The following is a 45395-nucleotide window of genomic DNA, read 5'->3' on the forward strand; positions in this document are numbered from 1 at the left end:
ATCCTACATACATTATGCACGAAAACTTTCGGTTAGGCACTTAGAGGGTAAGATGTTAGCTACACTCGCCTCGTAGTGAGCCGCTAAGTGCCCTGCGCAGTGCAGGGCCGCTCATTCCACGACCTAGCAGCACCGTAAGCTTTGCAACGGCGGCTTCTAGGGTGATATCACCTCCTGCAATCACACCGGCTTGGTTCAGCGCCGCGCCGGTGGCGTAGGCTCCCTGTACGACTTCCCCTTGGGCGCACTGAGTCACGTTAAGCAGTGCGACCCCTCGTTCACTTGCAGCCGTTAACGCCGTTAACAGCTCGCCTTCAAAACTAGGCGGGTTACCGACGCCGTAGCTATGCAGAATCAAGCCTTTTAAGCGTTCATCGGCCAGCAGCGCCTTAGCGCGGCGCAGCGACATACCAGGATAGAGTGGCAATATCGCAACCGTCTCATCATCTACCTCAATGGGGGCAAAGTCAGGCCGTCCGCTCAGCAACGCAGAAGGCTGCGGGTAAGATATGGCAATGCCAAGCTCGGCAAGCCAGGGGAAATTGGGAGAGTCAAAGGCATCTAAGCCCTGAGTGCGTACCTTGCGCGCACGATTACCGCGCAGAAGTCGATCGTGAAAGACCAGACTCACTTCACAAGGTGTCGCGGAGTGATCCACCAGTTGCAATGCACTGACGAGATTATTCAGTGCATCGCTACGGGGCTCCCCCAAAGGAATTTGAGCGCCGGTGAAGATCACCGGCTTGTTGAGCGCGCCGAGCATAAACGACAACGCAGCGGCGCTATACGCCATGGTGTCGGTACCGTGTAGCACCACAAACCCATCGTATGCTTGCCAGTGGCTTTCTAACTGTGCCACTAAACGGTTCCAGGCGTCTGGCATTAGCTCAGCGCTATCAATCAGCGGCTGCATTTCTAGCACATCAAACGACGGCAACCTGTCGGCGGCCAGCGCCAAGTGTGCGGCTAAACGATCGGCCAGCCCCGCGCAAGGCACATACCCGTGTGGCGATGGTTGCATACCGATGGTACCGCCGGTGTAGAGCATGAGTACGCGGGACATAGTCTCTCCTAATCGAATAGCGTTAGTGCCTGTGAGGGCTTACTTAGCAGGCGCACTTGCCAGGCGCTGTTTTAGCGCTTCGGCCTCTTCAGGCTCCAGTTCCCACGCCTTGGGGTCTAGCTCAAGATCCGGGTGCTGGTTGGCATCGAAGATCGGCTGTTTAATGCCCTGGCGGCGCTGGCTATCGTAATCGTTCAGAATGCGTAGGCCACACTTGAACAACAGAATCAGCGCCACGAGGTTGACCACTGCCAATAGCCCCATGGTGACATCGGCAAAGCCGAACACAGTGCCAAGATCTGTGGTCGCGCCCCAGCACACCAGCAACACAATGGCGACCCGGAAAGCGTTAAACAGGTTCTGGTTGTCGCGGCTAAAGAAGTTGAGGCTGTTCTCGCCGAGGTAGTAGTTGTACAAAATAGTACTGAACGCAAACAGCAGCAGCGCGAGGCTAACAAAGGTGCGACCCCATTCGCCTACATGGTCGGCTAGCGCCGCCTGGGTCAGGGCGATCCCTTCAACGCCAGCGCCAGCTGTCGGGTCGTACACACCGCTGAGCAGAATCAAAAATGCCGTGGCCGAGCAGATAATCACGGTATCGATAAACACCGAAAACGCCTGCACAATACCTTGGTTGGCCGGGTGCGGTACGTAAGCAACCGCTGCCACATTAGGCGCACTGCCCAGACCCGCTTCGTTAGAAAACAGACCACGCTTCAAACCCATCATAATGGCCGCACCAATACCGCCACCAATCAGCGGTTCAAGGCCGAAAGCACTTTTTACGATTAGCATGATAACGCCGGGAATTTCACCAATGTTCATGGCGATGACCAGCAGCGCAATAGCGATATAGCTGACCGCCATAAAAGGCACCAGAAACTCTGAGATGCGCGCAATACGTTTGATACCACCAAAAATAATCAGCCCTACCAGCATGGCCAGGGCAATGCCACTGTAAAGCACCGGCACACCAAAGGCGTCGCCAAACGAGGTCGCTACCGCATAAGATTGCAGTGCGGTAAAGGCAAAACCAAAGGTTAACAGCAATAGCACCGAGTAAAACGCTGCCAGCCAACGCCACTGTTTACCTAACCCTTTAACAATGTAGTACGCCGGACCACCGCGATAAGTGCCATCGCCTTCCGCTTCTTTGTAGGTCTGCGCGAGGGTACATTCTAAAAAGCTAGTTGCCATCCCCATCAGGCCCACCAGCCACATCCAGAAAATAGCCCCTGGGCCACCTAGCGTAATCGCGACCGCCACGCCGGCAATATTACCGCCACCCACGCGCCCTGCCACTGACAGGACAAGTGCCTGAAACGAACTTAAGTGGCCGTGTTTATTACGCTTAAAGGCCTGACCCGACCCCAGGATGCGAAACATTTGGCCGAAATAACGAAACTGCACAAAGCGGGAAGCAACGGTAAAACCGATGCCAACGCCTACTAGCAGCACTAGCAGCACTAGCAGTACCTTTCCCCAGAGGAGCTCATTGAGCATATCAAGCATGTGATTTTCTCCGCGTTCTTGTATTAGCGTTATGTTGGAATTCGCGTCGTTTTATTTCGCGCTTCTTAAAACCGCGCCGCGGAGAACGTTTTACCAAGCATGGGGAAGAATTAAATTTGGCGCAGCGGTGCAGTTGTGCGCACTCACTGCATCATCGGGTGCACCAGAGTGCATCAGGCAAGCCGTCAGACTTTCTCGGCAATGCGGTGGGCTAATTTATGCATAAAGGGGCCACAGATAAATGCAATGATCCCAGCAGCTGGCCAAGCAAGCAGCCAAGCGTGCATCCAGATGCCAACAAAATCAGCATGAGTTCCGATATTCACGTACGTTACCCAGGCAGACATAATCAGCGATAGCGTAAACGACATGAGAATAGCGAAGATAATTCTGTGTTTCATGGCAGTACCTGAGAGTGATGTTTGAGTGCGGACAGATTAACAAACACCTATAACGGTAATATATGCCAATATATGAGAATCAATTTTACAGAATTGCAAAATGCGAAAACCCTCTCTTGATGACCTAAACATCTTTATCGTGGCCGCCAACCAACGCAGCCTCACAGCTACGGCGGCAACGCTGAAGATGACCATTGCCACCGTGTCGCGGCGCATAAGCGCACTGGAAGCCACACTAGGCGTAGAGTTGCTCCACCGCTCAACCAAGGGGTTAACGTTGACGCCTCAGGGTGAGTCCTACTTCCGCGAGTGTGAGGAGCTAGTACTCGCACTGGATCAGCGAATTTCAGACCTGGATCAAACACTGTATAGCCTAAGCGGGCCATTGAAGGTTATGGCACCTGTCAACCTGGGCAGCGGGCCACTGGATGCGTTTTGGCGTCACTTTATTGATCGCTACCCTGAGATTGCGCTGACGATCGAACTCGATAACAACGTGGTTGATATTCGCGACCACCAGGCTGATATTGCGCTTCGCTCTGGACCACAAAAAGACTCGACGTTGATCCAAAAACACCTGGGCTATATAGAGCCGATTTTGGTGGCATCACCGACGATGAAACACCCTATTCCCAGCACGATAGAAGAGCTACAAGCATGCCCCAGCGTGGCAGCAAAAATGTTTAGCGATTGGTTGCTGTTCCATCAAGACGGTAGTCAGCACGCTTGTCACAAGAGCCATTTCCATATCAGTAACGATATGAATATTGTGCTGAACCTCACAACGTCGGGAGCAGGCGTCTCGTTGATGCCCGCCAGTATGGTGGCGAACAGCTTACAAGCGGGAGAGTTAATACAAGTGCTCCCTGAGTGGCGGGGACGCCACCGTGAGATCTTCTTGGTATGGCCCTACCGGCGCAGCCTTTCAGCAAGGGCCAAGCTGTTTCGCCACGAGTTAATCGAATTCCTCAGCCGCCAATCTTGGTTCCACTCTGCTGATTAGACCGTCTGTTCGGGCAAAGTGGCGACCTGTTCTGCTGGCGCCGTAACACCAGCAAAACAGTTAACTAGCAGCGCGTTTGGAGAATGCTTAAATGCCCGCTTTCGCCGCCCGTGCCGCATGAAGCTTCTTATAGCTTTCGATCAAGCGCTGGTGGCGCTCCAGGCCTTCTAACTGCATGTTAGTCGGCGTTAGGCCGTGGAAGCGTACTTCGCCACTTACCGACCCCACGACAGCCGCCATGGTCGCTTCGCCGAACATGCGCTGGAAGTTATGCAGATAGTCTTCAAGCTCCAGTTCATCATCCAGCACAATTTCCAGCACCGCGTTTACCGCCTGATAGAACAGACCGCGCTCAACGGTATTATCGTTGTACTGCAGGAACATCTGCACACAGTCCAGCGCTTCTTCATGGCGTTGCAGCGCGAGGTAAACCAGCAGCTTGAGCTCTAGAATCGTTAGCTGCCCCCACACAGTGTTCTCATCAAACTCGATACCGATCAGCGTGATGATATCGGCGTGGTCATCCATCTGGCTCTCTTCCAACCGCTCGACCAGATCGGTGAGCTGAGCGTCATCCAAGCGGTGCAGATTGAGAATATCTTCGCGGTAGTCCAACGCTTTATTGGTGTTATCCCAGATTAAATCTTCAATGGGGTACACCTCGGAGTAACCCGGCACCAGAATGCGACAGACTGGTGCGCCTAGGTCTTCGTGGACCGCCATGTACACTTCAGCGCCCAGCTCCTCAAAAATGCCAAACAGCGTCGCGGCCTCTTCCTCATTGCTGCCAGAGAAATCCCATTCACTGAATTCAAAATCGGGCTTGGCACTAAAGAAGCGCCAGGAAACCACGCCAAAAGAGTCAATAAAGTGCTCAACAAAATTGTTGGGTTCAGAAACGGTTTGCGAGTTAAACGTCGGCAGTGGCAGATCGTTTAATCCTTCGAAACTGCGCCCCTGCAGAAGCTCAGTTAGGCTGCGCTCCAGCGCCACTTCAAAGCTCGGGTGCGCGCCAAATGAAGCAAATACGCCGCCGGTACGCGGGTTCATTAAGGTGACGCACATTACTGGGAACTGCCCGCCCATGGAGGCATCTTTGACCAACACCGGGAACCCTTGGGCTTCCAGGGCGTTAATGCCTTCTACGATACTTGGATACTTGGCTAGCACGTCCTGCGGTACATCCGGCAGAGCTAACTCCTGTTCGAGGATTTCGCGCTTCACCGCCCGTTCGAAAATTTCCGACAGGCACTGCACCTGGGCTTCTACCAGGGTATTGCCCGCGCTCATACCGTTACTGAGGAACAGGTTTTCGATCAGATTGGAGGGGAAGTAGACCGTTTCGCCGTCGGACTGGCGCACAAAGGGCAACGAGACGATACCGCGGTCTTCACGTCCCGAGTTAGTATCGATCAGATGTGAGCCACGCAACTCGCCTTCTGGGTTGTAAATGTCGCGGCAGTGTTCGTCGAGGATTTCAGCGGGGAGCTCATCGTTCGGCCCCGGCTGAAACCACTTTTCATTGGGATAGTGAACAAAATCGCTGTTGGCAATCTCTTCGCCAAAGTACTGATCGTTATAGAAAAAGTTACAGCTTAAGCGCTCAATAAACTCGCCCAGCGCCGAACACAGGGCGCTCTCTTTGGTAGCCCCTTTGCCATTGGTGAAACACATCGGTGAAGCCGCATCGCGAATATGCAGTGACCAGACGTGGGGCACGATATTGCGCCAGGAGGCGATCTCGATCTTCATGCCCAGGTCAGCCAGCATCGCGCTCATATTGGCGATGGTTTGTTCTAATGGCAGGTCTTTGCCTGGAATATAAGTAGCACTGCCCTCCGGCGCTCCCATCAGCAGTGCCTGGGCGTCCTCGTCGATGTTTTCTACCGTCTCGATCTGGAAATCAGGGCCGGTTTGAACCACCTTCTTAACCGTGCAGCGATCGATGGAACGCAGAATGCCCTGGCGATCTTTTTCAGAAATATCTTCCGGCAACTCGACCTGGATTTTGAAGATCTGCTTATAGCGGTCTTCCGGGTCGACGATGTTGTTCTGTGACAGGCGAATATTTTCGGTAGGAATATCGCGGGCGTTGCAGTAAACCTTTACAAAGTAGGCCGCACACATGGCAGACGACGCCAGAAAGTAGTCAAACGGCCCAGGTGCCGAGCCGTCGCCTTTGTAGCGAATCGGCTGGTCGGAGATAACCGTAAAATCGTCGAACTTGGCCTCTAAGCGGAGGTTGTCGAGATAGTTAACTTTGATTTCCATGAGCGGGCATCCGGATAGATAAATGTGCTGAAGGTCTTGGGGCCATAGGCTGATGGCGGCCATTATCCAGTTTTTTACCCGCTTCGTCTTGGGCAGTCTGCCGAATCACTCATTCAACGTCGCGTAAGAGCGGTAACGCTCCAACAACACATCGAGACTCTCTTCAGTAGATGGCCGAACTACTGTGCTTGCATCATACGCTCCACCTCAGCTTCGCTGACCCCGAGCATCAGTAAAATCTGGCGTTGTGTGGCTAACAACACCTGCTTTCGTTCCACCTCCCCCGGCAAACTTTTGGCAATCGCGACGGCCCCTACCAGAGAGGCCAATATGACCCGGGACTTATCAGCAATCGCTTTGCGGTCATTGGCAAAGGGAAGTTGTTTCAGCTTACTCAGCGCGATCAAGCGCGTTTCAAGCATCTTTTTCATACTCATATAGGACGCTTCAAACATAGTGCGAATTTCTGCTTTTTCACTGCCTATTTCATTGAACAGTACCGCTTCAGGCCCCGGCCTATGCTTAGCTTCCAGCTCTTGGAGATTGCAGTAGTTAGCGACTAACTCGGTTAAGTGCTGCAACGAAAGCGGGCCTTTTACCAGCCTAGCCGCCCGACTGTTATCAATGGTCAGGCGAACAGACTCATTGTATAGGGCCTCTTTTGAAGCAAAATGCGCATAAAAGGCGCCATGCGTCATCTTGGCTAGCTTCATGATCTGGCCAATCGAGACCTTTTGAAACCCATTGCGACTGAATAGCTCCGTCGCCGAAGCCAAAATGCGCTCTTTGGTTTTCGATTTATGGCTCTTGGGATAAGGCATAGCTACCTCGTCAGCTAAATATTATCTTGATCATATACTGCCCATTGCTAGGGTGACCCTATCAATAAATTAGGAGTCACTATGCACTCACCTATCGTGATTACCGGCATGGGTATGGTCAGCCCGCTAGGCAACAGCGTCAACACAAGTTGGCAGCGACTGGTTAACGGCCAGTCTGGCATCAGCACCATTGACCGCTTTGACACAAGTCATATCCCGATCAAAATTGCCGGGGTGGTGCCGAGTATTGACCGAGACCCCACCGGCGGTATTGACCTGAATGAGATAGCCGATCCCAAAGAGCAGCGCAAAATGGACTTGTTCAGCCTCTACGCATTGGCGGCAGCCAAAGAGGCGCTATCACAGGCCAACTGGTTTCCCGTTGAGCAAGCCCAAAAACGCAGAACGGCCACCATTATTGGCTCTGGCATTGGCGGCTTCCCGACTATTACACAAGCTCAAAAAACCCTTGCTGAGCGCGGCTATCGCAAACTCTCCCCCTTCACGGTGCCCGCCTTTCTAGCCAATTTGGCTGCTGGTAACCTGTCCATTCATTATGGCTTTCAAGGCCCTCTCGGTTGCCCGGTGACGGCTTGCGCGGCTGGCCTACAGGCGATTGGCGACGGTATGCGCATAATACGCAACGGAGAAGCTGATGTTGCCCTCGTCGGCGGCGCCGAGGCGTGTATTGATCCGCTTTCACTCGCCAGCTTTAACGCCCTAAAGGCCGTTTCCACAGAAGCCGACAACCCTGAGCGCGCGTCCAGGCCCTTTGATAAAGCCCGTAACGGATTTGTGATGGGAGAAGGCGCTGGCGTTATGGTGATCGAAACGCTTGAGCATGCGGTCGCGCGGGGCGCAACGCCGTTAGCGATCATTAGCGGCTACGGCACCAGCGCGGATGCCTACCACCTGACGGCAGGCCCGAAGGATGGGGCCGGCGCTGCAGCTGCGATTCAAGCGGCGCTAGGCATGGCGAACCTTACCACGGATGCTATTGATCATATCAATGCCCACGCCACCTCGACGCCCGTTGGCGACCGGGCTGAAGTTGCCTCATTGCGTAACGTATTCGGTGAGCGTTTGCCGGCCATCCCTATTTCTGCAACAAAAGCCGCCACAGGACACCTATTAGGCGCAGCAGGGGGCATTGAGAGTATTTTTTCTGTATTGGCAGTCAATAATCAGCAGCTTCCGCCCACCATTAATCTTGAGCACTGCGATGATGATATGCAGGATTTAACCTTCGTCACGGCGACTCATCAGAAGCACGTCACGAAGCATGTATTGTGCAACGGATTCGGTTTCGGTGGCGTCAATGCAGCGCTGATTATCAGCACTGTCTAGACGGTTTTAAGAGCCATTGTTAAGGCCGAGCGAAGCTTCATATTTAAGCTTTCGCCGATGTGGGAGCGGCGCTGCGGGTATCCATCATCTGGCCTCGCAAGATTCTAATTAAAATCAGGCCTGATTGACGCAACGGCTCTGTTACGTGGCTATTGCACTATGAAGAGCGAAGCGTCACATTAGCCGCACCGTCGCCGACTGAGAACGCTGAAACCGCTCCCATGCATGATGATTTTGTGGCCAATTTACGCCTGCTATGCAGCTACTACCCGTCTATTGCGGACGTTTGCCGCCGCTTATCCATTAACCGTGCTCAATTCAACCGCTACCTCAGCGGTCGCTATTACCCAAGCCACGCCGCGCTGCAGCGTATTTGCCACTTTTTTGGGGTAACCCCAGAAGATATTGCGCTGCCTCACCACGACTTCCGTGCGCTGGTGCAAACCGGACAGCTCAACGCAGATAGCTCACCGAACACACTACCCTGGCCTAATGCGTTGATTCAGCGGGGTAGCGAAGGCATGGAGCGTTATCTAGGTCGCTACTTCGAGCTTTACCACTCAATGTCCCGCCCTGGGCATTTGATGCGCACGTTGGTGTGCTTAGAAGCCAGAGAAGGAGGTGTGGTGTACCAGCGTACCGAACGTATGCAAGTCGCTCTGGGAAAGCGGCCCTGTCATAACCGGTACGTAGGAACTGCCGTTAAACTTGCAGACCGGCTATTTTTGGTTGACCACGAAACCCTCAATGGCCATGAAATCACCCAAACTATTCTGTTTCCCAGCTACCAAAGCCAAGTCACACGCTTAACCGGATTAAAAATGGGGGTGGCTGATAACAGTGAGCGTATGCCCTGTTGTGTGCGAGTGGTCTATCAGCGCTTAGATGAACAGATAAGTTTGCGCTCTGCGTTGGCTCAGTGCGGACTGCTGTCATTGGACGACCCGTCGCTAGATGAGTCGCTGCTGGCAGCCGTGTGTAATGATGTGGCTAGCGGAGAGCACCATTTTCGCGCACGTCACTAGCGGCTTGCTTCGCAGGACGCTGATGGCGCCAGCACATGGGCAAATAAAATCGACTCAAAGTGCTCCATAGGAGCGACTGACTTAAGCGTTTTAGCGCGCAATATAGCGCCTTCCCAGCCCGACAATATAAAACTAGCCAGGGCTTCTGGAACAATTGTTTTATCGATATCATCTTGATTTTGCGCTTCTTTCAGGCAAGCGGCTAAACGCTTCTCCCAGCGCTGGAACACCAAGTTAAGTGCATCACGGAAGGTGTCACTCTGGCCCGAAAGCTCCTGCCCCAGGTTACCAATCAAGCAGCCAGTGGTGTGGTCGCAGTCCAACATATGCTCACGCCCTGTGGCGAAGTAACGCCGTATGCGCTCTAACGGCGGCAACGAAACATCTTCAAACAGTGTTGCCAAGCGTTCATCATACTGACTGGCGAAGCGCTCGATCACCGCCAGCCCAAAATCTTCTTTGCTGGAAAAGTAGTGGTAAAACGATCCTTTAGGCACACCACAGGTTTTTAAGACGGCATTAATACCCGTCGCATTGTAGCCCTGCTGGGCAATCAGCTCGGCACCGGTTTCAATTAACTTATCGCGAGTGGCGGTGTTTTTCATGACGTCACATTAACCAGTGAATTTAGTGCTTTGCAAAATAATAATGACAGGTATTGTGAGGCCCGTCAGCGGTTAAACCGCACGATGCAGCGATGCTTAATGGGTTGCACGCTATTTGCACATTGCTTACCTAATCATTGCTTGCGTATCGGTGATGCTAGCATGATACGCCATTTTCTCTGGAATTTTCGCCCTCAGCCAACGGATGCCGCGCGGTAATGACCTCCTCTCACTTTCACGCACCTTCTCAACAAGGCCGTATCGGTTTCGGAGCCTTGGCAGCACTACTGGTTTTCGTTGGCGGCTTAACCTTGGCTTGGTGGATTATCAGCCAGCCGCCTCGCGTTGAACGCCGCCCGCCACCGCCCGCCGCACCACCCTTAGTGGATATCATGACGACTGAAGAGCGCCTGCAAGCGCCTATGCTTAACGGTTTTGGTCGAGTAGAAGCAGAGAAATCCACCATGTTAGCCAGTCGGGTGGCTGGTCAGCTAGAACGCTTTGGCGAAGGCGTTCTTCCAGGCCAGGTCGTCGAACAAGGAGCGCCAGTTGCTTATATCGATCAGGCCGATTTACGTCTGGTTCTCGAAGATGCCGAAGCGCAGTTGGCCAACGCGCAGGCGCAGTTAGCACTAGAACAAGCGGAGCAACAGCGCGCCCGAAGTGAGTATGAATCTTTTGGCCGCCAACTCAGTGCTGAGCGCCGTGCATTGGTGCTCCGTGAACCACAGCTACGCCAAGCTCAAGCGCAATTAACGCAAGCACGCGTGGTGCGAGACCAAGCGGCGCTTAATCTTGAGCGTGCCACGTTAGCTGCCCCTTGGCGAGCCATGGTGCAAGACCGCTTGGTTGGCGCAGGGACCCTGTTAAGCCAGGGTACTGAAGTACTCAGTTTGGTTGGTGTCGAACAGTTTTGGGTTCGCGCTTCGTTGCCAGGGGATATTTTGGGTTGGCTAACGCCGGGCAGCCGCGTCACACTTACCAGCCAAGGCTGGCCGGAAGGAGCAAGCAGAGAAGGTAACTTAATTTCTATTCTGCCAAACCTGGAAGAGAACGGCTTACAGGCGCAGCTTTTGATCGCCGTGAATGACCCGCTGTCGCTAGAGCAAGATGGCCCTGCGCTGCGTCTTGGCGATGTGCTGCGTGTTGCCTTTCATAGCACAACCCAGGAGCCGCTCATCGCCTTGCCTTCTGCAGCATTGCGTCCCGGCGAGCAGGTATGGTGGGTGGATGATGAAGATCGCCTACACAGCACCCATGTCACCCTGGCCTATCGCGGGCAGGAAACGGCGCTAATACGCAGCGGTTTAGTACCCGGACAGCGGGTGGTTATTGCCGGCTTGGCTCAGCCTCGTGAAGGCCAACAAGTCCGTATTCGCCAGCGGGGAGACACCCCAGCAAGTGATGAGGAAAGCCCATGATTCGCCGTGGCCCACTCGCCTGGATGGTCGACCATGGCGTTGCCCCTAACCTGATGATGGTGCTATTTATCGTCGGCGGTTTAATGGCATCCCTGGCCATCAAGAAAGAGGTTTTCCCGGAATTTGAAACGGAAATCATCCAAGTTAGCATCAGCTATCCTGGTGCCACGCCGGAAGATGTTGAGCAAAGTTTGCTGCTACCAGTTGAAGCTGCCATTGCCGACGTGGAAGGCATCGATGAATTAACCGCCAGCGCTGGCGAAGGTAGCGGCGTAGTCAGCGCCACGCTGATCGATGGTGTTGATGTGATGCGGGCCTATCAGGATATCCAGCAAGCCGTGAATGCCATCACCACCTTGCCTAACGCTGCGGATCCACCGCGCTTTACCCTAGCTGGGCGTTCTCGCAGCGTGGTGAGCCTACAAGTATATGGCTCAGTTAGCTTAGCCGCCCTCCATGACGCCGCGGAGGATGTACGCGCAGAACTACAGGCTACTAGCGGTATTTCCCGAGCAGAACTCTCCGGCAACCGGGAACGTGAAATCCAGGTGCTTTTGGATGAAGAAGCCATTGAGCGCTTTGGGTTAGACCATCAACAGCTTGCCAGCCGAATTGCTGAAGAAGCGCTCGATCTCGCCAGTGGCCAGCTCACTACCGCCGAAGGCGAGTGGTTGATTCGCTATCAGGGACGCCGCAACAGTGCGGACGAGTTTGCCGCGCTCCCTATTCTCACCACTGCCCAAGGTTCTCCTGTTGTGTTGGGTGATATTGCTCGCGTAAGAGAAGGGTTTGCTGAAACCGACCGTGAGGAGTTCTACAACGGCGAGCAGGGCTTATCAGTGGATATCTATCAGATTGGTGATCAAACCCCGACCAGTATCTCACAAGCCGTCTATGGTGAGTTGGAGCGGCTGCGCGCCAACCTGCCCAACGGGGTACGCCTGGATGTTTCCAGAGACAGCTCAGAAATCTATGAAGACCGCCTGAATCTGCTGCTAAAAAACGCTTGGATGGGCTTGGCACTGGTGCTAATTCTTATGGCACTGTTTCTTGAGGCACGATTGGCCTTCTGGGTAACGCTGGGCATACCCACCGCTTTCTTGGGCGCAATGCTATTTCTGCCTTGGATTGGCGTCTCACTCAATATGATGTCGATGTTCGCCTTTATTATCGCCCTTGGCATCGTCGTGGACGATGCCATTATGGTCGGTGAGAATATTTACAGCTACCGAGAACAGGGCTATTCCCTTCGTGATGCCGCGGTGAAAGGTGCTCAAGAAATCGCCACACCGCTTACCTTTGCGATTCTGTCTAATATTGTTGCGTTCCTGCCACTACTGTTTTTACCCGGCTTTTTAGGGCTTATTTTTGCTACCGTGCCAGTGGTTGTTATCACGGTATTTATTATTTCCCTGGTGGAAGCTCTGTTTATACTGCCTGCCCACCTCGCCCACGCCAGCAAACCCCGCAAAACACCCGTATGGCAGCGCCCTATAGAAGCTGTTCGACTGCGTATGCAAAAGGGCTTGCATCACTTTACTTACCAGCAGTTTGAACCGTTTTTACAGCGCGCGCTTACCCAACGCCTGCTAACAGTATCCCTAGGCGTCGCCTTACTATGTGTCGCGCTTGCCTGGGCCATGAGCGGCCGGCTTGGCTTTTCACTCATGCCCAGAGTGGAATCGGACCAAGTTCAAGCCAGCGTTACCCTACCAATTGGCAGCAACATTAGCGTTAGCCGCGAACTGAGCCAGCAATTGCTCAACGCCGCCGAACAACTTAGCGAACGCGAAGCAACACTTAGCTTTAGCAGCACCCGCAGCCGTTTGGATGGTGAAAGCCTGCAAGTACGTCTTGATATCGCCAGAGAAAGTTTAGATGCCTGGCCTCCATCTCGAATTGCCCAGGAGTGGCGCGACTTAACGGGCGACTTAGTCGGCGCGCAATCAGTTCGCTTTGAGTCAGACTTCGGAGGCCCCGGTAGTGGTGCAGCGCTGAGCCTGCGTTTATCCCACCCAAACACCCAAGTGTTAGAGGCGGCCGCTGCGCAGTTGGCTGAACAACTGGCTGAATATGGGTTAACCGATATCGACAGCGGACTGGGAGACGGCAAACCGCAGCTTGAAATGCGCCTATCTGCCGAAGGGCGCGCGTTAGGGCTAACGGGGAGCGACCTAGCCCAGGCGCTACGCGGCCCGCTACAGGGTGCCACAGCCATAGAACAATTTATTGGCCGCCGAGAAGTCAGCGTTGAAGTACGCCTGCCAGAACAAGATCGCGATAGCCTCAATGAGCTTTATCGGCTGCCGATCCAGACGCCCGACGGTCTAAGCGTCCCGTTGTCACGCGTTGCAGATATTACGTTAAGCCAAGCCTCTAGCAGTCTTCAACGTATCGATGGTCGGCGAATCATTACAGTGACCGCTGACTCAGAAGGAGATCAAGCGATTAACCAAGTGTTAGCCACGCTGCAAGAGGCTGTTTTCCCCACCCTTAGCAATACCTGGGCAGGGCTTGAAGTGAGCATGGGTGGGCGGCAGCAAGATACCGCCGACAATTTAGCCACGTTGCGCAACGCCATGTGGCTAATGCTGGCCGCGCTATATGCATTGTTGGCCATTCCTTTCCGGAGTTACTTTCAGCCACTGCTGGTACTGGCCGCTATTCCGTTTGGTATTGTCGGGGCCGTCGCAGGCCATATGCTAATGGGGTTCGGACTATCGATTATCAGCCTACTTGGTATGCTGGCACTTTCGGGCGTGGTAATTAACGATGCCCTGGTACTGATTGATTATGCTAACCGTAAGCGTCGTGAGGGCATGGATGCCCGTGAAGCGATCGTCGCCGCGGCGACTCGCCGCCTACGGCCAATTATGATGACCACACTCACCACGTTTTTAGGCTTGGCACCAATGATTCTAGAAACCTCTCGCCAAGCGCGCTTTATGATACCCATGGCCATTTCGCTAGGGTTTGGAATGCTATTCGCCACGGTTATCTTGTTACTGGTTGTGCCCTGCCTCTACCTGGGTTTAGAAAACCTGCGCGAACGACTCAGCAAACCACCCCAACCAAGCCATGAGGGAGTCAGCTAATGAAATTGCTCGCTTCGCTACGCCAGTGGCGCCCCTCTCGACTGGGCCTAAAGCTTTTTGTGGCTATTTTAAGTGTCAACGTAGCCATTGCAGCAAGCGTGTTTCTAGCAGTGACTTACAGCATCGATCGCGGCTTTTTAGAATATCTAAATCAAGCCCAAGAGCGGCGCGCTAAACTTCTGGCTGATGGGCTAATTACTCGCTGGGAAACCCAGGGTAGTTGGGAGTGGTTGGAGCAATCGCCAGCACGATGGCCCTATATTGTGCGCTTTGAGCTTGGTCAGGAACACCGTGACCGCCCTTCCCCCTTGGGCGAAGCTCAGGACTTCGCTTTACGCAATAGCGATGGCCGCTTCGTCGTCCCGCCTGTTGAGAGCGCACGCGGCTCAAACGGTTGGCGGTGGCTCACCCTGTATAGCGACGTGACCTCAAGTGGAAACAATGAAGCGATTGGAGAACTGGGGTTTCGTCCTCCGCAAGATATGATGGAGCGCATGGAAAGTCGCTTTCTAGAGCGCCAGCAGCGCAATTTGGTGCTTATTGTTGTTTCTCTTGGATTAGCATCGCTGTTACTGGCAGGGGGGCTTTCCTGGTGGCTAGGCCGACGCACCCGAGCATTGGCGGGCGCAACATTGCGCTTAACCGAAGGTGATTATCACACTCGGTTACCAGAACGCGGCCGAGATGAACTTTCCAGTTTGGCACGCGATTTCAACGTCCTGGCGGCCACCTTAGAAGCTAGCCGTGACGCCAGAGCACGATGGGTATCAGACACAGCGCACGAGCTACGTACCCCGTTGGCAGTGCTCCGCGGTGAAATCGAAGCGATGCAGGATGGGATTCGTCCGCTAAACCAGGAAAATCTTAGCTCACTGGCTCAAGAAGTGGCTCAACTGGAACGGTTAGTCACTGACTTGAGGCTGCTTTCGCAAAGTGATGCAGGCGCATTAGATATTCAGCTAGCGCCGATGAACCTTAGCGAAAGCTTGAAAGGCCGTTTATCCGATGCCGACCGCTGGCTAGAAGAGAGCGGCCTGACCCTGTCAAGCCAGCTTACCCCCGATATCATGATACAAGGGGATGCCCAACGCTTACGCCAGCTCTGGAATAACCTGCTGGATAACAGCTGCGCCTATACACAACCACCAGGAGAGTTACGGGTTTCATTAACCTGCGAAGCTAGCCATGCTGTGATTACTTGGGAAGACAGTTCCCCAGGCGTGCCTGAAAGCGAGCTTTCACGCTTAACTGAACGCCTATACCGCGTGGAAGGCTCACGTAACCGCGCAAGTGGCGGCAGCGGGCTGGGGCTCTCTATTGCTAGCGCGTTAGTCAATGCCCATGGCGGAACACTTTCGCCTGGTGCTTCTGAGTTAGGCGGCCTGAAATGGACGCTGCGCTTTCCGCTATTTATTGCCTCTTAATCTAAGCGAGCTGACTATGTCTGAGAATATTTCACCCCAAGACGCCTCACTGCTCATTGTTGAAGACGAGCCTAAAATTGCCCGCTTAATGGCGGACTATCTGGAAAACAATAATTTTGCTCCGACAATAATTGCCAACGGCAACGACGTTATGCCCTGGCTAACCCAGCACGTCCCTGCATTAGTACTGCTAGATGTGATGCTTCCTGGTAAAGATGGACTAACGCTGTGTCGAGAAATCCGTCAACACTGGCCCAACTTACCCATTATTATGGTGACCGCGAAAGTCGAGGAAGTTGATCGTTTACTGGGCTTGGAGCTAGGGGCAGACGACTATGTTTGCAAACCCTTTAGCCCCCGCGAAGTGGTTGCCCGCGTAAAAGCCGTATTACGCCGCAGCCAAGCCGCGGCGCAAGTCGATGACGCCTCCGACACCACCCCACAAGCACCAGTGACACTCGATGAAGAGGGCTGGCAGGCGCTTGCTAATGGGCACGACCTTGGCCTCACTGCCGTAGAATTCCAACTATTGCGCGTCATGATGCAGTCCCCAGGACGTATCTTCAGTCGCGAGCAGCTAATGGATCACATGTATAGGGATAACCGCATTGTCTCCGAGCGTACCGTGGACAGCCACATTAAGAAGCTACGCAAAAAAATCCATGAAGCACTACCCGAGCTAGAGATTATTCGCTCCGTTTACGGGGTTGGATATAAATATCAGCCTGAGGGCTAAACCCGTCTATTTGCTCTCTACTATCGGTGGCTGAACTTGGCGGTTTAAAAAGGCGATTCCCGCGTCAATAGCGCTCCCACGCAGCAGAAAGCTGGCAAAATGCCCATAGCCACGCTGTAAGTAAAGCTCGCTTTCAGTGCCCTGGGCCTGGAGTGCTTGATAGAAGTCAGTTGCGTGATCAACGGGCACTAGTTGATCCCAACTGCCATGAAACAGAAAAAACGGTGGCGCCTGAGGAGTGATTTGCCGCGCAGGTGAAGCCAGTGCATAGGCCTCTGTTTTTTCGGCGCGGGTGCCGCCAATAAAGTCGACCACCAAACGGCCGTCATCAAACTTCAACAGGTCACTGGGTAGACCGCCGACCAACACCGCTGCTAGCTTTGTGTGCTCGCCACCATAAGGATCGCCAAGCGGGCCTTCATCGTCAGCCAAGGCAAGCAGGCTTATCAAATGTGCGCCAGAAGAAAAGCCAACGCCCACGATACGGTCAGTATCCACTTGCCAACGCTCAGCGTTACTGTGAATCCAGCTCATCGCCTGTTGCAAATCATGTAGCTGTTCAGGGAATCGGTACTCGGGAGCAAAGCGGTGCTCAATATTCACTGTCACATATCCCTGCTCTGCTAACTGCTCCGCAATCGCCTCCATGTCGTCAGGTCCACGGTTGCGCCAGCCACCGCCATGCACAATGAGTGCAGCTGGTCGACGCTCTGCGTCTGATGCGTTCGGCAATAGTACCTGGGCGCTCAATGTTTGCGCCCAATCATCTGGTGTATAACGTTGGGCGGGTAGTCGAGTAAAGGTCTGCGGAGTGTTCAGCATCCCCTGCTCAATGGCAGGTAGGCCCTGGCTGGCTTGATGCGTTGCACCGCAGCCACTCATCAAGAGAGTCAGCGCGCTTACGCCCAGGTATCGACGCATAATACGTAAATCCAGCATGTGAAATTCCTCAATACGCCCCCTCAATACAGTTTTTAATCACAGGTCTTAAATCCAGGTCTTAAATCCAGGTCTTAAATCCAGTTCTTTTAAGTCCAGTTGTTAAATCCAGTGAGCCCCACCCAAGTGATTGTGACCGTGTAAGCTAAAATAAGGTCACGGTTGTTGCACACTTTGTGCAAGCGTTTTACACCAAGCCCCTAGATACTGACATCGATAAACTGCCACTTTTTAAAACGTTTCGAGGTCTGTTATGAACATGTCACTTCGCCAACTATTTGCTCCTGCACTACTTGCCGTTGCCCTTATGCCTTTAGCCTTCAGTGCCAATGCCGGCCACCACAACAGTACAGGTATTGACCGCGAAGCAATGCAGGAACGCATGGAAGAGTACCGCCAAGAAGCTTATCAACGCGCCGGTTTAAGTGAAGAGCAGCAAACTGCCTTAAACGAAGCACACGCTGAACACCGAGATGCCATGCTGTCGCTACGCGAAGAGCACCAGTCCCAGGTGGCTGAGATCCTAACCGAAGAAGAGCAACAAGCGCTGCGCGATGCCATGCGCGAGATGCATGCTGAGAAACATGGCGAGCATCGCCAGGGTGAAAGAGCTCATGGCAAGCGTGATCATGAGCGTCGTGGACACCACAGCGAACCTGCAGAGGAAAGTGCGGCAGAGTAAGCGTTTATTAAACGTCAAACCCTGTTCTAACGCCCGGCCTAGCCGGGCATTTTTGTTTCTATACTCCTGAAAAGCGCTTTATCCGAGGGTCTGAAAGCTTCCCGTCGACTTGAAGTGAGTACTTAAACCGCGTATTTTATTTGAACGTTCATTCAAAAATAACGCTATTTTTAATTCTTGTCTTAACAACAGGAGTCCGCCTCCATGGCGAAAGACAACCCAAACCTCCCCTCACGCGACCGCCTCAATCCCGTGGTTTTCCACGGGAGTGTGGCGGGCATTCTTATTTTCTTGGTTCTTACCATGCTGTTCACCGAACAGGCCGGCGCTTTCTTCGATGCAGGGCTTGCCTGGGTAAGTAAAACATTCGGCTGGTACTACATGCTGGCGATTGTGGCTTATCTGGTATTTGTGGTGATTATTGGTATGTCGCGCTTTGGCAGCATTCGCCTTGGCCCAGATCACTCACGGCCTGAGTTTTCGCTGCTATCGTGGTCAGCTATGCTGTTTGCCGCAGGTATCGGTATTGACCTGCTGTTTTTCAGCGTTGCTGAACCGGTCGCCCACTATCTGGCACCCCCTGATCTAGCGCCTGAAAGCCAAGAGGCCATGCGTCAGGCCGTCGTTCAAACCTATCTGCACTGGGGGCTTTCCGGCTGGGGGCTGTACGTGCTGATGGGTATGGCGCTGGCCTACTTTAGTTACCGCCATCGCTTGCCACTGGCGATTCGTAGCGCGCTCTACCCAATTTTGGGCAAGCGTATCCACGGTCCGATTGGTAACGCAGTGGACATCACCGCCGTAATCTCCACCGTGTTCGGTATCGCCACTAGTCTGGGTATTGGGGTAATGCAGCTCAATTACGGCCTTACCTATATGTTCGGCGTGCCTGAAACCCTCACCGTGCAGGTGATTTTGATTGTCCTGGTCGTGGTATTGGCAACCATTTCCGTGGTGACTGGCGTCGAGAAAGGCATTCGCCGCCTTTCTGAGTTCAACATGCTGCTCGCGCTAGCCCTGATGCTATTTGTACTCTTTTCAGGCGACACCCTGGTCCTACTGGATAAAGTGGTCAATAACGCCGGTGACTACCTTTCTGGGTTTGTGGGTGCTAGTTTTGATACCTACGCGTTTGCCGATGAAGGCGCCCAAGAGTGGAAAATGTGGTGGACGATCTTCTTCTGGGGCTGGTGGATTGCCTGGACACCGTTTGTCGGCCTTTTCTTGGCACGTATTTCACGTGGCCGTACTATCCGCGAATTTGTCGCTGGAGCGTTGTTTATTCCGCTGGCCTTTATGATGGTCTGGATGTCGGTGTTCGGTAACAGCGGCATTGAGCTGGTGGCCAACCAAGGTGTGGTCGAGCTGGGTGAGCAGGCACTCAACACTCCGCAAACCACGCTTTATACACTGCTTGAGTACTACCCTTACGCAGGCCTTACTGCAGCCGTAGTAACGGTACTAGGGATTGTGTTCTTTATTACCTCTGCGGACTCCGGTGCGCTGGTACTGGCCAACTTCACTTCTATTTTGAGTGACGTTAACCACGATGCTCCGATCCGTCTGCGTATTTTCTGGTCGGCAGTGATTGGCTTGATCACCATCGCCCTGTTAATGGCTGGCGGCTTAAACGCTCTGCAAAGTGCCGTGGTGATTACCGCCCTGCCTTTCTCATTGGTGATTTTCGCAGTCATGGTGGGAATGTATAAAGCCCTGAAACTGGAAGGCAGCAAGGCCGACGCACGTCGCATGATTGCCGGTGGCGCACCCGGCGGCGACTGGCGCGAGCGTTTGGATCGTGCGCTGGATACCTCTAACCGTGCGGGTGCCGCAGCAACCATTCAGCACTCTATTCGCCCAGCGATGACGCAATTTGCCCAAGAACTTGAAAGCCGCGGCCAAACCGCCAACGTTACCGAAGAGCATCTTGATGGCGAGTCGCTTCCCAATCTGACGCTGCAGGTTGACCTGGGCGATGCCACTAGTTTTGTCTACCAGGTATGTCCGCACCGTATGCGTACCCCCAGCTTTATACCTGCGGATGACGACTTCTATGTCCGTTTGGACGTGTACTTAGCTGAAGGCGGTCAAGATAAAGACCTGAACGGCTATACCCGTGGTCAAGTGATTGGTGATCTCGTGGCAGAGTACGAACGCCACCTACACTTCCTTACTCTGGCAGGCCAACAGATGGGCCATGTGCAGGCAATGCCAGGCACCATCGGCGAACCGCCGGAAGACTCCCAGATGTAACGGCGTCAGTCTTCAAGTGAAAAGAGAAATCCCAGCCTACGTGCTGGGGTTTTTTTATGCCCGAAAAACGCCCTGATGACGCTTCTCACAACTAACGCCATATTGTGAGAATCACTGAGCAGGCGTAACGTAAAACCTTGTTTTCCCACTTGCTTGTTTTTCAACTTTATTAGGAGACTTGCCTGATGGCCCGCGCTCATCGACCTTCGGGGTACGCCTTTCCAGTGCCGGGCAGTGCACTACTCAGCGCTTGGCGCGAGGGGTACACGCTTGCCAAATTGAAGCGTGATGTCATGGCGGGGCTGACGATTGGTGTGGTAGCCGTCCCACTTTCTATGGCGTTGGCGATTGCCACTGGCGTGCCACCCCAACACGGGCTTTATACTGCGATTGTCGCGGGTGCAGTGATCGCTTTGACGGGTGGCTCGCGTTTTAACATTTCCGGCCCCACTGCCGCCTTTGTGGTAATTCTATTTCCTATTGTCGCCAACCATGGCCTGGGCGGACTGCTGATCGCCACACTGATGGCGGGCGCTATTTTGGTCGCACTGGGGCTTTCTCGCTTAGGCAGCCTGATTCAGTACGTGCCCTACCCGGTTATCCTCGGCTTTACGGCGGGCATCGGGGTAGTCATTGCGCTCCTACAACTACCTGACTTTCTTGGCTTGGCCGGAGTAGAGCTAGGCGATAGCACCCTGCATAACCTAGTGCTGATTGGCCAAGCGCTACCCACTCTTTCCCCCGCAGAAATCAGCGTGGGAGTTGTTACCTTGGCAACGCTGTTAATCTGGCCCAGATTGAATACCCCGATACCTGCGCCACTAGTTGGCTTGGCGGTAGGTACCCTAGCTGCCGCACTACTAGTAATGAGTGGCGTTGAGGTCGACACGATCGCCTCACGGTTTAGCTGGGAGTTCCAAGGTGAAAGCGGTAGCGGCATTCCACCCTTTGCACCTAGCGTGGCTGCACCCTGGCACTTTCCTGGCGCTGACGGCGCACCGCTTGAGATTAACTTCGCGCTAATTCAAGCGCTGCTTGGCCCAGCGCTAGCCATCGCGTTACTGGCGGCCATTGAATCACTGCTCTGCGCCGTCGTGGCAGATGGCCTAACCCGCACTCGACATGATCCTAATGCTGAACTGATTGGTCAGGGGCTGGGCAACTTAATCGTGCCCTTCTTTGGCGGCATTACCGCCACAGCAGCGCTTGCCCGCACGGCGACCAACATCAAAAGCGGCGCCTTCTCACCTATCGCCGCAGTAGTTCATTCGCTGGTAGTGCTACTCGCGGTAGTCGCGCTGGCAGGCGTTCTGGGACATGTGCCTATGGCGGCCCTGGCTGCGCTACTATTTATCATCGCCTGGAATATGAGCGAGGCACGACACTTTGTGCATACACTGAAAAGTGCCCCCGCTAGCGATGTGTGGGTGCTGGTGATCTGCTTTGGGCTAACGGTACTTTTTGACATGGTGATTGCGGTGGCTGTCGGTATTGGCTTGGCCGCCGCGTTGTTTATTCGCCGCATGGCACAGTTGACCCACACTCAACGCTTAGACACACCCGATAAAGACGCGCACTTCCCACCGGAAGTCGCCCTTTACAAAATTCACGGCCCACTATTTTTCGGTGCCGCTGAAAAGGCGATTGCCACGCTACGAGTGATTGATCACAGCGTACGAATTATCGTTCTGGATATGCGCGAAGTTCCCAGTCTGGATACCACGGCCATGGTGGCGTTAGATACGTTGCGCCGTGAGCTGAGCGAACAAGGCGTAGGAGTGATGTTTGTTGGGCTGCAGCCGCGCCTGGCACTCAAAATTAAACGCGCGGGCATTAAGCGTGAAGTGGGCAAATTAGCGGTCGTGAGCAATCTTGCCCACGCCGAGCGTATGGCACAACGCTGGTTAGAAAAGAAAGATTCAGTGGGTATTGAATAGACGGCAGGGAATAAAAGGGGGGAGCTATCGTCTCCCCCACTTGCTCGTTCAGCTCGCCATATCCAGCACAATACGGCCTTCTATCTTGCCGTCGATCATACGTTGGAAGACATCGTTGATATTGTCTAGCGTGTCGGTCACCACAGTCGCTTTGACTTTGCCTTCGGCGGCGAAATCCAGCGCTTCTTGAAGGTCACTGCGCGTCCCCACGATAGAGCCACGAATGGTAATACCGTTAAGCACCGTGCTGAAAATCGGCAGTGGGAAGTCACCCGGCGGCAAGCCATTGAGCACCAGAGTGCCACCACGGCGCAGCATGTTTTGCGCTTGATCAAACGCCTTCGGCGATACCGCTGTGACCAGTGCCCCATGGGCACCACCAATGGTTTTCTTCAGATACGCCGCAGGGTCGGTTTTCATCGCGTTAACCGTCACTGTGGCACCTAACCGTTCGGCTAGGGCTAATTTACCGTCGTCAATATCAACAGCCGCGACGTTCAGCCCCATCGCTTTCGCGTACTGCACTGCCATATGCCCCAAGCCGCCGACGCCTGAAATAACCACCCACTGGCCGGGGCGGGTATCGGTCATTTTCAAGCCTTTATAAACCGTCACTCCCGCACACAGAACCGGGGCTATTTCGATGAAATCAACGGCGTCCGGCAGACGCCCTACATAGCCCGCATCCGCCAAGGTATAGTCGGCAAACCCGCCATTGACCGAGTAACCGGTATTTTGCTGGGATTCACACAGGGTTTCCCAGCCGCCTAAACAGTGTTCACAGTAACCACAGGCTGAGTACAGCCAGGGCACGCCGATACGATCGCCCTCTTTGACATGGGTAACGCCGTCACCCACCGCCACAATATGCCCAACGCCTTCGTGCCCTGGAATAAACGGTGGCGAGGGTTTTACCGGCCAATCGCCGTGTGCTGCATGTAAATCGGTGTGGCAAACGCCAGAGGCCGCCACCTTCATCAGCACCTCTCCCCGCTTGGGACGAGGCACGTTTACTTCTTCTATCGCTAGTGGCTGACCGAACTCACGTACGACTGCCGCTCGCATTGTGTTATCCATGATGCAACTCCTGATGGTTGTCGATGTGGCAACTTGTGGTTGCTCTTATCGTTACAGTAAGCGTCAGGGGAGTAGCAAAACGCCCGGCAATAGCCGGGCGGTATCACTGCAGAATAGCGTATTAGAAGAAACCTAGCGGGTTAATATCGTAACTCACTAGCAGGTTCTTAGTTTGCTGATAGTGCTCAAGCGCTACTTTATGGTTTTCGCGACCTACGCCTGATTTCTTATAACCGCCGAACGCAGCATGGGCAGGGTACTGGTGATAGCAGTTGGTCCATACGCGACCTGCTTGAATGCCACGCCCCATACGGAAGGCGACGTTGATGTCACGACTCCATACACCGGCACCCAGGCCGAACTCGGTATCGTTGGCAATGGCGAGCGCTTCTTCTTCATCTTTGAAGGTGGTCACCGCGACCACAGGTCCAAAAATCTCTTCCTGGAAGACGCGCATCTTGTTGTTGCCTTTGAGCAGTGTCGGCTGGATGTAGTAGCCGCCATTGATGCTGTCATCCAGGCTCTCTTTATCACCGCCAGCAAGGAACTCGGCGCCTTCGTCGCGCGCGATGTCCATGTACGACATGATTTTATCGAACTGCTCTTGGGAGGCTTGAGCACCAACCTGCACGTCGGTATCCAGCGGGTTGCCGCGCTTGATTGTTTTAGTCCGCTCAACCACCTTGGCCATAAACTCGTCGTACATGCTCTCTTGAATCAACGCACGAGAAGGACAGGTACATACTTCGCCTTGGTTGAAGAAGGCCAGCACTAAGCCTTCGACGGCTTTATCAATAAACGTCGGCTCGGCGTTCATGATGTCAGCGAAATAGATATTGGGTGATTTACCACCCAGCTCCACTGTCGAGGGGATAATATTTTCTGCGGCACATTTAAGAATATGCGAGCCAACCGGCGTCGAACCGGTAAAGGCAATTTTGGCAATACGCTTGCTGGTGGCGAGTGCTTGGCCTGCTTCTGCGCCGAATCCATTAACGACGTTTAGCACGCCCGGGGGCAGCAGGTCGCCAATAACCTCCATAACTTTCAATATCGAGGCCGGAGTTTGCTCAGCTGGCTTCAGTATGACGCAGTTACCCGCGGCAAGGGCAGGGCCAAGTTTCCAAGCAGCCATTAGAATCGGGAAGTTCCAGGGAATAATTTGACCAACAACGCCCAGCGGCTCATGGAAATGGTAGGCAACGGTGTTAGCATCGATATCCGCAGCCGTACCTTCTTGTGAACGCAAGCAGCCAGCAAAGTAACGGAAGTGGTCAACAGCCAGCGGAATATCCGCATTCAGGGTTTCACGAACCGCTTTTCCGTTATCCCACGTTTCTGCGACAGCCAGCATTTCAAGGTTTTGCTCGAGGCGGTCGGCAATCTTAAGTAGGATGTTACTGCGCTCTTGAACGGAGGTTTTACCCCAGGCAGGCGCTGCTTTGTGAGCTGCATCTAGCGCTTTCTCAATGTCTTCAGCGCTAGAGCGGGGAATTTCGCAGAATACTTGGCCGTTAACAGGACTGATATTATCAAAGTACTGGCCGTTGACCGGGGGAACAAACTCACCGCCGATATAGTTGCCAAAGCGTTTCTCAAAGGACACAACGGAACCAGCATCACCCGGGTTGGCGTAGATCATGGTAAAGCTCCTGAGTATTATGATTATTAAATAAGGTGCCTACCCAGTGTTAGCCACACACGCCATTTACGATATAGCCCGATGGCAGGACGCACCCTCATCCCTTGGTAGGAGACGCCATGTACTCGTTGCTAGTGGCAGATGACCATCCGCTGTTTCGCGAAGCATTACACGCGGTGATTAGCGCTGGTTTAACAGATACTCAACTGCTGGAGTCGGACAGTTTGGCGGCGGCTATTCACACGATAGGCACCCACGATGAGCTTGATCTGCTGTTGCTCGATTTAAGCCTGCCCGATGCCGATGGGCTAGAGGGTCTGACAATACTTCGAGAAAGATTTCCATGGCTTCCCGTCGCCATTGTCTCGGCACATCAGGAGCGCCAGTTGGTGTTAGATGCCATTACCCAAGGTGCCGTGGGCTATATTCCGAAATCAACCCCCCGAGAGCAGCTGTTAGCAGCACTCAGCCAAATTCTTCAGGGGCAACTTTATCTGCCTGCAGATATTATGCGCCAGCCGCCCCCACGCATGGAGTCATCAGCATTGACGCCTTCGTCGGAGGTGTCCCGCGAACGGCTAATACGCTTAACCGACAAGCAGTTAGATGTATTGGGTTGCATGGCTCAGGGGATGTCCAATAAACAGATCGCACGAGAACTGTTTATCGCTGAAACTACCGTTAAAACGCATGTCTCGGCTATTTTACGCAAGCTAGGTGCAACAAGTAGAGTGCATGCTATCGTCATCGCAGGTGAAGAGGAGCTAGGCGCTTATCTTGCCAAACGAACCTCCTCCACCTAGCCGCCGACTTCCCGTTAAGCAGAAGTCTCTAAGAGCGTTCCCAGTAGCATCTTTAAGCGAAGAGGCTTAAGCGGTTTTAACAAACAGTGCATACCCGCTTCCCGGGTGGCCCGTTTCAAGGCTGCCTCATGGTTGGCAGTGATGACCACAGTGGCTAACCCTGGATAGCGTCGACGCAATCTTGCCGCCAGATCAATCCCATTTTCACGGTGGTCACCCAGGTGATAATCCACCAACAGTACGGCCGGGCGCTCACCGTCACTCGCTGCTTCCAGCGCACTCACCGTAGCGGCTGCCCTCACCCGACACCCCCAACTGCCCAGCAACGCCTGCATCCCTTCTATAATCGCGGGATCATCATCAATCACCCATATGACACAGCCTTGTAGCGGATCGTGCTGCCAACGATCAGACCCAGACAACGCTTTTGGTGCATACGCAACGGGCGATGCGCCTGCGCTTGGGGCTGCATTAGGTACTGGCACAGAGAAAGGGACCAGCACAGAAAACAGCGAGCCACGCCCAAGCTGTGAAGTAAGCGACACCGGGTGCTCTAACATAGTGCTGATACGATCGACGATTGCCAGTCCTAATCCAAGCCCTCGGCTGTGGCCACTTTGGGACTGGTTGGCGCGGCGAAATTCTAGAAAAATCGCCTTACGCTGTGGCTCTGGTATCCCCGGCCCAGTATCGCCCACCATAATTTCAAGACCGTTGGCGCGTCGTCGACAGCCAAGCAGTAAGTGACCATGTTCGGTATAGCGCACAGCATTGCTGAGGAAGTTGCGCACGACACGCGCCAGCAGCGCTAGATCAGATTCGACCACCACACTCGACGGCACATAGTGAAGCGTCAGCCCACGTACGGCGGCCACTTGCCGATACTCTTCGGCCAAGGCATCTAGCAGTGTGCTTACCGCAAACGGTGCTTTATCCGCGTGAAGTACGCCAGCATCCAGGCGGGAAATATCCACCAATGTACCTAAAAGCCCTTCGACATCTTTTAACGAACGCCCTATGTGCCCTACTAAAGCCTGGGAGGCCTCGGGAAGCGCATGCGTTTCTAAGGCACTGGCGAATAACCGTGCGGAGTTTAACGGCTGAAGTAGGTCATGACTAACCGCCGCTAAAAATTTCGTTTTGGAAAGATTGGCCGCCTCTGCTTCGGCATTCGCCGCCAGAAGTCGTGCATTTACTTGGCTAAGTTCATCTAATGTGCGATGAAGTGCGTCGGTGCGTTCGCGTACTTGCTCTGCCAGCAGCACCGAGCGCTCAAACGCTGCATAAGGGGCGCTGTTAGGGCTTGCTCCGGACTCCACACGCTCCATCAGCGCCTGGCAAACCTTACGCAAACGGCGGTTTTCCTCGCGCAGGGTGGCATTATCCGCCGCAGTATCGCTATCCGCCGCTAGTTGGAAGAGCGCCAAAAGCCACCCCCGTAAAGGTTTGATTTACGTGCATGCCATGATGATGTTCGCCGTAGGTATTAAACCCCACTACTCGTGCCTGACGAAGCAGCGCTGACGCCTGATCCAGCTGTTGCAAAGACTCAAGCGCCATACGCCTTAAGAAACAATCACAGCCTATAATCGAAGGTGTTGCACCCAGGCGTTGTTGAACGCGCTGTAGCATCACCTCTAGATCTAAGAGTAACGGCGCAGGCCGCATCGCGGTGAGCACAATGCCCGTTTCTACCGCACAGTAAAACGTTAGGCTAGCATCTTCATTCACGCGTTGTATTGAACGAATATAGTGTTGGCCGCCGATATAAACTGCCAGCGGGTGCTGGGCAAAAATGGATGGCGATAGCGCATCAACAGAACAGCCGACTAACGCTGCATACACGTCAGCAGCAGGTAACCCGTTAAGCTCTAGCACTCGACGCTGCTCCCGGTCAGCCTCTGTTACCACCAATTTATGGGCAAGCGGCTCAAGATGATGGGTAGAAAACACCTCAAACGGGAGCCGCGTGTTAAGCATTACCACCACGGCGGCGCGGGTATGAAAATGCCCATTCGCATAAACATGGGTATGGGTAAGGTGATTATCATCACCGGCCGAGCCGCCAAAGCTGGGAATACGGCCAAGAGCAGCATCTAAGGTTGCTAATACCTGTTCTTCACGGCTGGACAAACCATCTAGTAACGTGAGGGCAAAGCTATGCTCGTTCACCGGTGCAACCGCCTGCTGTCGACAACGCTCCAGCAAGGTATCGACGAGCGGTTGTGCGCGGCTAAGGTCAAAGTGTTCAAGGTCGTCTACCAGTGAGGTTTCAATTGCAAACACGCGACTATCAAAACCTATCGCAACCACAGAACCTCGGTCATAGCCTTGCGGTGTAATCTCGCCAGCCGTCGTGCAACCACTCATCGGCACCTTATCAAACGCACCACCAAGGGCAGTTGCTAGTTCCTCTAACGGATACTCTGCACTGCAAAAAAACAGCACAAAACCTAAGTGCTCATGGCCTAGCTGCTGAGCCAGTTCATCGGCGGCTTGGAAGGGATTAAGCTGGTTGCTGGCAGCGATCTGAATACCGCTATTCTTCGGTGCTATCGTCACGGCGCCATTTCTCCAACGCTGCATGAGTTCGCGAAGCGGTTTGCCTCAACAGACTCATGGTTTCAGTAAAATCTTGCGGTGAAGACGCACTGTTACTGGCGATTATTTCGAGCCGTTTAGCCTCAGCGGCCAAACGCTCTGCCCCAACACCGAGCGATTCGCCGCGCAGCTGATGTGCTAAGCGCGCCACTTGCTTGGCTTGCTCCGTTGTCAGAAATTCCGCGTTGCTTAGGTAAGCAGCCAACTGTGCAGAGTAATCACTCACTTGCTGGTAATAAAGCATGATGACCTGTTCAACACTTTCAGCTCCCAATGACATAACCAGGGACTCTAGTGTTGCACGGTTAAGGAGTGGCTGTAACTCTTGCTGCTCCTGATCTAAAGGCAACGCCGATAAGGCGTCTGGGCGCGAAGCCGTAAACAGCTGCAGTGACAGCACATGGCTAAGGGCAAGTAAGGATAACGGTTTGGTAATGTAATCGTTCATTCCCGCTGCTAGGCAGCGTTGGCGAACATCTTCCACGCCGCCAGCCGTCATGGCCACAATCGGCACGTTAGCCAGCCAGCCACCTTGAGAGCGAAGCCTTTTGGTCACGGTGATGCCATCGATATCCGGTAGCTGGATATCCATAAAGATAAGGTGCACCTGCTGAGCCTGCACCATGTCCAGAGCATCTTGGCCATTCTCAGCACAGACGACATCACATCCAAGGCGCGACAGTAGCCCAATGGCAACTTTACGATTGACGGCATTGTCTTCCACAAGTAGTAAGGATGTGCCTGTAAAATCCTGCGTTGGTTCGGGCGGCAATGGAGCGGTGACTGGGCTGGCTTCTATAAGGGGCAACTCGCACCAAAATATGCTGCCCTGCCCAGGAGTGCTACGAACCCCTAGTCGTCCTTGCATGGCTTCGCTTAAGCGTTTACAAATCGCCAAACCTAACCCAGTACCGCCAAACCGACGAGCAACTGACTCATCCGCTTGTTGAAATGGCTCAAACAGTGACGCCTGTTGCTCCTCATTTAAGCCACAACCGGTATCACAAACTTCAAATAACAGGCTATTTACCGTGGAATAAATACGTATATTAACTTTACCATGGTCAGTAAACTTAATAGCGTTTGTGATGAGGTTAAGCAAAATCTGGCGCAATCGGCTGGCATCGATCATTACCCATGCCGGGACGAGAGGATCAACATATAACGTTAACTGCAGGCCTTTTTCCTTAGCGCGAGGCTCAAAAAGCGATATAACGCTGTCGACTAGTGGTTTAAGGGCGGTGGGCGCAGTTTCAAGCGTTAGGTGCCCCGCTTCAATCTTTGAAAAATCAAGAATCTCATTGATCATCGCTAGCAACTGGTTAGCGCTGTCATGAATCGTACGAGCATAGTCTTCTACTTGCGCAAGGCTAGATGGTTCACGCAGCAACTCACTCATACCAATAACACCGTTGAGCGGCGTGCGAATTTCATGGCTAACCATGGCTAAAAAGTCAGATTTAGCGTGATTAGCAGCTTGCGCCTGTGTGGCAGTGACTTCAAGTTGACGACTCAGTTGCTCCTGCTCACGCCGAGCAGCGGCGCTTTCTCGCATTTCACGCACCAGAAACACAATTACCAGCAATACAGCGAAACTCATTCCCACCAATAGCGACATTAAAAGCTTGTATAAAATATTTAATAGCACGCGCTCTTCAGTAGCAGACTCTGCTAGATAACCATTAATAGCAATAACAAATCGCTCTGTCAGTCGAGTTAGTACCAACAGCTCTTCCTCTAGCTCAGCAATCGGCAACTGAGGTAAAGATGCATGAGGTTCAAACATGGGATCTAGCGTATCTAGCTGCTGCTGAATTTGAACTAATAACGCTTTTGCCATACTGATATTATCTAACAGCAGGCTCACTTCGCCCTCTTGCAACAGCGTCATTCGACTATAGAGTAGTTCGAAGTGCAGGTTTAAATTGTCCTGATCGGAAGGTGAAATCGGACCACGGGTGACCGCAAGTAAGTGGTTGAATAGCTGAATCGCATCGCGATCAAGCTTATATACCACCCAGGCCGTATCTTCTCTCAAACTTTGTGTCAAATTATCCTGTCGCCAAGCCGCTAAGGCTGCCACTACCAGAGCTGCCGCGAACAGCAGGACGGTAATCATAGCAACCACTTTAAAGCGACGCGGATAACGCAGCAGGCGGGGAGCCCGAGAAATAGACTGACTAACGGACATTTATCTGCATAACTTGCCAAACAGCTCTAAAACGCATTTTTTCACTTAAAAGAGCCTCATCTTGGCTGAAAGGATAAAGTACCCACAAAGGGCCGTACTCACGGATGGGAATGCTTTGCCCGTCCCGCTCTAATGCTAGGATCACATCATACTTATAAAAATCACTGATCGGTATTTCCGCTTCGAACCCGTTTAAAGCGGAGACGTAAACGCTATTTCCAGAACTATTTCCAGAACTATTTCCAGAGCTATTTTCAGAACCAGACAACCCAACATGCTCTAGTAATGTGCGCATCAGCGGTCCGCTATAAGTACTACTGCCCTCAGTCCACGGCGTGCCCGTTTCAAAGGAGTGCTGTGGCAAAGCTTGTAACATATCACGATCAAAGAGTGCGCCCTGGGCTGCGTTGAAATGTGTTATGTCACCGTTGACTGTGAGAATAACAGGCCCTTCGGGCATATCGAGGGAGGCCTCTGTCCGCATATGACCCGTCACGGGAATGCTGAGCAACAGCATAATCCCTCCCAGTAAAAACGCTTTCACAACGCTTACCTCACGACACAATATCTTGAAAACAGGCCCGTTTCTGTCAACTATCAAGACAGGCAGGACTCTGGATAAAAAAGAGATAGCGCAAAGGTTACGCTATCTCTTTCACATAGTCAGGTTAAGTATGTTTTTACTTAGCAACGCGTTTGAGGCTCAACATTTCAAGACTTTCTGACCGTTAGGTCTCAAGCTTTTCGACTGGTTCAAAGCGCACCAATTCTTCATAAGCATGCCATGTTGCATGGCCTAAAACGGGTAAAATGAGTGCCAAGCCAATGTAAAACGTAAGCACACCAATCAAGACGCAGCCTGTCAAAATAGCAGCCCACAACAGCATCGGACGGAAGTTTTTGGCAACACAGCGCACGCTAGCTTCGATACCCTCCATAAAAGTAAGATCTTGATCCATTAGCGTTGGGATAGCCACTGAGCTAATCGCAAACGCACCGAAAGCGAGAATACCGCCTGCCACTGAACCTACTGCAATCATGCCCAAGCCTTCAGGCGTGGTAAGGAGTGATGTGTAAAGGGTTGCTGGACTAGGTACTTCAAAGCCAAAGAACAACGCGAACAGCAGCGTTGCAAGACGAATCCAGGCGAGGAAGAAAATCATCATCATCACGCCCATCATCGCCAACTGGCCTGCGTGCGGACGCCAACTGCCGAAGGCATCGCCAAGGTTAGGAACCCTTCCCCGCTCAAGAGCAAGACTAATGCCATAGGAGCCTACCGCCACCAGTGGCCCAACAAACATAAACCCAGCGATCATAGGTAATAACCAGTACCAATAGCCGAGTGTTATTGCACCCGCTGTAATGGCTATGCTTAATCCCACCCAAAACATACCGTAGGTTAAACTGATAGCAGTTGCACGACGAAAGTCCTCAAACCCCGCGGCAAGCCATGCACGCGGCCGATCCATTCCCACCTTATTAATAGTGATTTTTACATTAGGCATATCTGCTCGGCCGTGCGTTTTTGTTGTAGCTGCATTCATAGCATGACTCCTTAGATTTACCCCAATACAGCGGTGGCCTTTAAAACCCCATTCAGGTTGAGATCGAACTTGCCCAATACCCTGAAAAGTTGCCACATGCATGAGTTCGTTAACCATGGGTTAATGGCTTAACGTACCTTTAATGTAGCTGAGCAATGACAAGGTGGGGCTATCTGGCGACATCGCGTACAAAAAATCCTGCTTTCATGCTATTAACGCCAATTTATTCGATGCGTTAGCCAGCGTTAATATAACCTCACAAACAAAAACTCCAGGCCAAATGGCCTGGAGTTCGCTTAACAAACAACTCGGTATTGAAACGTCAGCGCACAATCATTACCGACACCTTGGCATGGTGAACCACGTGTTCCGCATTGGGGCCCAGAACGTAGTCGACAAATTTACGCTTGGTGTGAGATGCCATGACAATCAGGTCGGCATCTAGTTTTTTACTTACCTTAATGATGGCCTCCCATGGCGAGCCGTCGACAATCACACTCTGAGTCTTAATCTCCTCAGGCACATGTTCCTGAATAAACTTATGCTGCGCCTCTTTCAACGCAGCATGTGCTTTTTCAGAAAAGTTCTTCGGAAAGTAGGCCCCTACCATGGGCATCGTGAACTCCGGGAGCACTGTTACCACATGCAGTGAAGCTCCAAAAGTTTGACACAGAGTAATGGCCGTAGGCAGCGCCTTTGACCAAGAGGCTTCCTCGTTCAGGTCCACCGGCAATACGATCTTGCTGTACATGGCATCCTCCTTTATGCAGCAGCCGTGGCTGACGTATTATTACGACGACGACGCTGCATAACCACGATCAAACCGAACACCAGGAACGCCGGAATCCACATCAACTCCTTGATCCAACGATCCACAGGTGCCAGCACCTCGATGATTTCCTGGTCGAAATCCAGGCCAAGATCGGCCGCTGTGCTGCCGAAGGCCACCATATCGACCACGGCCCGCTCATCCTCGATCAGTAGCTCAAGCCCCAAGTTCTCCAGGCGCTCCTGACCCGTCTGCCCTTCAGGTACGGGCAGAATCATGTAGGTGGTAAGCGGGTCACCAAAGTCATCTTCACCGCGGATCTGCAGCCGTAGCGTGCTCTCCTCGTCGACATCACCCAGCGTTTGGACGAATTGTGACGGCGGCACCGATTCATAGGGGTCATGGATCATGTCCATCCAGAACCCCGGGCGGAACAACGTGAAGGCGACCAGCAGCATGAGGATCGATTCGTACCAGCGGTTACGCACGATCATGAAGCCCTGGGAGCCGGCAGCAAAGATCAGCATCGCGATCGTCGATATGATGAAGATAACGACACCCTGCAGGAAGCTCACGTCGATCAGCAGCAGGTCAGTGTTGAAGATGAACAGAAACGGTAACGCCGCGGTCCGCAAGCTGTAATAGAAGGCCTGGAAACCGGTCCGTATCGGGTCTCCCCCTGAGACCGCCGCTGCCGCGAAGGAGGCGAGCCCCACCGGGGGTGTCACATCGGCCATAATGCCGAAATAGAACACGAACAGGTGAACGGCGATCAACGGCACCAGCAAACCGTTCTGCTCACCGAGCTGCACGATCACCGGGGCGAGAAGAGCCGACACCACAATGTAGTTGGCGGTGGTGGGCAGCCCCATGCCGAGGATCAGACTGAGCACCGCGGTGAGCAGCAGGATCAGCATCAGGTTCCCCATAGAGAGGATTTCCACCACATCGGCCAGCACCAAGCCCACGCCGGTCTGGGAAACCGCGCCAACGATGATGCCGGCTGTCGCGGTGGCGATGCCGATGCCGATCATGTTGCGGGCACCAGTCACCAGACCACTCCACAGATCCAGGACACCCGCCCGAATATCCTCGGCCATCTCACTCTGCCCGCGAAAGATTGCCGTGATGGGCCGCTGGGTCAGAATGATGAACACCATGAGCACCGTGGCCCAGAATGCCGACAGCCCAGGTGACAAGCGCTCCACCATCAGGCACCACACCAATACGATCACTGGCAGAATGAACTGCAGCCCAACCATCACTGTCGGCCGAGTCTGGGGCAGCTTGTAGATCGGCTCATTCGGATCATCGAGTTCGAGCTCCGGATAGCCTGCAGCCACCTTAAGCAGTGCGATGTAGATCACCACCAGGCCCACACTCACCGCCCAAGGCGTAGCGGAGCCCAGAACGGGTTTTAACCACCCCAAGCCATAATAGACCACCAGCGCCGTTACCATCATCAACAATAAACCGCCCAAAAAGCCGATCACCTTGCGCACCAGCGGCTTGGGAGGATTGCTGGTCGGCAGGCCCTGCAGGTTAGCCTTCATGGCCTCGAGATGGACGATATAGATTAAGGCGATGTAGGAAATTAGTGCAGGTAGGAACGCATGCTTGATGACCTCCACATAGGAGATACCGACATATTCGACCATCAGGAAGGCCGCAGCGCCCATCACGGGCGGCATGATCTGCCCGTTAACAGAGGAGGCGACTTCGACAGCACCCGCCTTTTCGGCGGAAAAACCGACGCGTTTCATCATCGGTACGGTGAAGGTACCCGTAGTTACCACGTTGGCGATCGAGGAGCCCGAGATCAGACCAGTCATGCCCGATGCCACTACCGCAGCCTTGGCCGGCCCACCCTTGTAGTGACCCAGCAACGAGAACGCCACTTTGATGAAATAGTTGCCGGCACCCGCCTTATCGAGTAAGGCTCCGAACAGCACAAATAGGAATACGAAACTAGTCGATACCCCAAGGGCGATACCGAATACCCCCTGGGTAGTCAGCCACTGGTGGTTGACCAGACCGAAGAGACTTACACCCCGGTGGGAAAGAATGCCTGGCATGTAGGGCCCGGCAAGGGAATAGATAATGAAGATCGTGGCAATGATCATCAGCGGTGGCCCAAGCGCTCGACGTGTTGCCTCAAGCAGCAACAGGAGCCCCGCCACCCCAATGATCACATCCTGTAGAATCGGTGCCCCCGGTCGTTGCGACAACTGTTCATAAAACATGAACATATAGGCACCACAGAAGGCCGCCGCCGAGGCCAATACCCAATCCTGAATGGGAATGCGGTCGCGCGGTGAGCGCTTTAGCGCCGGATAGGCCATATAGGCTAAAAATAGCGCGAATGCCAAGTGAATGGAACGAGCCTCGGTGGCATTGAAGACACCGAAGCCGACCACGAAAGGCAATGGGGAGGCGACCCACAATTGGAACAGCGACCATGCCGCGGCGATGCTAACCAATAGTTTTCCCGGCGTGCCCGCTGGCTTGCGAGCCCCAGTATCACTCGAAGCCACCATATCCTCGAGGTCAACCGCGGATTCCGCGCTCCTGTTCTTGTCCTCAGTCATAAGCTAACCCTGCCTGGTATGTAGTGACGAAAGATTCCATTGGCATTACGCCATACAGCATCTCAAACAGAATGCGCGGCCACTCTAAGTGGCCGCGCATTCCCTCATCGAGGCGAAATCACCTCAGCTTGGCCAACTTACTCGATCCAGCCCTGCTCTCGGTAGTAACGAGCGGCACCTTCATGCAGTGGCGCCGATAGACCAGAGGTCACCATGTCTTGGGGATCGAGGTTCTCGAAGGCCGGGTGCAGGCGCTTAAAGCGATCGAAGTTATCGAATACCGCCTTAACGGTCTGGTAGATGATGTCTTCGTCGGTTTCCGCAGTGGTCACGAAGGTTGCTGCGACGCCGAAAGTTTCGACGTCTTCGTCATTACCTTTGTACAATCCACCTGGAATGACCGACATGGAGTAGTACGGGAACTCGTCAACAATGCCCTGAACTGTCTCATCGTTGAGAGGCACCAGACGCGAATCAACGGTGGTGGTCGCTTCCTGGATGGCTCCATTGGGGTGACCCACGACATAGGCCATCGCGTCGATGTTGTTGTCAGCAAGCGCGGCAGCCATTTCGGCGGCATCGAGTTGAGACGCTAACGAGAAAGAGTCCTCGGTCCAGCCTTTGGCGCCCATCACCACTTCCATGGTGTTGCGCTGCCCAGAGCCTGGGTTGCCGATATTGACGCGCTTACCTTCCAAGTCATCAAGGGAATTAATGTCAGCATCAGCGCGAGCCAGGATAGTCAGCGGCTCACCGTGAACGCGGAACACCGCGCGCAGGTCTTCATAGGCCTCACCTTCAAAATTCCCAGTACCATTGTAAGCTTGATACTGAACATCCGACTGAGCGACACCCATGTCCAATTCGCCGGACTTGATACCGTTGATGTTGGCCACGGAGCCACCAGTGGAAGGTGCATTACATTTGATATCTGCGTCTTCCAAACGGTTCACCAATCGACAAATCGACTGACCAACTACGTAGTACACACCTGTTTGGCCACCGGTACCGATAGTGATGAAGCGTTCCTGTGCAACCGCCGGTGATGCAAACGTAGCGGCCGCAATCAGCGCGCCAGAGAAGGCGGCAGTGGAAAATACATGGCGTTTCATGGACACACCTCTTTATCTTGATGTTGTGAGCGTTATACGCTTTAACTCCACCTGCTGAACGGTTCCCTCAGGTGTTTTTCTGCCAAAACGTTTTCAAGACAATCTGTTATCAACGCCGACTAATACAGCCGACCCTTACTACTTTAGCGAAAAAAAACATACTTGGCGAAATACACGGCAAGTCATTACCGATATAACGCCCATACACATCCCAGTGCTTGCAATTAAGTCCTACTGTTTAACAGATAAACTTAATGCTTAGAGGCAATGCACTGACTATAGACGACATTGCCTACCACAAGCAGCTCAGACAACAAACTTAGATTACCGATGAATTACGTTTAGTTACCGTTAATAGCCATGCCGTATTCGCATAGCGTATAGCGGATTGAACATCTTATGACGAATGACGTCAGGCATAGGTGTGTTAGACGTTATAACCAAGTACAGATGGCAACCACAGCGCAATACTTGGAAAAATGGCCACAAGAGCAAGCGCACATCCCATCGCCACAACAAATAGCAACGCCCACCCCAAAGTCTCTTCCAAACGGATTTTGGCAACCTCTGTGGTTACCATTAAATTCACCGCAACCGGCGGGGTAAATTGACCAATAGCAATGTTCATGGCTAGCAGAATGCCGAACCAAACGGGGTTCCATTCAAAGTGCTGCATAACGGGTATCAGCACCGGCATCATGATGAGATAGATAGAAATAGCGTCAAGCAGCATACCAGCGACCAATACCGCTAGCATGACCAGCACCAACAGCAAAATACCGTTGTCTGTTAAGCCAATAATCCACTCTGCCAAATGGCGGAAAGTCCCCAGCATTGTTCCGGCCCAAGCAAAAATACCCGCTAGAGCGATAATCAACATCACCACTCCAGAAATAATCGCAGCCTCTCCTAGCAATTCCCATAAGTCACGTAACGAAAGCTCTTTCGTCAAAAACAGCCCCACAATGGTGCCATAGGCAACCGCTACGACGGCGGCTTCTGTCGGGGTAAATAAGCCTGAGCGCAGCCCCCCTAAAATGAGCACTGGAGCAAATAAAGCAGGCAACGCCTGCCTAAACGTCGTACGCACGGTCAGGGTTTCAGCGCCTGCTGCCGGTGCTCCTTCCCAGCCGTAACGCTTAGCAACGATCATCGCAGGCACCAGCAGCGCTAGCCCTGCCAAAATGCCGGGAAAAAGTCCTGCGGCAAATAGCGCGCGCAGATCAACACCGGGCACAACAATCGAGTAAAGAATTAGCGCCACGGAAGGAGGGATTAAGATAGCGGTGGATGCCGATGCTGCAATAAGGGTTGCGGAAAATGGCTTTGGATAGCCCGCTTTTGTCATGCTTGGCAGCATTACCATGGCCACTGCCGCCGCATCCGCCGGGCCCGAGCCACTCATGCCACCCATAATCATGCACACCAGCACCGCGACCAACGCCAGGCCGCCATGACGAGGCCCAATAAGTGCCTGAGCAAAGCGCACCAAGCGTAACGCCACACCAGAGCGCTCAAAAATCAGCCCTGTCAGTATGAATAGCGGTATCGCGATTAAAGGATACTTGGCAATGCTGTTATAGGTATTGGTACCCAGCGTTGCCAACATATCTGGCGAAAGCCCAGCCACAATACCCACCGAGCCAGCTAGCGCGAGCGAAAATGCCACGGGCACACCCGCTATCAAAAATCCGGCAAAGGCAAGAATCATCCAAATATCAGGCGTCATTATCCAGCCCTCCGTTTAATCGATCTCGGGTTTGCTGAACGAGACGCCATACCATGGCAAAGGATAATATCGGAAGCCACACTAAGTACCACCACTGGGGCAGCCCTAACCCCGGCGATAGCGATTCCCATTGGTACTCTTGCCAGGCTAGCTTTCCACCATACCAAGTGATCAAGCCCAGAACGACTAACCCGCACAAAGCTTGAAATAGAATAAGGGCGCTGCGCCAGCGCCCTGGTAACGCCCGTTCTAAAAAACCAATACGAATATGGCGGTTTCGCCTAAGCGCCACCGATGCCCCTGCGAAAGTAAGCACCACCAGTAAAAATACGGAAAATTCTTCGGTAAACGAGAATGAGCCGCCAGTCAGGTAACGTGTGACCACATTTCCCAGACTAATCAACGAAATAATAATAAGTGACAGCGCGCCCAACCAGCGTTCAGGGCGTGCATCGGGAAAGCCTTTCATGGCAGCCTCATAACAGAAAAAACTACCGGCCCTGTAGGCCGGCAGTTATAACACCAAAGGAGTCATTAACGTGCGTCGATAGCCGACCGAGCCGCGTTAACCACGTCTTCACCAATGCGCGGCGCCCATTTTTCGTAAACGGACTGCGTGGCTTCAACAAAGGCTTGGTACTGTTCATCGGTTAACTCAGTAACCGTAACACCACGCTCTTGAATAGCCGCCAGACGCTCGCTTTCTTCCTCACGCGTCATAGCGATTTCCCACTCCCCCGCTTCAATGGCAGTTTCACGCAACAGCACTTGCTGTTCTTCATCAAGCGATTGCCATACCTGCTGGTTAACCGCAAAAATTAGCGGGTCATTCATGTAGTTCCAGAGCGTTAAGTGCTCCTGGCCCACCTGATCAATACGCGCGACATCAAATACTGAAAGCGGATTTTCCTGCCCGTCAACCGCGCCAGTGGTTAACGCTGGCTGAGCATCTGTCCAACTCATTTGCGTCGGATCTGCGTTAAGGGCAGAGAAGGTATCCTGGAACAGCGGTGAGCCAACCACGCGGATTTTCAGACCATCCAAATCCTCTGGCTGGCTAATCGGCCCACGGGAGTTTGACACTTGGCGGAAGCCATTTTCGCCCCAGGCCAGCGGCATAACACCGCGAGACTCAATCGCTGCAAAGACCAGCTCACCGGCTTCGCCGCCAGTAACCGCATCCACAGCAGCCTCATCGGGAATAAAGAATGGTAAAGAGAATAAATTCAGTTCAGGAACCTGAGGCGACCAGTTAATCGTCGAGCCTACCGCAGCATCAATTAGCCCCGAACGCATGGCCGAAAACTCACGAGTTTGGTCACCGGAAACCAACTGAGAGTTCGGGTAAACCCGCAGCGTTAGTTCTCCACCACTGCGCTCTTCCACCAACTCCGCCCACTTTTCCGCCGCTTGCCCCCACGGGAAAGCATCAGATAAAACAGTGGAAACAGAGAGTTCACGTGCTTGTGCAGAGAAAGAAGCCGAGAGTAAGGCCGCACCAGCTAAACCTACCGTTAAACGAGCCATAGAGCGTGTCAGCGTCATTATTGTCGATCCTTTTTTAACTATTTTTATGGTGTGCGTGTTTTAGAGCCTGCGTTTATACCCATTATGAGGCCCATCAAAGAGCCTAACTTATTGTATGCACTTAAGGCGCGAAAGAAAGATGTCTAAGGTAAGCATTCTGCCGTACTTTTCCTTGATACCAGGGTGTAGGGCAAAACTAAATTGTCTACCTGCCTCCCTTCCAGCACCTCGATCAACATCGCAACTGCTTCACGTCCGAACGCTTCCGCTGGTTGGGCAATCGTGGTCAAGGGAGGATCGCTATAGGAAGCAAACGCAATATCATCAAAACCTGTCACCGAAATATCCTTTGGAATCTGTAGGCCCGCTTCTTTGATACGGCTTATAGCACCTATGGCCATTTCATCGCTTTCACAAAAAATGGCGGAGGGGCGCTCCGCTAAAGCAATAAGCGTTTCAGCCGCCTGATAGCCAGAAAGTGGCGTGAAATCGCCAGGACAAAGTAGGCTCTCATCTAACGGAATGCCCGCCGCGATCAACGCATCCTGGTAGCCTTGTTGACGGTCACGGGTCAAGGGGCTGCGCCGAGGCCCTTTAATCATGCCGATTCGACGATGCCCCAGGGAGATCAAGTGCTCGGTGGCCTCACGGGCTGCCGCTCGGTTATCGAGTTTGACGGTGGGACAGGGAGCATCGTCCAGCACCTCGCAGGCATTGATCATGGGCAATACCGCACCAGCGGGAAACGCCTTTTCAGAAAAAGGGTTAAAAGCACGCAGTTGAATCACGCCATCTGCCTGGCGGGTACTGACTAAACTGGCGTATTGGATTTCCATCGCCTCATTACCGAGTGTATTACACAGCAGAACGCCGTAGCCGCGTTCCTGGGCCGCTTCCTGAATGCCGCTGATTACCCGCGCAAAGAAGGTATTTGCGATAGTGGGTACTAAAACCACCAAGTTATAAGTGCGCTGTGAGCGAAACTGAACCGCCATCAAATTGGGTTTGTAGCCCGCTTGATCAACGGCCTTCAGCACTTTTTCTCGGGTGGTAGGCGAGACGATATCTGGCGACTTTAACGCGCGTGATACGGTCGCGACCGACACCCCCGCCAACTCGGCGACCTTACGTATATTGGTCATGGCCTCCCTTATCACTAGGTAATCGCCGTAAGCAGATAGCTGCGCGGCATTATTCATGGTCAGCTTAACGTATTCCAGCGTTAAACTCAGCGCGCTATTTTCCACCCCTTCTCAAGCACCGATAGACCTTTGTCGCATTGACGCTTATGGCGTGAAGCCCTAACTTCAAATCAAATGTAACCGGTTACATTGTCGACTGCACTAGCGCAACCTGAACAAGCGCCACCTGAACAAGCGCCACCTGAAAAATCAAAAGCTTTATTAAAGCAGGAGCCTCTCTATGCCGCGACCCAATCAACCCCGCATCCGCTTAGGCATGATCGGCGGCGGACAAGGGGCGTTTATCGGTCAAGTTCACCGCCTAGCTGCTCGCCTCGACGACACCTGCGAGCTGGTATGTGGTGCCTTTAGCCGCTCGGCGGATAACAACCAGATGACCGGCGAAGCGTGCCACCTACCCGAAGAACGTGTTTACGCTGACTGGCAGCAATTACTGGAAAGCGAGCAGCAACTTCCCGCCGAACAGCGCATGCAGTTATTGGTGATCGTAACGCCTAACCATCTTCACGTACCGATCGCGGAAGCGGCCATGCAGGCAGGCTTTCATGTGTTCTGTGAAAAACCGGCAGCAGTATCGCTCCAAGAAGCCCAGCGCTTAGCAGAAAGCTGGCATGCCAGCGGCTGCCTGTATGGCTTGGCGCATACCTACTTAGGCTACCCCATGGTATGGCAAGCCCGGGAAATGGTGAGCGAGGGCCAAATAGGTAGCATTCGCAAAATTCATGTGGAGTATCCCCAGGGCTGGCTAGGCGAGTGTTTAGAGCAGCAGGGTAATAAGCAGGCCGCGTGGCGCACCGACCCTTCCCTAGCAGGTATCAGCGGCTGCATGGCCGACATTGGCACCCACGCTTTCGGCCTCGCCGAGTTTATTTCCGGGCATCGTGTTAGCCAGCTATGCGCCTCACTTGCCAGCCACGCCGATGGCCGCCAACTGGACGATGACGGCGATGTGCTGCTGCGCACCGATCAAGGCGCCAGCGGCACCCTCATCGCCAGCCAAGTCTGCAGCGGGGAAGAAAACGCGCTCAAAATTCGTATTTACGGTGATAAAGGGGCGCTTGAGTGGCACCAAATGGAGCCCAACAGCCTGCTCTACCGCCCACTTCAAGCACCGATGCGCACCCTCCGTGCGGGCATCGACCAACCCGACCTTTCCCCCAGCGCGCTGCAGCGCTTGCGCCTGCCCGGCGGTCACCCTGAGGGGTATCTGGAAGCACTCGGCAACCTTTACCGCGACTTTGCCCACGCCATTCATCAAGGCGAGCAAGGCGACGTTGAGGGCGTTCCCGGCATGGCCTCCGGGCTACGTGGCATGGCGTTTATCGAGGCCGTCACCACCAGCGCCAAAAGCGAACAAAAATGGACGCCACTGCCTGCTACTCAGCTACCAGGAGCCTAATCATGCCAAACACTCACAAAGGCATCCGCGGGCCCGCCATTTTCCTGGCCCAGTTTATCGGCGACGAGGCGCCTTTCGATAGCCTCGACGCAATCGCTCGCTGGGCAGCCGAACAGGGCTATCAAGCCATTCAGCTACCCACTGTAGATAGTCGTTTTATCGACTTGCACAAGGCCGCTGAAAGCCAAGCTTACTGCGATGAGCTAAACGCCCGCTGTGAAAAGGCTGGCGTTGTGATCGGCGAACTCTCTACCCACTTACAGGGCCAACTGGTCGCCGTGCATCCCGCTTGCGACGACTTATTCGATGATTTCGCGCCTGTTGAGCTACACGGCAAGCCGCAAGAGCGTACCGAGTGGGCCATTGAGCAGCTAAAACTGGCTGCCAAAGCCAGCCAACGGCTTGGCTTAACGGCCCACGCGACGTTCTCCGGGGCGCTGCTATGGCCCTTTGTTTACCCCTGGCCCCAACGTCCTGATGGGCTAGTCGAAGAAGGTTTTAACGAGCTGGCCCGGCGGTGGCGGCCAATTCTGGATGCCTTTGACGAGGCAGGCGTTGACCTGTGCTTTGAAATTCACCCTGGCGAGGATCTTCACGACGGCGCGTCCTTCGAGCGGTTCCTGGCGGCAGTGGACAACCATCCACGGGCGAAAATTCTTTATGACCCCAGCCACTTACTGCTGCAGCAGTTGGATTATCTCGAGTTTATCGACCGCTACCACGAGCGTATCGGCATGTTTCACGTTAAAGACGCTGAATTTAACCCCAATGGCCGCAGCGGCGTTTATGGCGGTTACCAAGGCTGGGTAGAACGACCCGGCCGCTTCCGTTCATTAGGCGATGGGCAGATTGATTTCAACGGGATTTTTAGCCGCCTGACGCAGTACGGATTTGATGGCTGGGCGGTGCTTGAGTGGGAGTGCTGCATTAAAGACGCCGCCCAGGGTGCTGCAGAGGGCGCTCCCTTTATCGAGGCACATCTGATTCAACCCGCCGGTCGCGCTTTTGATGATTTTGCCGGTGTCACCGCCAGCCCTTCACGCAACCGCCGAATTCTTGGCCTTCCTTCACACCGCTAATTGACGGTTTTAAATCAAGACAGCAATCACCAACACACAACCACAACAAAGGATCACGTCATGGCTATGATACGCACACGACTCAGCATCATGATGTTTTTGCAGTTCTTTATTTGGGGCGGCTGGTTTGTCACCCTGGGCACCTTCCTGGCCAACAACCTCAACGCCAGCGGTGGCCAGATTGGCATGGCATTCTCCACCCAGTCCTGGGGAGCGATTATTGCCCCTTTCATTATTGGCTTGATCGCTGACCGTTATTTCAACGCCGAGCGCATTCTCGGTGTTCTGCACTTGGCGGGCGCTGCGTTAATGTACGGCCTGTATGTCGCCAGCGACTTCAGTACGTTTTACCCGTTGGTGTTGATGTATATGATTATTTATATGCCAACACTGGCGCTGGTTAACTCAGTCTCCTTCCGCCAAATGAGCGACCCAGGCCAGGAGTTCGCTAAAATCCGCGTATGGGGAACCATTGGCTGGATTATCGCCGGTCTGGGGATCAGCTACTTATTCGCCTGGGACTCTTCGCAAGGCATCGCCGACGGTATGCTGCGTAACACCTTCTTGATGTGCGCCATCGCGTCTTTAGCCCTTGGCCTGTATAGCTTTAGCCTTCCCGCGACGCCGCCTAAAGCAGACGGCCCGGTGGGCTTAAAAGAAGTGCTAGGGCTAGATGCGCTGGCCCTGCTAAAAGACCGCAACTACGCCATCTTCTTTATCGCCTCTATTCTGATTTGTATTCCGCTGGCGTTTTATTACCAAAACGCCAACCCCTTCCTCGCCGAGATCGGCGTGACCAATCCAACTGGTAAAATGACCCTGGGTCAGGTATCAGAAGTGCTATTTATGCTGCTGCTACCGGTCTTTATTCACCGCTTTGGTATCAAGAAAACCTTGCTAATCGGCATGCTCGCCTGGGCGTTGCGCTACGCGCTGTTTGCGTTCGGTAACGCCGATGAAATGGTGTTTATGCTCTTGATCGGTATTGCACTGCATGGCGTGTGCTACGACTTCTTCTTCGTGACCGGCCAAATCTACACCGATGCCCGTGCGGGAGAGAAATTCAAAAGCTCTGCCCAGGGCATGATCACACTGGCCACTTACGGGGTAGGCATGCTGATAGGCTTCTGGGTCGCGGGTCAGATTACCGATCACTTCTCCACCAACGGCGCGCACGACTGGCAAGGCATCTGGATGTTCCCAGCCGTATTTGCTATCGCGGTGCTGGTGTTGTTCTACCTCACCTTTAAAAACGATAAAAACGTAACGGCTAAGCCTGAACTGTAAGGGTATAGAGCATAAAAAATAGCCGGGTGTGTGGGCGGCGCCCGGTTTACTAAGCTTTGTACGAAAACTGTCCTAGCAGATACAGCGCCAACACAATTAACGCAAGCAAGCCCACTACTGCACACCAAGTGCCGTCGGCTCGACTCCTGTGATCATCGAGATATATCACTTTAGAAGCCGAAGGATATTTTCCCAAAGTAACTAGCCTGCAGATTGGCCAGCCAACCCAGTAACAAATTGTTCTGAAGAATATCTCTGCCAGTATCCTGAATCCGTGAGACCGGCCCCCGGAAGCACTTCTAACCCA

General features: G+C 53.4%; 35 protein-coding genes. 14 read left to right on the forward strand and 21 right to left on the reverse strand.

The window, feature by feature from the left end; genetic code table 11:
• Positions 1-55 precede the first annotated feature (55 nt).
• The 3 genes from INT21_RS16245 to INT21_RS16255 form a co-directional block, all read right to left on the reverse strand.
• Complete coding sequence (locus INT21_RS16245) at positions 56-1063, reverse strand: type I asparaginase (protein ID WP_193085476.1); 1008 nt, start codon at positions 1061-1063, stop codon at positions 56-58.
• A gap of 39 nt (positions 1064-1102) precedes the next feature.
• Positions 1103-2575, reverse strand: coding sequence for an alanine/glycine:cation symporter family protein (locus tag INT21_RS16250; RefSeq protein ID WP_193085477.1), 1473 nt, complete (start codon positions 2573-2575; stop codon positions 1103-1105).
• Between the two features lie 185 nt (positions 2576-2760).
• The gene (locus INT21_RS16255; protein ID WP_089039675.1) at positions 2761-2976 is read right to left on the reverse strand and encodes a DUF2798 domain-containing protein; all 216 of its coding nucleotides are present in this window, start codon (positions 2974-2976) and stop codon (positions 2761-2763) included.
• 100 nt (positions 2977-3076) lie between these two features.
• Between INT21_RS16255 and INT21_RS16260 the strand changes: the two genes are divergently transcribed.
• A complete protein-coding gene (locus INT21_RS16260) occupies positions 3077-3979 on the forward strand; it encodes a LysR family transcriptional regulator (protein ID WP_193061791.1) in 903 nt (300 codons plus the stop codon).
• Between the two features lie 87 nt (positions 3980-4066).
• Here INT21_RS16260 and INT21_RS16265 read toward each other — a convergent pair whose 3' ends face one another.
• On the reverse strand, positions 4067-6250 hold the full coding sequence (locus INT21_RS16265; protein ID WP_193061792.1) for an OsmC domain/YcaO domain-containing protein: 2184 nt from the start codon (positions 6248-6250) through the stop codon (positions 4067-4069).
• A gap of 179 nt (positions 6251-6429) precedes the next feature.
• A complete protein-coding gene (locus tag INT21_RS16270) occupies positions 6430-7071 on the reverse strand; it encodes a TetR/AcrR family transcriptional regulator (protein ID WP_193061793.1) in 642 nt (213 codons plus the stop codon).
• 81 nt (positions 7072-7152) lie between these two features.
• Here INT21_RS16270 and fabF point away from each other — a divergent pair, with 81 nt between their 5' ends.
• Positions 7153-8418: a beta-ketoacyl-ACP synthase II gene (gene fabF / locus INT21_RS16275; RefSeq protein WP_193061794.1), complete on the forward strand. Its 1266-nt coding sequence runs from the start codon at positions 7153-7155 to the stop codon at positions 8416-8418.
• Between the two features lie 221 nt (positions 8419-8639).
• Positions 8640-9443 (forward strand): helix-turn-helix domain-containing protein, encoded by an 804-nt coding sequence (locus INT21_RS16280; protein ID WP_193061795.1) that lies wholly within the window; start codon positions 8640-8642, stop codon positions 9441-9443.
• On the opposite strand, the gene INT21_RS16285 is transcribed toward INT21_RS16280, so the two are convergent.
• Positions 9440-10048: a TetR/AcrR family transcriptional regulator gene (locus INT21_RS16285; RefSeq protein WP_193061796.1), complete on the reverse strand. Its 609-nt coding sequence runs from the start codon at positions 10046-10048 to the stop codon at positions 9440-9442. The genes INT21_RS16280 and INT21_RS16285 overlap by 4 nt on opposite strands.
• A 218-nt stretch (positions 10049-10266) precedes the next feature.
• On the opposite strand from INT21_RS16285, the gene INT21_RS16290 reads away from it, so the two are divergent.
• From INT21_RS16290 to INT21_RS16305, 4 genes are read left to right on the forward strand one after another with little or no spacing between them, the layout of a single operon-like run.
• Positions 10267-11469, forward strand: a complete 1203-nt coding sequence (locus INT21_RS16290) for an efflux RND transporter periplasmic adaptor subunit (protein ID WP_193061797.1) — start codon at positions 10267-10269, stop codon at positions 11467-11469.
• Positions 11466-14564, forward strand: a complete 3099-nt coding sequence (locus INT21_RS16295; protein WP_193085478.1) for an efflux RND transporter permease subunit — start codon at positions 11466-11468, stop codon at positions 14562-14564. The genes INT21_RS16290 and INT21_RS16295 overlap by 4 nt, the downstream gene beginning before the upstream one ends.
• Positions 14564-15988 carry an ATP-binding protein gene (locus INT21_RS16300; protein ID WP_193061799.1) on the forward strand — a complete coding sequence of 475 codons (1425 nt, stop codon included), beginning with the start codon at positions 14564-14566 and terminating at the stop codon, positions 15986-15988. Before INT21_RS16295 ends, INT21_RS16300 begins: the two co-directional genes overlap by 1 nt.
• Before the next feature lie 16 nt (positions 15989-16004).
• Positions 16005-16724, forward strand: a complete 720-nt coding sequence (locus INT21_RS16305) for a response regulator (protein ID WP_193061800.1) — start codon at positions 16005-16007, stop codon at positions 16722-16724.
• Positions 16725-16730: 6 nt separating this feature from the next.
• On the opposite strand, the gene INT21_RS16310 is transcribed toward INT21_RS16305, so the two are convergent.
• Positions 16731-17663, reverse strand: a complete 933-nt coding sequence (locus tag INT21_RS16310; RefSeq protein WP_193061801.1) for an alpha/beta hydrolase fold domain-containing protein — start codon at positions 17661-17663, stop codon at positions 16731-16733.
• A gap of 253 nt (positions 17664-17916) precedes the next feature.
• Between INT21_RS16310 and INT21_RS16315 the strand changes: the two genes are divergently transcribed.
• The 3 genes from INT21_RS16315 (at position 17917) to dauA (ending at position 22535) form a co-directional block, all read left to right on the forward strand.
• Positions 17917-18345, forward strand: a complete 429-nt coding sequence (locus INT21_RS16315; RefSeq protein ID WP_319022205.1) for a hypothetical protein — start codon at positions 17917-17919, stop codon at positions 18343-18345.
• A gap of 204 nt (positions 18346-18549) precedes the next feature.
• Positions 18550-20598: a choline BCCT transporter BetT gene (betT, locus tag INT21_RS16320; RefSeq protein ID WP_120386414.1), complete on the forward strand. Its 2049-nt coding sequence runs from the start codon at positions 18550-18552 to the stop codon at positions 20596-20598.
• A 185-nt stretch (positions 20599-20783) separates the two neighbouring features.
• The gene (dauA, locus tag INT21_RS16325) at positions 20784-22535 is read left to right on the forward strand and encodes a C4-dicarboxylic acid transporter DauA (RefSeq protein WP_193061802.1); all 1752 of its coding nucleotides are present in this window, start codon (positions 20784-20786) and stop codon (positions 22533-22535) included.
• 48 nt (positions 22536-22583) lie between these two features.
• Here dauA and adhP read toward each other — a convergent pair whose 3' ends face one another.
• Both adhP and exaC read right to left on the reverse strand, forming a co-directional pair.
• Positions 22584-23612, reverse strand: a complete 1029-nt coding sequence (adhP, locus tag INT21_RS16330; protein ID WP_193061803.1) for an alcohol dehydrogenase AdhP — start codon at positions 23610-23612, stop codon at positions 22584-22586.
• Positions 23613-23733: 121 nt separating this feature from the next.
• Positions 23734-25254 (reverse strand): acetaldehyde dehydrogenase ExaC, encoded by a 1521-nt coding sequence (gene exaC / locus INT21_RS16335; protein WP_193061804.1) that lies wholly within the window; start codon positions 25252-25254, stop codon positions 23734-23736.
• Positions 25255-25373: 119 nt separating this feature from the next.
• On the opposite strand from exaC, the gene INT21_RS16340 reads away from it, so the two are divergent.
• Complete coding sequence (locus INT21_RS16340; RefSeq protein ID WP_193061805.1) at positions 25374-26057, forward strand: LuxR C-terminal-related transcriptional regulator; 684 nt, start codon at positions 25374-25376, stop codon at positions 26055-26057.
• Positions 26058-26071: 14 nt separating this feature from the next.
• Here INT21_RS16340 and INT21_RS16345 read toward each other — a convergent pair whose 3' ends face one another.
• From INT21_RS16345 to INT21_RS16400, 12 genes are all read right to left on the reverse strand, one after another.
• On the reverse strand, positions 26072-27484 hold the full coding sequence (locus INT21_RS16345) for an ATP-binding response regulator (protein WP_193061806.1): 1413 nt from the start codon (positions 27482-27484) through the stop codon (positions 26072-26074).
• Entirely contained in the window at positions 27456-28643 is a 1188-nt protein-coding gene (gene nosP / locus INT21_RS16350) for a nitric oxide-sensing protein NosP (protein ID WP_193061807.1), read from the reverse strand. The genes INT21_RS16345 and nosP overlap by 29 nt, the downstream gene beginning before the upstream one ends.
• Positions 28597-30849: an ATP-binding protein gene (locus tag INT21_RS16355; RefSeq protein ID WP_193085479.1), complete on the reverse strand. Its 2253-nt coding sequence runs from the start codon at positions 30847-30849 to the stop codon at positions 28597-28599. The genes nosP and INT21_RS16355 overlap by 47 nt, the downstream gene beginning before the upstream one ends.
• The gene (locus INT21_RS16360; protein ID WP_301396400.1) at positions 30839-31393 is read right to left on the reverse strand and encodes a molybdopterin-dependent oxidoreductase; all 555 of its coding nucleotides are present in this window, start codon (positions 31391-31393) and stop codon (positions 30839-30841) included. Before INT21_RS16360 ends, INT21_RS16355 begins: the two co-directional genes overlap by 11 nt.
• A 184-nt stretch (positions 31394-31577) precedes the next feature.
• Complete coding sequence (locus tag INT21_RS16365) at positions 31578-32396, reverse strand: DUF2189 domain-containing protein (protein WP_125751113.1); 819 nt, start codon at positions 32394-32396, stop codon at positions 31578-31580.
• Between the two features lie 322 nt (positions 32397-32718).
• Positions 32719-33147, reverse strand: a complete 429-nt coding sequence (locus tag INT21_RS16370; RefSeq protein WP_193061809.1) for a universal stress protein — start codon at positions 33145-33147, stop codon at positions 32719-32721.
• Positions 33148-33158: 11 nt separating this feature from the next.
• Positions 33159-35753: a TRAP transporter permease gene (locus INT21_RS16375; RefSeq protein ID WP_193061810.1), complete on the reverse strand. Its 2595-nt coding sequence runs from the start codon at positions 35751-35753 to the stop codon at positions 33159-33161.
• Positions 35754-35890: 137 nt separating this feature from the next.
• Positions 35891-36865: a TAXI family TRAP transporter solute-binding subunit gene (locus INT21_RS16380; RefSeq protein WP_089039703.1), complete on the reverse strand. Its 975-nt coding sequence runs from the start codon at positions 36863-36865 to the stop codon at positions 35891-35893.
• Positions 36866-37292: 427 nt separating this feature from the next.
• Positions 37293-38594: a TRAP transporter large permease gene (locus tag INT21_RS16385; RefSeq protein WP_193061811.1), complete on the reverse strand. Its 1302-nt coding sequence runs from the start codon at positions 38592-38594 to the stop codon at positions 37293-37295.
• Positions 38584-39063, reverse strand: coding sequence for a TRAP transporter small permease (locus INT21_RS16390; protein WP_089039705.1), 480 nt, complete (start codon positions 39061-39063; stop codon positions 38584-38586). Before INT21_RS16390 ends, INT21_RS16385 begins: the two co-directional genes overlap by 11 nt.
• A gap of 65 nt (positions 39064-39128) precedes the next feature.
• Complete coding sequence (locus tag INT21_RS16395; RefSeq protein WP_038477858.1) at positions 39129-40139, reverse strand: DctP family TRAP transporter solute-binding subunit; 1011 nt, start codon at positions 40137-40139, stop codon at positions 39129-39131.
• Between the two features lie 125 nt (positions 40140-40264).
• On the reverse strand, positions 40265-41368 hold the full coding sequence (locus tag INT21_RS16400) for a LacI family DNA-binding transcriptional regulator (protein WP_319022207.1): 1104 nt from the start codon (positions 41366-41368) through the stop codon (positions 40265-40267).
• 175 nt (positions 41369-41543) lie between these two features.
• On the opposite strand from INT21_RS16400, the gene INT21_RS16405 reads away from it, so the two are divergent.
• From INT21_RS16405 to INT21_RS16415, 3 genes are read left to right on the forward strand one after another with little or no spacing between them, the layout of a single operon-like run.
• A complete protein-coding gene (locus tag INT21_RS16405; protein WP_193061812.1) occupies positions 41544-42722 on the forward strand; it encodes a Gfo/Idh/MocA family protein in 1179 nt (392 codons plus the stop codon).
• Between the two features lie 2 nt (positions 42723-42724).
• Complete coding sequence (locus INT21_RS16410; protein WP_193061813.1) at positions 42725-43801, forward strand: sugar phosphate isomerase/epimerase family protein; 1077 nt, start codon at positions 42725-42727, stop codon at positions 43799-43801.
• A 60-nt stretch (positions 43802-43861) separates the two neighbouring features.
• On the forward strand, positions 43862-45088 hold the full coding sequence (locus INT21_RS16415) for a nucleoside permease (RefSeq protein WP_193085480.1): 1227 nt from the start codon (positions 43862-43864) through the stop codon (positions 45086-45088).
• The last annotated feature ends 307 nt before the right edge of the window (positions 45089-45395 follow it).

The organism is Halomonas sp. 3F2F (genome assembly GCF_014897805.1).
Lineage (GTDB): Bacteria > Pseudomonadota > Gammaproteobacteria > Pseudomonadales > Halomonadaceae > Vreelandella.

Coding starts and splice junctions, on each gene's coding strand:
- INT21_RS16245 (WP_193085476.1), bottom strand. CDS start 1,063: ATGTCCCGCGTACTCATGCTCTACACCGGCGGTACCATCGGTATGCAA.
- INT21_RS16250 (WP_193085477.1), bottom strand. CDS start 2,575: ATGCTTGATATGCTCAATGAGCTCCTCTGGGGAAAGGTACTGCTAGTG.
- INT21_RS16255 (WP_089039675.1), bottom strand. CDS start 2,976: ATGAAACACAGAATTATCTTCGCTATTCTCATGTCGTTTACGCTATCG.
- INT21_RS16260 (WP_193061791.1), top strand. CDS start 3,077: ATGCGAAAACCCTCTCTTGATGACCTAAACATCTTTATCGTGGCCGCC.
- INT21_RS16265 (WP_193061792.1), bottom strand. CDS start 6,250: ATGGAAATCAAAGTTAACTATCTCGACAACCTCCGCTTAGAGGCCAAG.
- INT21_RS16270 (WP_193061793.1), bottom strand. CDS start 7,071: ATGCCTTATCCCAAGAGCCATAAATCGAAAACCAAAGAGCGCATTTTG.
- fabF (WP_193061794.1), top strand. CDS start 7,153: ATGCACTCACCTATCGTGATTACCGGCATGGGTATGGTCAGCCCGCTA.
- INT21_RS16280 (WP_193061795.1), top strand. CDS start 8,640: ATGCATGATGATTTTGTGGCCAATTTACGCCTGCTATGCAGCTACTAC.
- INT21_RS16285 (WP_193061796.1), bottom strand. CDS start 10,048: ATGAAAAACACCGCCACTCGCGATAAGTTAATTGAAACCGGTGCCGAG.
- INT21_RS16290 (WP_193061797.1), top strand. CDS start 10,267: ATGACCTCCTCTCACTTTCACGCACCTTCTCAACAAGGCCGTATCGGT.
- INT21_RS16295 (WP_193085478.1), top strand. CDS start 11,466: ATGATTCGCCGTGGCCCACTCGCCTGGATGGTCGACCATGGCGTTGCC.
- INT21_RS16300 (WP_193061799.1), top strand. CDS start 14,564: ATGAAATTGCTCGCTTCGCTACGCCAGTGGCGCCCCTCTCGACTGGGC.
- INT21_RS16305 (WP_193061800.1), top strand. CDS start 16,005: ATGTCTGAGAATATTTCACCCCAAGACGCCTCACTGCTCATTGTTGAA.
- INT21_RS16310 (WP_193061801.1), bottom strand. CDS start 17,663: ATGCTGGATTTACGTATTATGCGTCGATACCTGGGCGTAAGCGCGCTG.
- INT21_RS16315 (WP_319022205.1), top strand. CDS start 17,917: ATGAACATGTCACTTCGCCAACTATTTGCTCCTGCACTACTTGCCGTT.
- betT (WP_120386414.1), top strand. CDS start 18,550: ATGGCGAAAGACAACCCAAACCTCCCCTCACGCGACCGCCTCAATCCC.
- dauA (WP_193061802.1), top strand. CDS start 20,784: ATGGCCCGCGCTCATCGACCTTCGGGGTACGCCTTTCCAGTGCCGGGC.
- adhP (WP_193061803.1), bottom strand. CDS start 23,612: ATGGATAACACAATGCGAGCGGCAGTCGTACGTGAGTTCGGTCAGCCA.
- exaC (WP_193061804.1), bottom strand. CDS start 25,254: ATGATCTACGCCAACCCGGGTGATGCTGGTTCCGTTGTGTCCTTTGAG.
- INT21_RS16340 (WP_193061805.1), top strand. CDS start 25,374: ATGTACTCGTTGCTAGTGGCAGATGACCATCCGCTGTTTCGCGAAGCA.
- nosP (WP_193061807.1), bottom strand. CDS start 28,643: ATGCAGCGTTGGAGAAATGGCGCCGTGACGATAGCACCGAAGAATAGC.
- INT21_RS16355 (WP_193085479.1), bottom strand. CDS start 30,849: ATGTCCGTTAGTCAGTCTATTTCTCGGGCTCCCCGCCTGCTGCGTTAT.
- INT21_RS16365 (WP_125751113.1), bottom strand. CDS start 32,396: ATGAATGCAGCTACAACAAAAACGCACGGCCGAGCAGATATGCCTAAT.
- INT21_RS16370 (WP_193061809.1), bottom strand. CDS start 33,147: ATGTACAGCAAGATCGTATTGCCGGTGGACCTGAACGAGGAAGCCTCT.
- INT21_RS16375 (WP_193061810.1), bottom strand. CDS start 35,753: ATGACTGAGGACAAGAACAGGAGCGCGGAATCCGCGGTTGACCTCGAG.
- INT21_RS16380 (WP_089039703.1), bottom strand. CDS start 36,865: ATGAAACGCCATGTATTTTCCACTGCCGCCTTCTCTGGCGCGCTGATT.
- INT21_RS16385 (WP_193061811.1), bottom strand. CDS start 38,594: ATGACGCCTGATATTTGGATGATTCTTGCCTTTGCCGGATTTTTGATA.
- INT21_RS16390 (WP_089039705.1), bottom strand. CDS start 39,063: ATGAAAGGCTTTCCCGATGCACGCCCTGAACGCTGGTTGGGCGCGCTG.
- INT21_RS16395 (WP_038477858.1), bottom strand. CDS start 40,139: ATGACGCTGACACGCTCTATGGCTCGTTTAACGGTAGGTTTAGCTGGT.
- INT21_RS16405 (WP_193061812.1), top strand. CDS start 41,544: ATGCCGCGACCCAATCAACCCCGCATCCGCTTAGGCATGATCGGCGGC.
- INT21_RS16410 (WP_193061813.1), top strand. CDS start 42,725: ATGCCAAACACTCACAAAGGCATCCGCGGGCCCGCCATTTTCCTGGCC.
- INT21_RS16415 (WP_193085480.1), top strand. CDS start 43,862: ATGGCTATGATACGCACACGACTCAGCATCATGATGTTTTTGCAGTTC.